We start from the raw sequence: 57,671 nt of genomic DNA, 5'->3' as shown, positions 1-57,671 counted from the left end.
AAGGAGGAATCGAAGCAATCACATATATCAATATCGGCTACATGATACGCGCCCCTACTTTCCGGCGCAGCACACAGCGGCAGGAGCCGCACCCCCCTACAACTGAATACCGCCGCGCCGCAGAACTTACGCAGCGCGGGGACAGCCGCCTTTACCAGAGGGCGGTTTTTTTATGCGGCGGCATACGCTGACCGCCTTTTGTCCGCTTGCCGGACAGCCGCAGACGCGGCAGAAAGGATTTATTTATGGCATTTTTCAATAGCGCAGTAGACGTTTTGCAGACCCTTGTTGTAGCACTTGGAGCCGGGCTTGGTATCTGGGGCGTTATCAATCTCATGGAGGGCTACGGCAACGACAATCCGGGCGCGAATGCTCATGTGCCATAAAGTAACACACCGATAAATGCAGACAGCCAACCTCTATTCCGTATAAAATGGCGTATGTGGCATTTCAAATATGTGGTTTAGAAGTAGAAGAAAACTGAAAACCGTATTCCACGATTTGAAAGGATAGAGGTAAATGAGCATGGAAAAAACAGTATATATCACAGAGAAAGAACGGGAAATGTGCTACAAAGTAATTGGTGCGTTTGCGGAACTGTACGAAATGGAAGATGAAGATATTTTAGTGGTTGATGTTGGTAGGTACGGTTTTGTTAAATTGCAGTGCTATACACCGTCATATGGCTTTGAAGAACTTGACACCTATACAGACAGCCATAGTTTATTTGAAGGGCTTTGGGAGGAATGGCTTAGTCTAAATGTGTTTTTACTTGCTAGGGAAATGCAGTTAGACGATATTCTTTATGAGGATTTATTCAATAATCTGCCAAAGGAAAAACAGTCGGAACTTACCGGGAGAAAAGGCTATTTTGCAAAAAAAGCGGGTATCATTCTGTAAAATGAATTTTGCAGAAAGAAAACGCTCTATGTAGAGGGTAAAAAGATTAGAATGGCTCTGTATATGATAATATGCAGGGCTTTTCTTAATAACCAATATGCTCATTTTGATAAAGACCAAAAGACAAGCATTATGGAAATGTGCATAACTGGCTATGGAATCATGGATAACTCTATTCACAGCACATGGAAAAGCTAAAGTGCAGCTTTCCCACGTCCTGCAAACAGAGTTACCCACAATTCCATGATACAGCCAGTTATACACATTACGCACAATGCCGACTACTACGGAATCCAAATCATTTTTTCACAGAACAAGATTTGCTTTTACAGAAAGAGATTATAGGTTGGAATGGAGATAAGGGAACCTGCATAGAGCACAGCGGAAAAGTTGAAGAAACTGATTGAGGAAGAATTTGCCGGGCTTGTGTTTCTGTCTGCTGAAGATATGGAGTAATAACAAATTGGGACATAATGGTATAACTCTTTGTCCCAATTTGTTTATTGTTTAAATTACCCGTATTAGAATTGATATGCTTGCAGAAATCAAATATCTAACATAATTCCTCCCACTGTAATAATACCATACAAATTTTATGAATACAAGACTGTTTATATAAGCTGACACATGCTAAACTAGCCTAGCAATGTTTCAGTAAAACTTTCTTTCATTTTTCAAGGAGGTCATAATCATTATGGGGAATAATCAGACAGAAAAAGCGTTTGAAGAAAAAAGATTAGCACAAACAATCTCTTTAGCCGAGGAACAATTAAAGCAGGCAAAAGAAGCGGCAGACAAAAAAAAATCAGAAATTATCGAAGCCAAAAAAGATGTGCGTGAAAATACAGAACACGGCATTACATCACTGTACACATCAGACGGTTTCGAGGCACTTGTTGAATTAAGCCAATATATCAATCCTGTTACAGACAAAATTATAGATTATGAAGAAGAAGAACATAAAATACTTCTGTTAGAAAAGATGATAAAATCGCCCTATTTTGCCCGAATTGATTTTAAATTTGATGATGAGGACGAATTTGAAAAAATATACATTGGACGTTCTTCTCTACGAAAAAACAGCTATCAAGAGATGTATGTTTATGATTGGAGATCGCCGATTGCCAGTGTTTTCTATCGTTTTATGACAGGCGAAGCGTTTTATGACGCTCCATGTGGACGAGTAACAGGCGAACTCAATTTGAAACGCCAATATGAAATAAAAAACGGAACACTGGAATATTTTTTTGATTCAGATGTTCAGATTGTTGATGAATTTTTAAGGCAATTACTGTCACAAAACACTACTGCTAAAATGAAAGCTATTGTTGAAACAATTCAGCATGAACAGGACGTGGTTATTAGAGATATGGAAAATGACCTGCTAATGGTACAGGGTGTAGCGGGAAGTGGAAAAACCTCTATTGCTCTCCACCGGGCTGCTTATCTTATGTATCAAGGTTTACAAACAAAGCTGTCCGCAAATAACATTATGATTATTTCCCCAAATTCTATATTTGAGCAATATATTTCAAATGTATTGCCCGAATTGGGAGAAGATAATGTTATTTCTTCCGTGTTTGAAGATATACTTAGTGAGTTATTAAATGGCAGGAAAATTCAGTCAAGAAATGATTTTTTAGAAAACTTGATTGTCAATTCAAAATACAAGGAAATTTCAAGAAATAGTATAGAATTTAAAACGTCAAGTTTTTTTAGGGAAATTTTAGACCAATTTCTCATTGATATACCCCGCCAGTGGATAGAATTTGAAGATGTTTATTATGAGGGAAAATGCGTTGTAAGCGGGCAAATTCTAAAAGACAAGATATTAGGAAGACCAGAAACACCATTAGGCATAAAATTAGAACAATTAGAAGATTATATTTTAGAACAAATATTTGGAACAGGAAAAGGGCGGGGGCATAAAGAAGAAAAAAATCTAATCAAGCAGGAAATACAGAAATTTATAAAAATTGACATTGTTGAATTATATAAAATATTATTTAGCAATGAAGCCTATTTTTATAGCCTGCTGCAAAATAGCAATCCGTCACAAAACATAAAAAATATTTGGAAATATACTAAGGAAAATTTGGAAGCAGACAGCTTGTATTATGATGACGCAATAGCAATCGCTTATTTGTATTTAAAAATATACGGAACAAATAAATATAAAAATATTAAGCAGGTAGTCATTGATGAAGCACAGGACTACTACCCTCTCCAATATGAAATATTTAATTTTCTTTTTTCTAATGCCAAATTTACTATTTTAGGAGATATGAAACAGACTCTTGCCAAAAAAGAAGATATTTCTTTCTACGAACAAATTCAAAAAATATTGAACAAGAAAAAATCTTCTCTTATTATGTTGGATAAAAGTTTCCGTTGTACGAATGAAATTTTAAATTTTAGTTTAAAGTTCATTGAACAAAGTTCACAGATAAAAAGTTTTAATCGGAATGGCGATAGCCCAAAAGTATATATTGCTGATAATTCCGAAATCTTCATTGATGAAATTGTTAAGGAAATAAAATTATGCCAAGAGAAAGGGTTTCAGTCGATATGCTTAATTTGTAAAACCGAAAAAAATTCAACCTATCTATTTAATAAAATTAAACACAAACTTGATATTCAATTAATTAAAAATGGGAGCGTATCAGATTTACAAGGCGTGTTTATCTTACCAGTATATATGTCAAAGGGATTAGAATTTGATACTGTCTTAATTTGTGATGCAGATAGCCAAAACTACCATGATGAAGATGATAAAAACCTCTTATATGTTGCCTGCACAAGAGCGCTTCACAAACTTAGCTTATTTTGTGAAAATGAGGTTAGCCCGCTGATATAGATAAATTTACAATATATTGAATTGCCTAAATGCCAAACGCAGCGTAAGTGCATATGAACAAAATGATAATAATTAGACAGACCATCTTTCTCTTTTAATGGCATTAAATTGACATTACGCTCTCTATCATATATATTTGTTGCTTACTGTCAAAAACACGACAGAAAAATATAGTTTAAATTCAACGGATAAAAGAGGTAATGAACATGGGGAAATTACTACTGCTGACACTTAACGAACAAGAGGAAACAGCGATTGACAAAATCATATCGGCAATATCTGATTATATACAGATTGAACCCATGCAGATCACAACCGCTTCCGTGTTATCTTTTCCGGGACTGGAAATAAAGCAGAACCAACGCCAGGTATTTCAAGACGGGGAGGAAGTAAGCCTTACCCGCCTTGAATACAGTACCCTTGTATATCTTGCTTCCAACCCCGGCATTGTCCTCACACGGACACAAATATTTGAAGCCGTTTGGAACATGGAAAGTGAAAGCTGCCAGTCAAGCGTTGCAAATGTGATTTACAACCTGCGGAAAAAAATAGAGTCGGACAGCCGCAAGCCCATTTACATAAAAACCGTTTTAGGTATGGGCTACAAGTTTGCTTCCGGGGAATGACAACAGAATAACCGCCGCCCGTTACAGCGGCATACCATGACAGGAAATCAGAAAAGGTTTCCTGTTTTTTTGCACCAAAAACCGCGCTGATTTTCCAGCTTTGTCGAAAAGTTTTATCAAAAAGTTTTTCAAAACTTTGCCATATTTGCATTTCTCTGCGTAGTAAGGAGTAAAGGGGGAGTTTCGCCGTTTTCTTAGAGCAAGATTCTACCGAGGTGCCAAAATTCGCTTTTCGCTCATTTTGCCCCTGCGGGAATCTTGTTGGGGAGTGCCTTCCCCAAACCCTGCTTATGCGGCTTGCGCCGCTTAAAAATCCCTCAAAATATTTTTTCGGATTTTTTCAAAAACAGTTCCGTTTTACCCCCTGTTTTTCTCCTATTAGTGAGAGAACACCACGCACAGAAAGGAGGTCTGCCGACCATGAAAAGATACAACACACCGCACCGCAGCCGGGTAGTCAAGACACGCATGACCGAGGAAGAATACGCCGAGTTTGCGGAAAGGCTTTCTGCTTACCACATGAGCCAAGCCGAGTTTATCCGGCAAGCCATAACCGGGGCAGCCATACGCCCCATCATAACCGTTTCCCCCGTCAATGACGAGCTGCTTGCCGCTGTCGGGAAGCTGACCGCCGAATACGGCAGGATCGGCGGCAACTTAAACCAGATAGCCCGGACGCTGAATGAGTGGCACAGCCCCTACCCGCAGCTTGCCGGGGAGGTACGGGCGGCGATTTCCGACCTTGCTGCCCTAAAGTTTGAAGTCTTGCAGAAAGTGGGTGACGCTGTTGGCAACATTCAAACATATCAGCTCTAAAAATGCCGACTATGGCGCAGCGGAAGCCTACCTCACATTTGAGCATGACGAGTTTACCATGAAGCCCACCCTTGATGAAAACGGGCGGCTGATACCGAGGGAGGATTACCGCATTTCTTCCCTCAACTGCGGGGGCGAGGATTTCGCCGTTGCCTGTATGCGAGCCAATCTCCGCTATGAGAAAAACCAAAAACGGGAAGATGTGAAAAGCCACCACTATATCATCAGTTTTGACCCACGGGACGGGACAGACAACGGCTTGACCGTAGACCGGGCGCAGGAGCTGGGCGAGCAGTTCTGCAAAGAGCATTTCCCCGGACACCAAGCCCTTGTATGCACCCACCCGGACGGGCATAACCACAGCGGCAATATCCATGTGCATATCGTCATCAACTCCCTGCGGATTTACGAAGTCCCGCTTCTGCCCTACATGGACAGACCAGCCGACACACGGGCGGGCTGCAAGCACCGCTGCACCAACGCCGCTATGGAATATTTCAAGAGTGAAGTCATGGAGATGTGCCACCGGGAGGGGCTTTACCAAATCGACCTCTTGAACGGCAGCAAGGAACGGATAACGGAACGGGAATACTGGGCGGCAAAGAAAGGGCAGCTTGCCCTTGATAAAGAGAACGCTGTCAGAGAAGCCGCAGGACAGCCGACCAAGCCCACCAAGTTTGAAACGGACAAGGCGAAGCTGCGCCGGACGATACGGCAGGCACTTTCCCAAGCTGGCAGCTTTGACGAGTTTTCTTCCCTTTTGCTGCGGGAGGGCGTAACTGTCAAGGAGAGCCGGGGGCGGCTTTCCTACCTCACGCCGGACAGGACAAAGCCTATCACAGCCCGGAAGCTGGGGGACGATTTTGACAAGGCTGCTGTCCTTGCCCTGCTCACGCAGAACGCCCACAGAGCCGCCGAACAGACCAAAGCCATACCCGAATACCCCCACACCCAAAAGGGACGCTTGCGGGAGGAAAAAGCCGCAAAAACCACCCCGGCAGACAACACCTTGCAGCGCATGGTTGACCGGGAAGCCAAGCGAGCCGAGGGCAAGGGCGTGGGCTATGACCGCTGGGCGGCAAAGCACAACCTAAAGCAAATGGCAGCTACTGTTACCGCCTATCAACAGTACGGCTTTTCTTCCCCGGAGGAACTGGACGAAGCCTGTTCTGCCGCTTATGCCGCCATGCAGGAAAGCCTTACAGAGCTGAAGCAGGTGGAAAAGACGCTGAACGGGAAAAAGGAGCTGCAACGGCAGGTGCTTGCCTATTCCAAGACCCGCCCTGTCCGGGACGGGCTGAAACAGCAGAAAAACGCCAAAGCAAAAGCAGCCTACCGACAGAAGCACGAAAGCGACTTTATCATAGCAGACGCAGCCGCCCGTTATTTCAAGGAGAACGGCATTTCCAAGCTGCCGAGCTATAAAGCCCTGCAAGCAGAGATTGAAGCCCTTATCAAAGAGAAAAACAGCGGCTACAACGATTACCGGGCAAAACGGGAGGAATACCGCCGCTTACAGACTGTCAAGGGCAATATCGACCAGATTTTACGCCGGGAGCGCAAGCCTGTGAAAAGGCAGGAACAGGAACGATAAAAACCACCCCAAAATGTACCCGAACCCATACAGAACAAGGGGGCTGCCCCGTACTCTACCCGCAATACCAAAGGATTTTTTAACGGGCTTACAGGGCAGAAAAACCCCGAAAATGATACCGAGATGATACAGAATTACCGTCGATACCGCCACACCAGCGGAAACGGCAGAAAGGAGCGCACCCATGCCAAGAATGAGCAAGAAACGGCGGCTGGAATGGTCTTTTTTCCTGCGGCAAGTAAAAGTCGGGAATACCACCTGCGACCGTATCACATACAACGACCTCTGCCGGGGCTGTACCCATAGCTGTAAGCAGAGCTTCCGGGCGGTTATCATACTTTGCCCCCGCTACTACTCCAAACGCCGGAAAAAGGAGGACAGGGACAATGGCAGATAACCGCAAGTATTACTACCTCAAGCTGAAAGAGAATTTTTTTGACAGCGACTCCATTGTGCTGCTGGAAGATATGAAAGACGGGATTTTATATTCCAATATCCTCTTGAAGCTGTACTTAAAATCTCTGAAAAACGGCGGGAAGTTGCAGCTTGACGAGCATATCCCCTACACAGCGCAGATGATAGCGACACTGACCCGCCACCAGATAGGGACGGTTGAAAGGGCTTTAGAGATTTTCCGGCAGTTGGGGCTTGTGGAGCAGCTTGACAGCGGGGCTTTTTATATGACCGATATTGAGCTGATGATAGGACAGTCCTCTACCGAAGCCGAGAGAAAACGGGCTGCAAGGCTGGAAAACAAGGCACTTTTACCGCCCCGGACAAAAGGCGGACATTTGTCCGACATTCGTCCACCAGAGATAGAGATAGAGTTAGAGAAAGAGATAGAAAAAGAGAGAGAGGGAGAAACGGGACACCCCGCCCCCGCCGCTTATGGCAGATACAACAATGTGATACTGACCGATACAGAGCTTTCCGGGCTGAAAACAGAGCTGCCCGACAAGTGGGAGTATTATATTGACCGGCTTTCCTGCCATATCGCTTCCACCGGGAAGCAGTACCAGAGCCATGCAGCCACCATTTACAAGTGGGCGCAGGAGGACGCTGCCAAAGGCAAGGCTGCCCCGAAACAGGGCATACCCGATTATTCATGTAAGGAGGGCGAGAGCTTATGAAAAACGAGATTGAAGCTATGATTACGGATATTACAACCACTACCGCCGAAGCGGAGGACTACACAGGCGAGGACGGGCTTTTATACTGCGGCAAGTGCCATACGCCCAAAGAAGCCTACTTTTCAAAAGAAACCGCCCAATGGTTAGGGCATGACCGACACCCAACAGACTGCGACTGCCAGCGGGCAGCCCGTGAAAAGCAGCAAGCCGCCGAAAGCCGACAGAAGCACCTTGAAACAGTGGAGGACTTGAAACGCCGGGGCTTTGCCGACCCCGCTATGCGGAACTGGACATTTGAGCATGACAACGGCAGAAACCCACAGACCGAAACCGCCCGCTTTTATGTGGAGAGCTGGGAAACCATGCAGGCTGAAAATATCGGCTACCTGTTTTGGGGAGGCGTGGGGACAGGAAAAAGCTACCTTGCCGCCTGTATCGCCAACGCCCTTATGGAAAAAGAGGTTGCCGTTCGCATGACAAACTTTGCAACGATACTCAATGACCTTGCTGCCAGCTTTGAGGGCAGGAACGAATATATTTCCCGCCTTTGCAGCTACCCCCTGCTGATACTTGATGATTTCGGTATGGAGCGAGGGACAGAATACGGGCTGGAACAGGTTTACAGCGTGATTGACAGCCGTTACCGAAGCGGCAAGCCGCTGATCGCCACGACCAACCTCACGCTGGAGGAATTGCAGCACCCGCAGGACACACCCCACGCCCGTATCTATGACAGGCTGACTTCCATGTGCGCCCCTGTCCGCTTCACGGGCAGCAACTTCCGAAAGGAAACCGCACAGGAAAAGCTGGAACGCTTAAAGCAGCTGATGAAGCAGCGAAAGGAGAGCCTATGACAGAAACGAAACAGACAAGCACCACCAAAACAGACCGCCGCCCGGACTGTGTAACGGAAATCCGCATGGGCAACTCCGTCCTTACCGTTTCCGGCTTCTTCAAGCAGGGCGCAACCGACACCGCAGCCGACAAGATGATGAAAGTGCTGGAAGCGGAAGCTGCTACACAAAAAACGGCGATTTGACCGACCATAAAGAAGCAGATTTGACGCTTTTGCCGCTATACAGACAGCCGCCCCATGTGGTACAATCAAGGTACGGAATAGTGGGGCTGGCTGTCGGAAACGGAGGATTTTATGTTAAGACAGACCAACCAACAACCAATTACCGCCCTTTACCCAAGACTTTCCCATGAGGACGAGCTGCAAGGCGAGAGCAATTCCATTTCCAATCAGAAGCGTATCCTTGAAACCTATGCAAAGCAGAACGGCTTTTCCAATCTGCGCTGGTACACGGACGACGGTTATTCTGGTGCGAACTTTCAAAGACCCGGTTTTCAAGCCATGCTTGCGGACATTGAAGCCGGAAAAGTCGGGACAGTTATCGTAAAGGATATGTCGAGGTTAGGGCGAAACTACCTGCAAGTGGGAATGTACACAGAAATGATTTTCCCACAGAAAGGTGTCCGCTTCATCGCTATCAATGACGGAGTGGACAGCGCACAGGGCGACAATGACTTTGCCCCGTTGCGGAATATATTTAACGAATGGCTGGTGAGAGATACGAGCAAGAAAATCAAAGCAGTAAAACGCTCAAAAGGTATGAGTGGCAAGCCCATCACAAGCAAGCCTGTGTATGGCTACCTCATGGACGAGGACGAAAATTTTATTATTGACGAGGAAGCTGCACCCGTAGTCAAGCAGATATACAACCTCTGCCTTGCTGGGAATGGTCCGACTAAGATAGCCCGTATGCTCACAGAGCAGCAAATCCCCACGCCGGGGACGCTGGAATACCGCAGGACGGGCAGCACCCGCCGCTACCACCCCGGCTATGAGTGCAAGTGGGCGACTAATACCGTAGTGCATATCCTTGAAAACCGGGAATACACAGGCTGTCTGGTAAATTTCAAGACAGAAAAACTTTCTTACAAAGTCAAGCACAGTGTAGAAAATCCCCTGGAAAAGCAAGTGATTTTCGAGAACCACCACGAGCCTATCATAGACACCCAAACATGGGAACGGGTGCAGGAGCTTCGCAAACAGCGCAAACGCCCCAACCGCTATGATGAAGTGGGTTTGTTCTCCGGCATACTGTTCTGTGCGGACTGCGGCAGCGTGATGTATCAGCAGCGATACCAGACGGACAAGCGCAAGCAGGACTGTTATATCTGCGGCAACTACAAGAAGCGCACCCATGACTGTACGGCGCACTTTATCCGCACCGACCTCTTGACCGCTGGTGTACTCTCCAATCTGCGGAAAGTGACAAGCTATGCGGCAAAGCATGAAGCCCGGTTTATGAAGCTCTTGATTGAGCAGAACGAGGACGGGGGCAAGCGCAGGAACGCCGCCAAGAAAAAGGAACTGGAAGCCGCCGAGAAACGCATAGCCGAGTTATCCGCTATCTTCAAGCGGCTGTATGAGGACAGCGTGACCGGGCGCATATCAGACGAGCGTTTCACAGAGCTGTCGGCAGACTATGAAGCAGAACAACGGGAGCTGAAAGAAAGAGCCGCCGCTATCCAAGCGGAGCTTTCCAAAGCACAGGAAGCCACCGTGAACGCAGAAAAGTTTATGAATGTTGTCCGGCGGCATACCAGCTTTGAAGAACTTACCCCTACTCTGCTGCGGGAGTTTGTAGAGAAAATCGTTGTGCATGAGTGCAGCTATGACGAGAACAAGACCCGCAGACAGGACATTGAGATTTATTATTCTTTTGTTGGCAAGGTGGACTTGCCCGAATAACCGCCCGACCTATCCGACACAATGCGCAAGTGCCGGATAGGAACGGCAAAATTTTTTACACTTCTTTTACTTCTTTATCTCACTTGAGCAAAGAGCCAGGGCATGAAGCAGCTTATGGCGGGCGGCGGCGTTGCCCTTATCGGCATGACCCTTGTACCGCTGCTTTCCGGCTTGTTCGGTTAAGAAGCGCGGGTAAAGGCTTATGCAGAGCATACTTGACGCGATTAACGAATGGATAAAGGAAATCCTCATAGGAGCCATAAACGGTAATCTGTCAACTATGTTCGGGGACGTAAACGAGAAAGTCGGCACTATCGCCGCAGAGGTAGGGCAGACCCCGCAAGGGTGGAACGCAAATATATTCTCCATGATACAGACCCTTAGTGAGAATGTAATCGTACCCATTGCGGGGCTTGTCATTACCTACGTCCTATGCTATGAGCTTATCAGCATGGTAACGGAAAAGAACAATATGCACGACGTTGACACTTCCATGTTCTTCAAGTGGGTGTTCAAGGCGTTTGTGGCAGTCTACCTTGTGACGCACACCTTTGACATCACTATGGCGGTGTTCGATATGGCGCAGCACGTTGTTTCCGGCGCGGCGGGGGTAATCGGCGGCAGCACAGAGATTGATGTTGCCGCCGCCCTTGCTTCCATGCAGGACGGGCTTGACGCTATGGAAATCCCCGAACTGCTCTTACTTGTCATGGAAACAAGCCTTGTGAGCTTGTGCATGAAAATCATGTCCGTACTGATAACCGTTATCCTCTACGGGCGCATGATAGAGATTTACCTTTACTGTTCGGTATCGCCTATCCCGTTTGCAACAATGACGAACCGGGAATGGGGGCAGATAGGAAACAACTACCTCAAATCCCTGTTCGCTATCGGTTTTCAAGGCTTCCTCATTATGATATGCGTCGGCATTTACGCGGTTCTGGTAAACAACATGATAATAGCGGACAATCTGCACAGCGCGATATTCTCCCTTGCAGCCTATACCGTTATCCTCTGTTTCTCCCTGTTCAAATCCGGCGCACTGGCGAAGTCGATATTCTCCGCGCATTAGCGGCGTGTCAAGGGCAGGGTGGAGATTTTCAGAGCGAAGCGGCGAAAATACGACCCGACCTTGACGCGGATAACCCCCATATAATACGGGCGGGCAAAGGGCATAGATTGACCTTTGCCTTGATTACCCTTATGGGAAGTTACAGCAACACCAAACCCAGAGAAAGGAGGTTTTCACTTGGCGTATGTACCCGTACCCAAAGACTTATCCAAAGTCAAGACAAAAGTAGCGTTCAACCTTACCAAACGGCAGATTGTATGTTTTGCGGCGGCTCTCCTGTTCGGCTTGCCGCTTTTCTTTCTGCTCAAAGACAGCACAGGCACAAGCCTTGCGTCTATGGCTATGATTGCCGTCATGCTGCCCTGTTTCCTCTTTGCCATGTATGAGAAGCATGGACAGCCCCTTGAAGTGGTGGTGAAGAACATCATTCAGACGAAATTCATAGCCCCCAAAGAACGACCATACAGGACAGACAACTTTTATTCCGTCTTAGAACGGCAGAGAAAACTTGAAAAGGAGGTATCAGCGATTGCAAAAGGAAACACGAAGAAACAGCGCGGCGGGAAGCGCAAAGCCTAACCCGCCCCGCAAGCTCACCCGCGCCGAGAAAAAGCAGATTGCGGAAATCATCAGACAGGCAAAGGGCGACGGGAAAGCGCACACCGCGCAGCAGACAATCCCTTATATCCAGATGTACCCGGACGGTATCTGCAAGGTTACGGGACGGAAATACTCAAAGACCGTCGCCTTTGAAGATATTAACTATCAGCTTGCACAGGCAGACGACAAGACCGCCATTTTTGAGAACTGGTGCGACTTCCTCAACTACTTTGACGCTTCCGTTTCGGTGCAGCTCTCTTTCATCAATCAGGGGACGCAGCGCGGCGAAGCGGAAAAGGCGGTCAATATCCCGGCACAGGAGGACGCTTTCAATTCTATCCGCACAGAATACCGGGATATGCTGAAAAACCAGCTTGCAAAGGGCAACAACGGGCTTGTCAAAGCAAAATATATCACCTTTGCCATTGAAGCCGACAGTCTGGGCGCGGCGAAATCCCGCCTTGCCCGTATCGAAACGGACGTACTCAACAACTTTAAGCTCTTGGGCGTGTCTGCCCGCCCCATGACAGGCTATGAACGCCTTAAAATGCTGCATGGCATTTTCCACCCGGAGGGCGGGCAGTTTGCCTTTGATTTTTCATGGCTTGCCCCGTCCGGGCTTTCCACAAAGGACTTTATCGCCCCGTCCTCTTTCCGTTTTGGCGAGGGGCGGTATTTCCGCATGGGGCGCAAAATCGGCGCGGTTTCATTCCTTGAAATCCTTGCGCCGGAATTAAACGACCGTATCTTATCTGACATTCTGGACTTGGAAACGGGCGTTATCGTCAATCTGCATATCCACAGTATCGACCAGACCGAAGCCATAAAGACAATCAAGCGGAAAATCACCGACCTTGACAAAATGAAAATCGAAGAACAGAAAAAAGCGGTACGCAGCGGCTACGACATGGATATAATCCCGTCCGACCTTGCCACTTTCGGCAGCGAAGCGAAGAACCTCTTACAGGACTTGCAGAGCCGGAATGAAAGAATGTTCCTCTTGACGTTCCTTGTGGTGAACATGGCAGACACAAAAAGGAAACTGGAAAATGACGTATTCGCGGCGGCGGGCATTGCACAGAAGAACAACTGCGCCTTAACCCGCCTTGACTACCAACAGGAAGCGGGGCTTATGTCCTCTGTACCGCTTGGGGAGAACCTTATCCCCATTCAAAGAGGGCTTACCACGTCAAGCACCGCTATCTTTATCCCCTTTATCACGCAGGAGCTTTTTCAGACGGGCGCGGCTTTGTACTATGGCTTAAACGCCCTTAGTAACAACATGATACTCTGCGACCGCAAGCAGCTAAAGAACCCCAACGGCTTAATCTTGGGTACGCCGGGAAGCGGGAAATCCTTTGCCGCCAAACGGGAAATGACAAACGCTTTCCTCATTACCGACGACGACATAATTATCTGCGACCCGGAAGCAGAGTATTTTTCCCTTGTGCAGCGGCTTGACGGGCAAGTGATACGGTTATCGCCTACGGGCAAGGGCATTGACGGGAAGCCCCAGTATGTGAACCCTATGGATATTAACCTCAATTACAGCGAGGACGACAGCCCCCTTGCGCTGAAATCCGACTTTATCCTCTCCCTCTGCGAGCTTGTCATAGGCGGCAAGGAGGGCTTGCAGCCCGTCGATAAGACCGTCATTGACCGCGCTGTTAGGAACGTGTACCGCCCTTTCCTTGCAGACCCCGACCCGGAGAAAATGCCTATCTTGGGCGACCTCTACAACGAGCTTTTGAAGCAGCCGGAGCCGGAAGCGGCGCGTATCGCGGCGGCGTTGGAGCTTTATGTTTCCGGGAGCCTTAACGTCTTTAACCACAGGACGAATGTAGAGCTTTCAAACCGCCTTGTCTGCTTTGACATCAAGCAGCTTGGGAAGCAGCTCAAAAAATTAGGTATGCTCATTGTGCAGGACCAGGTATGGAACCGCGTCACCGTCAACCGGGCAGAAAGGAAATCCACCCGGTATTTTATGGACGAATTTCATCTTCTCTTGAAAGAGGAACAGACCGCCGCCTATTCCGTTGAAATCTGGAAGCGTTTCAGAAAATGGGGCGGCATACCCACAGCAATCACGCAGAACGTCAAAGATTTGCTTGCTTCCCGCGAAGTGGAGAATATCTTTGAAAACTCTGATTTTGTCCTCATGCTCAATCAGGCGGCGGGCGACCGGGCTATCCTTGCAAAGCAGCTCAACATCTCCCCGCAGCAGATGAAGTATGTCACCCACACCGAAGCGGGCGAGGGGCTTATCTTCTACGGGAACGTGGTGCTGCCCTTTGTAGACCGCTTCCCGAAAGACACCGAGCTTTACCGGGTAATGACGACGAAGCCGGAGGAAGTGGGCGAAGCATGAACGGGCTGAAAACTGACACAATCATCAACCGGGACGCGCTCTATGCCTTGCGGGAGCTTCCAGAGGAAAGCGTACACTGTTGCGTCACAAGCCCGCCCTACTATGCGCTTAGGGATTACGGGCTTGATATGCAGATTGGGCGGGAGGACACGCCGGAGCAGTACATTGACAGGCTGACCGAGGTTTTCCGCGAGCTGCGCCGGGTACTGCGTTCTGACGGTACGCTCTGGCTGAATATCGCGGACACCTACTGCGGCACAGGAAATAAAGGCTACCATGCAGACCCGAAGAACCCGAAAGGCAGAAACGGACAGCAGATTGCAAGAAACAACCGCGTTTCCGGCTGCAAACAAAAGGACTTAATCGGTATCCCTTGGCTTTTAGCCTTTGCCCTACGCGCTGACGGGTGGTATTTACGGAGCGACATTATCTGGCAGAAAGAAAACCCCATGCCGGAGAGCGTGAAAGACCGCCCTACCCGCTGCTATGAACATATCTTTCTGCTTACGAAGTCAAAGAAGTATTTTTATGACGCAGCCGCCATAGCCGAGCCGTTAGCCCCCACAACGGCGGCGCGGTACCGCACCGGGCGCAGCGCGGGACAGAAATATGCGGACGAAGTACCCGGACAGGGGAACGTACAGGGGCTTAACCGGGCGCGAAGCGGCAGCTACTACGACGAAGCCCTCATGCCGACCATGCGGAACAGGCGGGACGTGTGGCTTATCAATACCGTTCCCTACAAGGGCGGGCATTTCGCCGCGTTCCCGCCAAAACTTGCCGAAACCTGTATCAAGGCGGGCTGTCCGAAAGGCGGCGTTGTGCTTGACCCCTTTTTCGGCAGCGGCACGACGGGGGCAGCCGCAAAGCAGCTTGACAGGCATTATATAGGCATTGAGATAAACGCCGAGTATTGCGCCCTTGCAAGGGCGCGGATTGGAGGGACAGACACATAAAACAATATAAGGCGCGTGAAAAAGTCACGCAGAAAATGACCCGCGAGGGGGCTGTCGAGGTAAACGCCGCTACCGGGAAAAAGAAACGTATCAGCAAGCGGATAAGGGACGCGGACTTTGCAAAGACCGAAGCCCCACCGCAGCCGGAACAGGCAGCGCAGCCCCTACCGGGCGGCGCAACTTCCCCGCCCTTAACCGACACGCCGCCGCTTCCCCATGCGCCGGGGGCAGAACGGGAACAGGACACCGCAGCAGCCGAGCGCGTCTTGGAACGTATCGACGGGGCGCGTACCAGAAAGGCGAGCAAAAAGGCGGCGAGGAAAGCACAGGCAGAAGCCACAGCAAAAGAAAAATCTTCCCGCTTGCAGTTTACCGACGAGGAACGGGCAACGCCGGAGCTTGAAAGGTATATCCGAAAATCGGACAAAGCAGCCGACCGTCTGGACGCGGCAAAGGCGGCTATCCCCAAAGAAAAGAAACTTGTACGGGAGCGCACCTTTGATGAAGCCACCGGGAAAGGCAAGACCCGCCTACATTTTGAGGAACAGGAAAAGCCCATAGGAAAGAATAAGCCCCACAATAACCCGCTATCCCGCCCCGCACAGGAAGCGGGTATTTTCGTCCACAACAAGATACATTCCGTTGAAAAGGACAATTCCGGCGTTGAGGGGGCGCACAAATCCGAAGAACTGGCAGAGCGCGGCGCAAAGTACGGGGCGCGGAAAGTCAAGGAGGGCTACCACAGCCACAAGCTCAAACCCTACCGGGCGGCGGCAAAGGCAGAGAAAGCGGCGTTCAAGGCGAATGTGGATTTCCAGTACCACAAAGCCCTACATGACAATCCGCAGATTGGGGGCAACCCCCTTTCCCGCTTCATGCAGAAGCAGCAAATCAAGCGGCAGTATGCAAAGGCGGCAAGGAAAAACGGCGCAAAAACGGCACAGAAAGCCGCAGAGAACACCCGCAAGGCAGCGAAGAAAACAGCCGAGGAAACAAAGAAAGCGGCGGCGTTTGTGGCAAGGCACCCGGCGGGCGTTTGTATCGCCGTTGCCGCGCTGCTCTTATTCATTATGATTTCGGCGGGGCTTTCCTCTTGCGGCTCTATGTTCTCCGGCTTGATGAACGGCATTGTCGGGACTTCCTACACGTCGGAGGACAGCGACCTTGTGGCGACGGAGAACAATTACGCCGCAAAGGAAAACGAGCTTCAGCAGCGGATTGACAATATCGAGCGCGACAATCCGGGCTATGACGAATACCGCTATGACCTTGACAGTATCGGGCATAACCCCCATGAATTAGCGTCCTACCTCACCGCGCTTTTCCAGACCTACACCCCGCAGAGCGCACAGGCAGAAATAAACCGCGTCTTTGATATGCAGTACACTTTGACGCTGACGGAAGAAATCGAAGTGCGCCACAGGACGGAAACCCGCACAGGCACACGCACCGTCACCGACCCGGAAACGGGAGAAACCTCTACGGAAACCTACGAATACGAGGTTGACGTTGCCTATAACTATTACATTCTCAACGTGAAGCTGACAAACAAGCCTGTTTCCGAGATTGCGGAGGAACTTCTTACGCCGGAGCAGCTTGAAATGTACCGCGTCTATCTGGAAACAAGCGGCAACAAGCCGCTGATTTTCGGCGGCGGTTCTCCCGATACGGGCGCGTCCGAGGATTTAAGCGGCGTACAGCTTGTGAACGGCACACGCCCCGGCAACACCGCCATTGTAGAGCTTGCGAAGCGGCAGGCCGGAAACGTGGGCGGGCGGCCTTATTGGAGCTGGTACGGCTTCAACAGCCGCGTGGAATGGTGCGCCTGTTTCGTTTCGTGGTGCTACGGACAGGCGGGGCTATCGGAGCCGCGCTTTGCCGGGTGCCAGTCACAGGGCGTACCGTGGTTCCAGTCACGCGGGCAATGGGGTGCGAGGGGCTATGCGAATATCGCCCCCGGCGACGCTATCTTTTTCGACTGGGACGGGGACGGGAGCGCAGACCATGTAGGGCTTGTTATCGGGACTGACGGGGAGCGCGTCTATACCGTCGAGGGCAATTCCGGCGACGCTTGCAAGATAAAGAGCTATCCCGTTGACTATGGCTGTATCAAGGGCTACGGCTTAATGAATTGGAACTAAAAACTGAAAATCTGAAAGGAGAAATTGATTTATGGCTATGAATAAGATTGAACGTATCGACAAGGAGATTGCAAAGACCCGCGAGAAAATCACCGAGTACCAGAATAAATTAAGGGGGCTTGAAGCGCAGAAAACCGAAGCGGAAAATCTGCAAATCGTACAGCTTGTGCGCTCCATGCGCCTTTCCCCGCATGAGCTTTCCGCTATGCTGAAAGACGGCGGTATTCCGGGCATGGAATCCGCGCCGGGCTACCCCGCAGAACCCGCAGACCACGACACCGAAGAAATGGAGGACACCGAGAATGAATAAGAAAATCCTTAGAACCTTGACCGCACTCTGCGCCGCCCTCATGCTGACGGGCGGCTTTTCCGTCACCGCCTTTGCACAGACCCCGGAGGGCGAGGACGCCACCGACGACAGCGGCGTTGTCTATGAGGAACCCCAAAAGGAAGAACCCCTTACCCCGGACGGGAACGCGACCCTTGTAGACGATTTCGGCGGCAACAAGCAGCTTATCACAGTGACGACCAAAAACGGCAATTACTTCTATATCCTCATTGACCGGGACGACGAGGGCGAGAACACCGTACATTTCCTTAATCAAGTGGACGAAGCCGACCTTATGGCACTCATGGAGGACGGAAGCACCGAAACAGCAGCCCCGCCCGCTGTTTGCAGTTGCACCGATAAATGCGAGGCCGGGAAAGTGAATGTGAGCTGCCCCGTCTGCAAGGACAACATGACCGCTTGCAGCGGCAAGGAAGCGGAGCCGGAAACCGAGGAACCGCCGGAGCAGCCCAAAGAGAAAAGCAATACGGGCGGGCTTGTGCTTTTCCTTGTCGTGGCACTTCTTGGCGGCGGGGGCGCACTCTACTATTTTAAGTTTATGAAGCCGAAGCAGAGCGTCAAGGGCGGCACCGACCTTGAAGATTTCAACTTTGACGACTACGACGAGGACGAGCCGGAGCCGGACGATGGGGAGGGCTTGGACGTTCCCGAAGATGAAGAAGCGGAGGACAGGGACGCATGACGCTTTTCACCGAGAACCCTTTAGAAAGAATGATGATACAAAGACCCACCGGGCGGCGTGACAATGCGCCGCCCGTTCCAAAATCCCCGGCGTGTATGCGCTGCCCTTATAAGGCGCAATCCCCCTGTATCGGCTATTGTCTGAAACAGGCACAGGAGAAGAAGCATACCGCGCCGGAACGCTGAAAGGAGGATTTTTTCATGGCACTTAGACTTGTGATTGCAGAAAAGCCGAGCGTGGCGCAGACTATCGCCGCCGCGCTTGGCGTTAAGGGAAAACAGGACGGATATATCGAGGGCGGCGGCTACCTCATTTCATGGTGCGTCGGGCATTTGGTACAGCTTGCGGAAGCCGCCGCCTACGGGGAGCAGTACAGGAAATGGCAGCTTGACAGCTTACCCATTCTGCCGGAGGAATGGCAGTACGCCGTTGACCCGGACAAGGGGAAGCAGTTTGCGACCTTAAAGGAGCTTATGCACCGCACCGACGTTTCGGAAGTGGTGAACGCTTGCGACGCGGGGCGCGAGGGAGAATTGATATTCCGCTTTGTCTACGAAGTGGCGGGCTGCAAGAAGCCCATGCGCCGCTTGTGGATTTCCTCAATGGAGGACGGGGCAATCAAGGCGGGCTTTGCTTCCCTCAAAGACGGGCGGGAATATGACGCGCTCTTTGCGTCTGCCCTCTGCCGCGCAAAGGCTGACTGGCTTATCGGCATTAACGCCACCCGGCTTTTCTCATGCCTGTATGGAAAGACCTTGAACGTGGGGCGCGTCCAGACCCCGACCTTGAAAATGCTCACCGACCGGGACGCGGCTATCTCCCATTTCCAGAAAGAGAAATATTACCATGTGCGTCTTGACTTATCCGGCGCGGAAGCGGCAAGCGAGAGGATTTCCGACAAGGCAGAAGCCGACGCGCTGAAAGGGGCTTGCGAAGCGGGAAAGGCGGTATGCGTTTCCCTCACCAGAGAGAAGAAAACCGCAGCCCCGCCAAAGCTCTTTGACCTTACCTCTTTGCAGCGGGAAGCGAACCGCATTTTCGGCTACACCGCGAAGCAGACCCTTGACCTTGCACAAGCCCTTTATGAAAAGCAGCTGTTGACTTATCCGAGGACGGACAGCAGCTTCCTCACCGACGACATGGGCGATACCGCAGCGGGCATTATCACGCTGCTTTGTGAAAAGCTCCCCTTTATGGCGGGCGTGGGCTTCACACCGGGGATTGCAAAGGTATTAGACAGCAAGAAAGTATCAGACCACCACGCAATCATTCCCACTATGGAGCTTGCAAAGACAGAACTTGCCGCGCTGCCGGAAAGCGAGAGGAATATCCTCACCCTTGCGGGGGCGCGTCTGCTCTCTGCTACCGCCGAGCCACATATCTTTGAAGCGGTTACGGCGGTTTTCTCATGCGCCGGGACAGACTTCACCGCAAGGGGAAAGACCGTACTTTCGGACGGTTGGAAAGAGATTGAACGCAGATACCGGGCGACGCTGAAAAGCAAACCCGACCCGGAGGACGGGGAAAATGAGGGTGTGACGCTGCCGGAGCTTTCCGAGGGACAGAGCTTTGAAAAACCCGCCGCAAAAGTAACGGAGCATACCACAACGCCGCCGAAGCCCCACAGCGAAGCGTCGCTTCTCTCTGCTATGGAACGCGCCGGGAACGGGGACACCGACCCGGACGCGGAACGCCGGGGGCTTGGCACTCCCGCCACCCGCGCCGCAGTCATTGAAAAACTGGTAAAGGGCGGCTTTGCGGAGCGTAAGGGCAAGCAGCTTATCCCCACACAGAACGGAGCCGCCCTTATATCAATCTTGCCGGATATGCTCACTTCCCCGCAGCTTACCGCAGAATGGGAAAGCAATCTGACGCAGATAGCAAAGGGAGCCGCAGACCCCGGAGAATTTCTGTCCGGCATTGAAGCTATGGCGCGGGAGCTTGTGCAGACACACGCCGCAGCACTGGACGGGAAAAAGGATTTATTCAGAGAGGAAAAGCCCTCTATCGGGAAATGCCCCCGTTGCGGTTCCCCCGTTCATGAGGGGAAGAAAAACTACTATTGCAGCAACAGGGAATGTGCCTTTGTCATGTGGAAGAACGACCGTTTCTTTGAGGAACGCAAGACCGCTTTTTCCGCGAAGATTGCCGCCGCGCTCCTTAAATCCGGCAAGGCGAATGTGAAGAAGCTCTATTCCCCGAAAACAGGCAAGACCTACGACGGGACTATCGTTTTAGCTGACACTGGCGGGAAATACGTCAACTACCGTATCGAAGTGCAGAAGAACTAAAAACTGGAATAGCAAGCATAGGAAGCGGGTACCCACTTCCGTAAATCCCCGTTACGACGCTGACGCGCCGGACGGGGATTTTGCTTGTTGGGAAGTTTCCCAAACCCTCTTTTGCGGAGGGCTTCACCCTCTGAAAATCTTCAAAAAACTTTGGCAGAAATGCGGGTGTGCCGTAGTAGGCTATGCAGCCAAAAAATGCAGCTTATGACGCTGCCCCAGAGAAAGGAGGTTTTTCAACTATGGCAAGTTTACGGGACACCGTAAAGGACTATCAGGACGAGCTTAGGGACGGTATCGCATGGGTGGCGTTCTGGAAACAGGGGCGTTCATGGAACGCGGAATATTTTCATCTTGATATGGACGATACGCTCTACCCGGAGGACAGGAGCCGGTTAGAGGAAATCAAAAGCACCGACCCCGCCGCCGTTATCCTTAACGGCTACTATTGCGGGCATTTAGGCGAGGATATGAGCCTTGACGAGCTGACCGCCGGAGTGCGCTACCACTACGAAAACAGCATGAACGATATTGACGGTTTTATCGGGGCGCATGACGACAGGCTTCCCCCGGAGGTTATCGAGGAAGCAAGAGCCACCGCCCATGAAGCGGGGCTTCCCTTTTCCGAAAACCCCTACCGGGACGGGGAGGATTTTAACCCCTATGTATTTGACGGGAGCATGAGCATTGAAGATTTTGAGCTTATGCACCGCATGATGGAACAGGAAAGGAGAGAAAAAATGAGCGAGCAGTTTTCGATTTTGATTGACAGCCGCACCCGCTTTGAAACAGGCGAACCGGGCGGCGTGTGGCTTCCCATGCCGACTACAACGCAGCAGCTTCACGCGGCTATGGAAAGCGTCGGCATTACCGCAGACAACCCACAGGATTTTTTCATCAATGGATTTGCCAACACCGAGCAGCAGCCCTTTGACGTGCCGCTTGCCGTTATCCAGAGCGCGGGGATTGACGAGCTGAACTATCTGGGGAAGCTCTTGGAAATGCAGAGCGACGAGGACAGGGACAAGTTTACGGCGGCGGTGACGCTTGGGGAACGCGCCGGGAACATCAAAGACCTTATCAACCTTGCACAGAACCTTGATTGTTACTGGCTCTATCCTACCGTACAGAGCGAGGAAGATTACGGCTATTACCTTATCGACGAGCTGGACGAATTGGAGCTTCCCGAAGAAGCGAAAAAGTATTTCATGTATGAGGAATACGGGCGGGACGCAGCTATCAATGACGGGGGACGCTTTACCGACCAGGGCTATATCTACAACAACAAGAACACCTTTACGGAGTGGTACAACGGGCGCGAAAGCGATATTCCCAAAGAGTATAAAGTAATGAGCTTCCCACAGGCAGAACGCCCCGACCCGTCAAAGGTAGAAATGGACGCAGCCGCGCCGGGGCAGAGAACGGCACAGTCCGCAGAGCAGCCACAGGAGCCGCGCCCGGTTATCCCTATCGTGCTGACGAGCGAGAAGCCCGCCGAAAAGCTCAAAGAGATTACCGACCGTCTGGAACAGGGCATTACGGAACTCTTTGACAGCGAGCGTTACAAGGAATATCTGCGCGTCATGTCAAAATTCCATAATTACAGCTTCAACAATACGCTGCTTATCGCCATGCAGAAGCCGGACGCTTCCCTTGTGGCGGGCTTTTCCGCTTGGAAGAATAATTTCGGGCGCAACGTGATGAAAGGGCAAAAGGGGATTAAAATCATTGCCCCGTCGCCGTTCAAAATCAGACAGGAAGTGGAGAAGATAGACCCGCACACACAAAAGCCCATTATCGGCAAGGACGGAAAGCCCGTCACCGAGGAAAAGGAAATCAAGATACCCGCCTACAAGGTAGTGTCTGTTTTCGACGTTTCCCAGACCGAGGGAAAGGAGCTGCCGGACATTGCGGTGGACGAGCTGACGGGCGACGTTGACCGCTACAAGGATTTTTTCGCAGCCCTTGAAAAGACTTCCCCCGTCCCTATCGCCTTTGAGAATATCGAGGGCGGCTCTCATGGCTACTACCACTTGGAGGACAAGCGCATTGCTATCAACGAGGGCATGAGCGAATTGCAGACCTTAAAGACCACCATTCACGAAATCGCCCATGCGAAGCTGCACGACATTGACCTCAACGCGCCCAAAGATGAACAGCAGCCCCGCGTTGACCGCCGCACCCGCGAAGTCGAAGCGGAAAGCGTCGCCTATACCGTCTGCCAACATTACGGGCTTGACACGTCGGACTACTCTTTCGGCTACGTCGCCGGGTGGAGCAGCGGGCGGGAGCTGTCCGAACTGAAAAGCTCCCTTGAAACGATACGCAGCGCAGCCGCCGAGATTATCAATTCCATAGACGAAAATCTTGCGGAACTGCAAAAGGCACAGGACAAGGAGCAAACCGCCGGACAGGAGCAGCCCACCAGAGAGGAACAGGCAGCCGCGCCGGAGCAGCCGCAGCCGGAAGCCCCGGAAAAGGCAGATACAGCCGGGAAAGAGAAGCCGGAGCCGGAAGCAGACGCACCGGGGAAATCCGGCGCACAGGAAAAAGCGGACGCAGCCCCGAAAGAAGCCTTTACCCCGGAAACGATTTACAGAGTGCGCCGGAACCCTTACGGCGACAGCCGGGAAAACAGCTACCTCTTGCAAGCCTATGTGACACAGGAGAACGGGCGGGCGAAAATGGGCGACGTTCTTTTCGCCGGAACGCCGGAGAAATGCCGCGAGCTTATGGGGCAGCTCAAAAGCGGGGAGCTGACCGAGGGCGACGTAAAGCAGCTCTACGCAAAGGCACAGGAAACGGCAAAGACCGCCGAGCCGGACAAGGACACCTTTTCCATTTACCAGATAAAAGGCGGGGACGAAACAAGGGACTTGCGCTTTGAGCCTTACGACCGCCTGCAGGCGGCGGGGAATGTGGTTGACAGGGCGAACTATGAGCTTGTCTATTCCGCGCCCCTTGCGCCGGGGACTTCCCTTGAAGATATTTATACCCGTTTCAATATCGACCACCCCAAAGACTTTAAGGGACACAGCCTTTCCGTTTCCGACGTGGTAGTGCTTCATCAGGACGGACAGGACGCGGCGCACTATGTTGACAGCGCGGGTTTCCGGCAAGTGCCGGAGTTTTTACAGGAGCAGAAACAGCTTACCCCGGACGACTTGGAAACGGGCGAAACTGTCAAAACATCGAGAGGGACTTTCCATGTAACCGCCATGAGCCGGGAGCAGATAGAAGCCGCCGGATATGGCTTTCATCATCAATCCGACGACGGAAAGTATCTGATTATGGGGAACGGGACGCGGGCGTTTGCCGTTGCCGCAGAGCAGCCGGAAAAGGCAAACCCTTTGAAGCACGTCGAGGACACCGTAGAGCAGAACGACAACAACTTTGACGGTATCATCAACAACACCCCTACCGTTGACGAACTGGAAGCAAAGGTCAAGGCGGGAGAAACGATTTCCCTTGTTGACCTGGCTAATGCGGTCAAAGCCGACAAGGAGCGCGTCAAGGGAGCGAAGCCGGAAAAGAAGCCCTCTATCCGGGCGCAGCTTAGAGCCGACAAGGAAAAGGCGCAGAAGAAAAACGCAAAGCAGAAGTCACAGGACTTGGAAAGGAGCTGACCCATGCCGGAACAGAGCAGATTTGAAAACGTGGATTTGTTCGCTTCCCTTGAAGCGATTATGAAGCAGAATACAGGCTTTTACCAGAGCGACTTGGAGATTGACAAGGAGATTATCGCAAAGGCGGCGGCAAGCCCCCACAGGGAGGACAAGACCCTTTTGTGGTTCTGCCGCCCGTCCGGGACGCATTGCTTTAGGGAGCGCGACGTTTTCCTAAAGGACACCGCGCCCCACAATGCATGGCGTTTCTACATGGAGCAGACAAGCGACCGCGTACTTGCCTATGCAATCGAGCTGACGGGAAAGGAGCGCGGGAAAATCAAGGGCAATCTGTATGAGCTTGACTATTCCCGCCATTATGAGCGCGTCAAGGAAAAGGAGCTGCCCGCCGATACGGTGAAGCTGTTTTATGAGCGTGGGGAAAGGGTACAGAAAGCCGGGAGATATTTTGACGGAACCCCAGACCCGCAGCTTGGGAAGTTTGAACGCTTTGAAGCCGTACCCAACGACCCGGACGCGCTGCAATCGCTCTTACAGGAAGAACGGCGCAGCCGGGAGCAGCTTCCGCCGGGAGATTTCAAGGCGCATATCGCCGCATTGCGGGACGGGCTGATTGAAACGGAAGCGCGGCGCATTGTGTGGGAAATGAAGCGGCACGACACGCCGAACAGCCCAAACAAGACCCATTTCATGGTAGAGCTTTCCCCGGCGTTCATGCAGCTTGCGGCTACAAAGGACACTGACCGTCTTTTCTCCATGCTGCCCTACAAGACCCTTTCCTTTTCCAAAATCGAGGGCAGACATGGGACGTATGCGCTGATTGACAAGAGGGAGAACCGGGACAGGGAGATACGGAAGCCCCGCCCCTCTATCCGGGCGCAGCTTAAAACAGACAAGGCAAAGACCGCCCCGAAAAAGGCGGCGGCAAAGAATAAAAATCACGATTTGGAGGTGTGAACATGACAAAACTGACCGTAGAAGAAACAAACCTTTTGAGCATTTACAAGACCGGGAGCCGACAGGGGCTTATCGTCGCCATGAACGCCGCGCTGCCCTTTATGGACGGGGAAATGCGGGGCTTTGCTGCCCGTACCCTCTCCAAAGTGGAAGCCATGACCGAAGCGGAGTTTGCGGGGCTTCCCATTTACGCCGCTGATGAAGTATGAGCGAGGTCAAGCGGCTGACGCCGCCCCAGAGCCGGAAAGTCAACGCCCTTGTGCGCCGGACGTGCTGCAACTGCGATAATGGAAACTGTATCTTACTGGACGACGGGGACGAGTGCGTATGTCCGCAGCTCATTTCCTATTCGCTTCTCTGCAAGTGGTTTAAGGTTGCGGTGCTTCCCGCTGATAAGCTGCTCTATGCGGAGCTTTACCAAACCGGGGACAGGAAGAAATGTACCGAGTGCGGCACGTCCTTTGCGTCAAGCTCTAACAGCGTCAAATACTGCCCCGACTGCCGGAAGCGTATCACCCGCAGACAGGCCGCCGAGCGCATGAGGAAAAGACGCGCCCCTGTTACGCAGTAGGCGCGGAAAATCCCTTGATTTGCAAGGCTTTCCGGGCGGGAAAATCGGATAGGCGATACTTTATACCTTTTCCCCCGAAAATGGCGTTCTATTGCGTAACATTTACCACAACAGCACCCACAAAAAGACAGGGCGCGGAAGTCATATACTGACTTTCCGCGCCCTGTTCTTTTTATTTCTTTGGCAAACATTTGTATGTATTTGTAATCCAATCATCAAATTTTTGACCCTTTTCAAATTCCATTACATCATACATTTCTGCCGCGATTGTTTTGAACGCTTCCTTGAATAATTGTAAATCTAATTCTTCCATTGATTTTTCACGTTTGATACGTAGAAAAACTTTAGTAAAGTCTTTTGTCTTAAAACCAATATCTTTACGTCCTAAGCGAATAGGATTTCCGCGGTAAGTAATCCCCATAGCTTGTGCTGCTCTAAATGCTTCCTCTTTAACTTTATAAACTTTGTCATGGAGAGCAAGACGAGTAATAACATCTCTTGATTGTTGACAATCATATTGTTTTAGTTCATTCAACGCAGCAAGCCTAATTTTCCATGATGATTTATTGTTTGCGTCTTTGACAAGCTGACTAATATTAGCTGGTGTTCCTTTTGTCATGTACTATCAAATCCTTTCAAAAGTTGTAGATAATTTTATTATACCACATACCGCTTTCTGTTTCTATACGAAAATCATTTTTTGCTTAATCAGTGTTCCATTCCCTTTTCCCGTTCCGGCTGTCTGTCTGCCTGTAAAATGTTGTCAATGTTCTGCTTGATAATGTCATATTCCCGGACTTTCTTTTTCAGCTTCCCATAGTCGGCGTAAAGGGCTTCTTTCTGCGCTTGAAGGGCTTCATACTCCGATTGCAGCGCGGCGAGGTTCGGGAGCTTTGCAATGCCCGTTGCTTTCAATGACCTTGCAGCGGCTTCATGTAAGATAATCGCCTGTTCCTGTCCGGCGCGGTATTTCTCCCTGTTCCTTGCCTTGCGGTATGCGTCATAGACGGGCTTTGTCTTTTGGTAGGTGGAAACATTCTTGATAAGCACCGCCATGTCCGCAAGCCGCTTTTCGGCGTTCTTCAATGCGTCTGCCGCCTGTCCGCTTTCCGCTGCCATTTCCTCAATCCGGCTAACTAAATCCGCGTACTGTTCAATCTTGTTTTCGGTGAGAAAGTTCATAGTCTTTGCCGCCTGTTTCAGATTGTGGATTTTCGCCCACTGTTCATAGCCCTTACTCTGCGCCGCCTTGATACTGTTCTCAATGTCGATAAGCAGCGAAACGCCGCGCTGCTCTCTGGGGGCTTTCGCCGCCTTTGTCCGTCTGCCCGCTATCCGTTCCCTTATGGCTTCCTCTGTATAGTCTGCGCCGAGGGTTTTTAGGCGGGTGAAGCGTTCCTGTCCGGGGGCGCGGCATGATACATATTTCCCCGGCTTTATCTCATAGCCCGCCGCCTGTAACCGCGTTAGCAATTCCTCAAAACTGGAAACTTGGGGGATAAGTGCGTCAACGGCGGTTTTCAGTTTGCCTTTCCAACTTGTACCCGTCTTTTCTGCCTGGTACTCTGCATAGCTCTTTCCCTTGCTGCCCTTGCCGGGGACGACGACGGACAAGCCATTTTCCCGGCACAGCTTGTCGCTCATGTTCCGTATACCGTAATAGCTCCTTTTGTTGGAATTGTATTTGTGGTGGTCTACGAAGTTCACCGCGCAGAAAATAATGTGGTTATGGATATGCCCCTTGTCAATGTGCGTCGTCACAACATACTCATGTTGCCCCTTTGTTACCGCGTCGGCAAGCTGCTTTCCGATTTCATGGGCTTTCTGATAATCCACTTCCCCCGGCTCAAAGGACTGTATCAGATGAAAGGCTAAATTGTTCCCCTTTTGGAGTGCTTGGGACAATGTATATTCAAACTCAATATCTGCCGTTTCATAGGAGCAGCCGAAAGAGGACACAAGCATTTTTCCGTCCGTCTTGTCCGGGTTTTCGATATAGTCAAGGGCTTTGCTTAGAGTGCTTTTAATAGGCTTAATCTTTGTAACCGCCATATCTCCGCAAGCACCCCCTTTATTTCCTCTATGTCCTCTTGGTATGCGTTCCCCGTCGCGTTTACGCGGCGTGCTATCTGGTTGACGTTGACACCGATTTTTTGTATCTCTGCGGTCATAGCCTTTATGTCGGCGTGGTCTATCTGAATGATATATCCGTCAATGGCAATCTTCCGCAGATACGCCGCCATGTTCCGGGTGGGTACGAGCTTCATTTTTTCCAGTATTAAATCCCGTTCCGCTTCCGTCACTCTGAATTTGATTTGTACCGTCCTTTTGCGTCCGTCCATGTATTCGCTCCTTTCCTTTCCGTTCCGAGGGTTTGGGACACTTCCCAACAAGCAATTTTCAACCGACGCGCCGCAGCGCGGGAGGGGGAAAATACGGAAGTGGGTACCCGCTTCCTATGCTTGCTACGAATGTTTTTATCCTTTAGGCTCTTATCCCCTACTACGGAGAAAAAGCGATTTTGCCAAACTTCCGCAAAAGAAAAACGCTGCAATCTCAAAAAAGATTACAACGCTCTCTAAATCCTGTTCAGTTTTAAGCCGGACATTCCTATTCGCCCTCTTTTTCGACTTCGGAAATCTCTTTTGCCGTTGCGGTCACAATCCGTATGCCTGTATCGCTCATACCGTCAAGGAGCGCGTCAAGCTGCCGCCGCTTTGTGTCCTTTGCAGCGGGCGTGTCTAACAGGAATTGGTCTACGGATATATGGTAACGCTGTATCAGCTCAAAGAATATCTGTAAACTTGGGTGCTGCCCCTTGTTCTCAATGTTCGCAAGGTAGCGCGGCGAGATAAACATTTCGTCGCCTACTTTCTTGCGGCTTTCCTTGCGTCCTTCACGCGCTGCCTTTATCGCTGCCTTTATCGCTGCCCCAAAAGCCTTGAAGTCGTATTTTGGTACTGGTCTTTTTGCCATAGTTATTCACCCTCTTACATTTTACTGTTCCCCTTTCTTCTTGGATATGTCTACATAGTTCTATCAGTTAGCCAAAATAATTCATATATATATATGTTGACAACAAGCTGCTTTTGTATATAATATTATATAAAAGGGGGGGAATGTTTATGTTACATAGCATGCGTATTCGATAAGCATTGAAATCAAAAAAGATTTTTCCCATTTTCAATATGGGCTTTTTTGTCATGCTTATTTTGCGTATGCTATACAACAAAACTAACGACGTATAGACATAGTATAAAAACTATGCCTTAATTTTGTTGTAGTATTATATGTATAAATGCAGGTCAATGCTCATGTTGAGAATTGACCTGCATTTTTTTGCGCAAAAGGAGAAATATTATGCTTGAAAAATATTGGATAAAATGTCCAATTTGTAACGGAAAGACGAGGGTTCAAGTATTTTATAATACGGTATTAAGAAATTTTCCTCTTTTCTGCCCTAAATGTAAATTAACGCATATCGTTGATGTTGAAAAACTAGAAATCATAATCAAAAACTCTGAAAAACAAACTTTTTAATTTTGAAAAGGAAGGATATTTAAATGAAACACTTACCTAAAAGTACACCTACGGAAATATTGAATGACCCATACGGATTTACTTACAAAGAAATGTCGGAAGTAATTGGAGAGGATAAAGCAAGAGCCTTATATACGGAATTGTATAAACAGCCATTTCACAAAGAAAATCTATCAATATCAACAAAAAAAGTCTATAAAAGTAGCGATACTGAAAAGTATGTTTATGAATTGAAAGATAACAGGTATATTGAAACGGTTTTTATTAAACGGCGAGATGGTGGGACTGTTTGCGTAAGTACGCAAGTTGGTTGTTCTGTTGGCTGTATTTTTTGTGAGTCCGGACGCAATGGTTTTGTTCGTAATCTAACACCGTCTGAAATTGTGCAGCAGGTTGTATTGATACGTCAAAAAGTAAATCGTATCGTTTTTATGGGAATGGGAGAACCTTTATTCAATTACGACAACTTGATTGCAGCAATCCATATTCTTCGAGATAGAAATGGACTTAACTTTCCAACCGACGGCATTACCGTATCAACAGTTGGTCCAGTTAATCAATTAAAAAAATTGCGCGAAGAACATCTAAAAATTCAGTTGACAATATCTTTACATGCAGCAACACAGGCTGCGAGAAACTGTATCATTCCTCATATGCACATGTACGCTATTGAAGATGTTGTTAAGCAAGCATTGTCCTATTCTCAAAGGCATAATCGAAAAGTGGTATTTGCGTATTTGCTTTTACCAGGTATAAATGACCGTTCCTCAGATATAAGGCAACTTGCAAAATGGTTTAAGGGCAAAAATGTTATGATTAACGTGCTGCAATACAACCCGACGAGTAATTCAAAAATTAGAGCACCACAAAAACAAGAAATGGTTGCGTTCAAACATCAATTAGAGCAAACAGGACTTGAAGTTACCATGAGAGTTTCTCATGGTAGAGAGATTAAAGCAGCTTGTGGACAGTTAGCTAATACATATAATAAAGCCAAAAAACAACAGAAATAATTTAATTAAAAGAGCCAGACGCACAGACGCAGAGCCGATAATATGCAGTTTGAAATACTGCTGTTATCGGCTCTTTTTTGATTTTAATTTGTGCCCCTAATAACCATATTGGAGCAAAATCAGAACTGTTGCTTGTCGTTCTTTGATTTCCGCAGCAGCTTTGAAAAATCAAAGCCGCCGTTTCTTTTTATCTTCTAATGAAATGACGCGGTATCACTGTTAAAAGCGGCGGCTAAAGGAGGTAGCCGCCATGAAGCACATACCCTATCGACAAAATCCGACGGTCATTGACATATCAAAAAAAGCCCGACCACCGCCGGGAACCTCTCTACCCTTGACTATGAACTGTCTAATCATCTAAATACTGCTTACAATACCTATACGCCTGTCCGGGCTTTTCGGACAGGCGTATTTTGCTGCTCAAAAAATTTTTTGAAAAAATTTCAAAAAATCTTCGGCGTTTTTCAAAAACGCCGTATTGCCCCGCGAAAAGGGGGAAGCACCACCAACTTTCCAACGAGAAAGGAGGTGAGAATGTGGAACCTAATAGCAGGGAGTTTTACAAACAATGTGCTTTTCAGAAGTTTTGTAATACGGTGCTGCACAATGAAGCGTGTGACGCTCACAGGGAGCTGCACAGGCATAAGGCAAGGGAAGTCACCTTTTCCGATTTGCCCTTAGACGAAGCGCGGCAGCTTCATACCTTTGATGAATATTTCAAACGGGAAACCGCCGAAACCGTCTTTGAGAAAGCCGGGAAGAAAATCACGCCGAAGCTGCTTCTTGAAGCAATCCGTACTTTGCCGGAAGAAAAGCGCAAAGCCGTACTCCTGTACTATTTCGAGGGAATGAACGACACCGAGATTGCGAAGTTGTTCAATACATCGAGAAGCACGATACAGTACAGGCGGACAAGCTCTTTTGAGAAATTAAGAAAATATCTGGAGGAAAATGCTGATGAATGGGACGAATGGTAACGAACCCGGCTACCCGGAAAATGCCCTTGTTCCCTATCCTGTCATTGTGGCAGCGACAAAGGGTGACCCGGACGCCATGAAGATTGTCTTGCAGCATTTTAGCGGCTACATAGCCCGCCTCTCCATGCGGAAGCTGTACGACGAGCGCGGGAACGTCTATTTCGGCGTAGACCACGACATTCGGGAACGGCTGCAAGCAAAACTGATGATGGCTGTCCTCACCTTTAGGACAGAGGAATAACCGCAACGGCGGCGGGACGCTTTCTCTCACCCCCTTTTCCGTTCCGCTGTTGACGCGGGTAGCACAGCCATTTTGAACCTTGAAAAAGAAAGCGGCGCAAGATAACGGCGGCGCAGCATAGGGCAAATCGGATACGTTCCTTTTGCGTCGAGCCATACGGCGGGTGCGCCATGACGCTATCCGGGCGAGGTTATCACCGCCCGGACAGCCGAGCGACCAACACCGCGCCGGAAAGCAAGTGTAGCGGTTTGCGGGCAACGACACGCAGAATATACAATGATACTTCCTTACAGCCACAGTCCGAGCGTTAAGAGCGTCGCAGGCAATGGGTAGGGCTGCATGAGAACCATGCCGGGGTGAAATTCCCATGAGGTTATGCTAATAACCGTCCGATTAAAGCCTTTGTTTTATTGAATAGTGGACTTGCTGCTATTCATAGACTGTATTATATGTTTGCGAAAGAAAGGGGGATTTTCTTTGACGCAAAACCAAACGCCCGTTACCACAACGGAGCATAAAATCGGAAAAGTTACTTACCTTGTATGTTCGTCTGCAAGTGAACGCGCAACGGACACACTGGATAAAAAGATAAAAAAGCTCATTCGCAAAGACATGGAGCTGAACCCCGCAAACGCCCGAAAATAGGGCGTTTCTTCACATTTTATACATGACACAGGCAGCGGTATGTGGTATAATATAGACAGTACAAATACCATGCTTGTCTGTCGTCGGAAAGGAGGACAAAATGTTACAGACAGACAAGATTACCGCTTTATATTGCAGATTGAGCCAGGAAGATATGCAGGCCGGGGAAAGCGAGAGCATACAGAACCAAAAGCTGATTTTACAAAAGTACGCTGACGAACACCACTTTTTCAATACGCGCTTTTTTGTAGACGACGGATTTTCCGGCGTGAGTTTCGAGCGTGAGGGGCTTCAAGCCATGCTGCATGAGGTTGAAGCCGGGAACGTGGCGACCGTCATAACAAAAGACCTTTCCCGTCTGGGACGCAATTATCTGAAAACCGGCGAACTGATAGAGATTGTTTTCCCCGAATATGAAGTGCGCTACATTGCCATTAACGACGGTGTAGACACAGCGAGGGAAGATAACGAGTTTACCCCTCTGCGGAACTGGTTCAACGAGTTTTACGCCCGCGACACCTCAAAGAAAATCCGGGCTGTTAAACAGGCAAAGGCACAGAAAGGCGAGCGTGTCAACGGCGAAGTGCCGTATGGTTACATAGCCGACCCAAACGACCGCAATCATCTATTGCCCGACCCGGAAACGGCGCACATTGTAAAACAGATTTTCGCTATGTATGTGCGCGGCGACCGTATCTGCGAAATCCAGAACTGGCTACGGGAACATGAGGTACTTACTGTTTCAGAACTGCGCTACCGTCGTTCCGGCAGTTGCCGCCACCCGCGCCCGCACCCGACCTGTATTTATAACTGGCCGGATAAGACACTGTATGATATTCTTGGACGCAAAGAATATTTGGGGCATACCATTACGGGCAAGAGCTATAAGGTATCTTACAAATCGAAAAAGACGAAAAAGAACCCGGAGGAAAAGCAATACTTTTTCCCCAACACGCACGAACCTTTGATTGACGAAGAAACCTTTGACCTTGCACAGAAACGGATTGCTACCAAACACCGCCCTACAAAGGTTGATGAAATTGACATTTTTTCGGGACTTCTCTTTTGTGGGGATTGCGGCTATAAAATGTATCTGCAACAGGGAGCCGGGACACTGGAACGCAAACACGCCTACACTTGCGGAAAGTACCGAAACAGGATAAGGACTGGCGAGCTTTGCACTACCCATTATATCCGAAAGAGCGTCCTTAAAGAACTTGTCCTTGCTGATTTACAGAGGGTGCTGTCCTATGTGAAAGAGCATGAACAGGAGTTTATCGAAACCGCCAACGAGTGCAGCGCAAAGGCAGTACAAAAGACGCTGACACAGCAGCGGAAAGAGCTTGACAAGGCGCAGAGCCGCATTAGCGAGCTGAACATCTTATTCCGCAAGCTCTACGAGGACAACGCTTTAGGGAAACTTTCTGATGAACAGTTTGCTTTTCTGACTTCCGGCTATGATGAAGAAAAAAAGACGCTGACCCGGAGGATTGCGGAGCTGTCACAGGAAATCGACAACGCCACCGAGCGCAGCGCGGACGTGAAAAGGTTTGTCGCACTGGTACGCAGATACACCGCCATTACCGAACTGACCTACGAAAACGTCCATGAATTTATTGACCGTATTCTTATTCACGAACTGGATAAGGAAACGAACACCCGCAAAATCGAAATCTTTTATAGCTTTGTCGGCAGAGTTGATACGGGCGACAAGCCTACCGAAAGTATCTCCTATTTCAGACAGATAGGAGCCGACGTAAAGAGTTATGCTATCTAACATACATCAAAAAGAGGTAAGATAACGCCCTCTGCAAAAAAGGTTACGTTATCTTACCTCAACAAATATAAAGTAAGAATTTATTGAATTAGTGGAAAAATACTGTATGGAACAATTTGAATAAAAAATTACACGGAGATCAGTGTGAAAAATAACATTTTTCACTCGCAAGATTTGTGCTTACGCACAAACTTGATATGCAAATAAAAACGTTGTTTTTATTAAAAAGACAGCGCAAGAATGGAGATTTTTATGGACAACAATAAAATTGATGAAGGATTACAGGGAAACGAAAAAATAGAGACTGCGATTGCGGCATTACAGCAGGAACCAAGCGAGGAGATGTTAGCACATACCCTGACTGTAATACGCAGGCGCATGAAAGAAGGCGGTCAGTTTATCATAGCGGTAGAACCGCCAAAGGGCGATGATCAGATGCAGGTGCAGGCAATACAGACACCAGACGGCAATCGCTGGTGGGCGGCATTTACCAGTTTCGAGGAAGAATTAAAGGGCAGCGGCAGTGTGATGTCCACATTTTTGACGGGGATGGAGCAGGCATTTCGCACCGTTCTCATGGCAGAAGAGGTTAATGGGATCATTGTAAATCCGTGGAATCGGACGATTATGTTAGATAAGAATCTGATACGGATCATACTTGGGGAACAGGAATAGTTTTATTATTTAATTGCAACAGCATTTATGCAGAAAATTTTGAATGATAGTTAATGGCTTACGAAAAAAGAGGAACAGGTGTTTTGTACCTGTTCCTCTTAAAATGCTTATTTTTGCGTTCGCCAATTAGCCAAAGTATCTATTTAATAATCCTTCGAACGCTTTACCATGACGAGCCTCGTCACGAGCCATCTCATGAACGGTATCATGGATTGCATCAAGGTTTGCAGCTTTTGCACGTTTTGCAAGATCAGTTTTTCCTGCTGTTGCGCCGTTCTCAGCGTCAACTCTCATCTGAAGGTTCTTCTTGGTGCTGTCTGTTACAACTTCACCGAGCAGCTCTGCAAACTTAGCAGCATGTTCTGCTTCTTCCCATGCAGCTTTTTCATAGTAGGAACCAACTTCCGGATAACCTTCACGGTAAGCAACACGAGCCATTGCAAGATACATACCAACTTCAGAGCACTCGCCCTCGAAGTTTGCTCTTAAATCAGATACGATATCTTCGCTTACGCCTTTTGCAACGCCTACAACGTGCTCAGCAGCCCATACTTTTTCACCTTCCTGTAATTTGAACTTCTCAGCTGGAGCTTTACATACCGGGCAGATCTCCGGAGCTGCATCGCCTTCATAAACATAACCACATACTGTACATACATACTTTGCCATAATCTTAATCTCCTTTTTGAAAAATATTATTTGTTTACTGTAATAGATTTCCCCGCTTATTTGAAATCTATTATTGTGTGCTTAAATTAATATCAGTAACTATTACTGATTTTAAATGAAAAACTTCTTTTTGTCAAGACTATTTTTACGTCATTTTTGAAGTTTTTGAGGGAAAACAATCAGGAAGTCTGTATTTTGCCTTTGCAGGAAGGGCATTTTCCATAAAAATATGTTACATGTCCTTCAATCTCGCCGTTAAAGTCCTGTGCGGCAAGAACATTGATATGATCCAGTCCTGTTACATTAAGATCCAGAACGCTTCCACATTCTTTACAGATAAAATGGTAATGTGGTTTTGGATTACCGTCAAAACGATCAGGTCCGATTCCTGTAGACAGCTTCTGGATCTCACCGATATCTGCAAGCAATGAGAGATTGCGGTATACCGTGCCAAGGCTGATATTCGGAAATTCTTCCTTGATATTCATATAGACGGTCTCTGCGGTAGGGTGGTCATAACGCGAGATTAAAAACTTCTTGATGGATTCCCGCTGCTTACTTCGTTTCAGCATTTTACCATCCTTTCTTAATAATAGTAATTGTTACTAAAATTATCATATGATAATTAATAAAAAAAGTCAACAGTATAATTTGACATAGAACAGAAAAATCAGCATATAAATAGAAAAAAAGTAACAGAGAGTGCCTATGGCGGGAATGAAACGGTTTATTACATATATATATGCCTATGAAAATACAAAAAAAGCAGGAAATACAGGATTTGCCCGAATCGAACTGCGTGGAGAAGAATGCAGATTAGAAATCCATCTGCGGGGTGTCTATGCGGCACAGACTCATTGTAAGATTTATCTGTTCCGTAAACAGGGCAGTGGGATAGAAGGAAGCCTGATTGGAGAAATGGATGTCCGTAATGGTGCAGGGGATTTTAGCGTAATTATGAAAACAGCACATATATCGACATCATTGCTTAGCTTTTTTGAGATGGAAGGAATTTTTTTGTGCAGTGAAGATGGACGTATTTTTATGAGCCGATGGACAGAGGGAGAGCCACTTACTGTGGATATGGAACACTTCATAGAGTGGAAGGCAGAGCAGACGGAAGAAAATATATATGCAGAAGAAAAACAACAGGAAAATAAAATCCAGACCGCCCAATTTGACCGGGAATCTGACAATGAACTCAGAGCAACCGAACTTCCAGCCCGTAATTTCTTCCCACAGTACCAGTGGAAGGATATCTGGGAACAGTTTTTAAAAAGTCATCCGGCAAGCATGCCTTTTTCAGAAAAGAATATTACCTGCATTAAAATTGAATTAAAGGATATCAGAGAGCTTCCGAGGAAATACTGGTATCTTGGAAATAATAGTTTTTTGCTGCATGGATTTTTTAATTACAGATATCTTGTGCTTGGAAAAATAGAAGAAGATAACGAAGATAAATGGTTTCTCGGAGTGCCTGGAATTTATCAGAATCAGGAGCGTGTTATGGCGATCATCTTTGGGTTTCCGGAATTTATGCCGGAGCAGGTGGAAAACCGGTTTGGCTGCTGGTATCGTTTTATAGAGGAATAATTATAAGTAAATAATCCTTAGCTTTCATCAGATGGGTTGAGGTATGCGTAGCGCAGATGGTCTTCCCAGCGGTTCTGAATGAGAAAGCAGCCGCGTTCTACACCTTCGTATTGGAAACCAATTGATTCTAAAAGATATATGGATGCTTTATTTTCCGGCATAACGCGAGCAAACACGCGGTGAAGATGGAGATCATAAAAGGCAAGACGCATAGCACCTTTGACAGCTTCTGTGGCATACCCCATGTGACGAAATGCTGCGTCAAATTTATAGCCAATTTCTGTACAGGAATATGCGGCAAAGCGGATGTCATGAAGGCATACGGTTCCGATGATCGTCAGGGGATCTTCTTTCCGGAAAACATAGAAACGGATGCACTGCTGTTTCAGGGCGAGATCCCATTCACATTTCAAAACAGTCTGCTGGTAGGATGCAGTATAAAAATTATCCGGTCTAGCCGGTTCATAGGCTTCAAAACTTTCGCGGTTGCGGTTCTGGAAATTTAAGACTGCATTGGCGTAGTTTGGAGTCAGGACTTTTAGGAACAGGCGCTCTGTCTCAAATTCATATTTTAAAGAAGCGTTTTTTCGCTGCATGCAAGGTGCTCCCTTCTCGACAAAAATGAAAAAGTGCGGTAAAATACTGCATATTATATAGTATAACATTTTGGGGAAACTGTCCATGAATCAGGATGAAAAATACATGAAAGCAGCGATCCGGCAGGCAAGGAAAGCATACGCCTTAGATGAAGTACCGATCGGCTGCGTGATCGTGCAGGATGATAAGATCATTGCACGCGGGTATAACAGAAGAAATACAGAAGGCAATACGTTAGCACATGCGGAACTGACTGCCATACGTAAGGCAAGCAGGAAAACGGGAGACTGGCGGTTAGAGGACTGTACGATGTATGTGACGTTAGAGCCGTGCCAGATGTGTGCAGGGGCGATCGTTCAGAGCCGGATGAAAAAAGTGGTGATCGGAAGCATGAATCCGAAGGCGGGATGTGCCGGTTCGGTGCTAAATCTGCTTCAGATGCAGCAGTTCAACCATCAGGTCGAGATTGAAAAAGGAGTGTTAGGAGAAGAGTGTTCGGAAATGCTTTCCACATTTTTCAAGGAACTTCGCCAGAAAAAGAAGTCCAAAGAGCTGTATCTGTCTTGACAATACAGGGCAAAATAGGCTATACTTAAATCTCCGAGCAGCCGGGGTGGTAGCGGTACCCTGAACCAGCAATCCGCTATAGCTGGGGTGATGCCGAACGGAGGGTTGTCAGATTGTGGAGCTGCCCTTCATAAGTGGCGTTGAAGTTTGGGTCTTACGCAACAGGAATCTGTGAACCGGGTCAGGTCAGGAATGGAGCAGCCCTAAGCAGAAGCTCTTGTGTGCCGTAAGGGTGCCTGGGCCGAGTTAACTGTGGAGGTAACGTCTGTGGTCTGGATTCGATGGGAGGCGCTCGGTTTTAATTTATGACAATCGGAATGTTCGCAGAGCGTGCATTGGATTGATTTTGATAGTTGAAAGGAATAACAGTGGATAAACTCAGAAAAGGACTGTATCAGGTAAGTGAAGGTTTAGAACTCATCATTGCATTAGTTGCCGTGATCGGTGTGGTCATTGCAACACTTAATCTTTTTCCGGAACTCTTATTATACTGGCAGAACCGGACGGACGCGGAAGCGTTTCTTATCTTTCTTGATGCCGTTTTTGATGTGGTGATCGGGTTGGAGTTTATCAAGATGCTCTGCAAACCGAGTTCCCAGAATATCATGGAAGTGTTGATCTTTTTGATCGCGCGCCATATGATCGTGCAGAAAACATCAGCACTGGAAGATCTGCTTTCGGTTGTCAGCATTGGAATATTATTTTTCTTCCGCAGATTCATGCTTGCAACAAAACCGGATAAAGAGCAGCATGTGCCGGAACTTTTTGGGGCAATCCGAAATGCAGGAAATAAAAAGGAGAGAGAATCCGCAGACAGTGAAGAGTAAACGGGTTTTCATGTGATAAATAAAATGTACCGCAGGTCATAATCTGATCTGCGGTACATTTTTGTATGAAGAAAAATACAATTTACGTTAATTTTTTCACAAAGATACTGACAGTATATCAAAATTGAGAGAATATGTCAAATAAAACTGCATTTATTTGAATACAAATATTGAATTTCAAAAAAACTGCTATATAATGAAAACATGACACGCGCTGGTAGAGAGCGCCAATTACATTATATAAAAAGTGAGGAAATAATCATGTTTGGATTTGGACAACTGATCGACATCTTAAAAAAAGATCCTAAGAAAATCGTATTTACAGAAGGCGATGATCCTCGTATTTTAGAAGCTGCTTCCCGTCTGTTAGCAGGAACATTCCTTCATCCGATCTTAATCGGTAGCCCGGAGAAAATCGCTGTAGAGGCTGAGGAGAGCGGTTTTAATATACGTGGAGCAGAGATCATTGATCCGGCTAACTACGACAGAATGGATGAGATGATTTCTTTATTCTGCGAACTTCGTAAGAGTAAAGGTGTGACACCGGAGCAGGCAAAAGGTATCCTTTCCCAGGCAAACTACTTCGGAACAATGCTTGTAAAAATGGGCGTTGCTGATGCACTTCTTGGTGGAGCTACTTATTCAACAGCAGATACTGTACGTCCGGCATTACAGCTGATCAAAACAAAACCGGGCAATACAATCGTATCTTCCTGCTTTATCATGGTTCGTCCTGCAGCTACCGGTGAGAACGAAGTTCTTGCAATGGGTGACTGTGCGATCAATATTCATCCGACAGAGGATGAGTTAGTTGAGATCGCAGGTGAGACAGCACAGTGTGCGAAGATTTTCGGTGTTGATCCTAAGGTTGCATTCTTAAGCTACTCTACACTCGGTTCCGGTAAAGGTGAGGATGTAGACAAAATGCGCAACGCAGCAAGCAAAGCAAAAGCAAAATACCCGGATCTTCCAATTGAAGGAGAACTTCAGTTCGACGCAGCAGTTTCTCCGCGTGTAGCACGTACCAAATGCCCGGGTAATACGGTTGCAGGTCATGCAAACACATTTATCTTCCCGGATATCAATGCAGGAAATATCGGATACAAGATTGCACAGCGTCTTGGTAACTTCGAGGCTTATGGACCGATCTTACTTGGATTAAATGCTCCGATCAACGATTTGTCCCGTGGATGTAATGCAGCAGAAGTTTATTCTATGGCTATCATTACAGCAGCACTTGCATAAGATAATGTGTAAGAAACTGTTGGCATGAATCAATCCAGTGCATAACAGTATATTTTAAATAAAATGTCAGTATGACGAGAGAGTAACGTGGCATGGCGTAAGCTGTGCCACGTTTTGCATGGGGATAAATTTTAAAATAAGATTTTTATATGCAGGAAATGAGGAGAAATATGGAGCAGCCGCTTTTTACAAGAGAAGATTTAAAAAAATTGATCATACCACTGATCATTGAACAGATGCTGGCACTCAGCATTGGTCTGTTTGATACTTTAATGGTGTCATCCTGCGGGGAAGCTGCGGTTTCGGGCGTATCGCTTGTAGACAGTATCAGTGTGCTGTTGATCCAGATATTGTCGGCGCTTGCGACTGGTGGAGCTGTTGTGTGCAGCCAGTATCTCGGTAAAAAAATGCCGGAGAAAGCAAAACTTTCGGCGGGTCAGTTGATGTTTATCATGCTCACATCATCTGGTACTGTGATGATACTGGTACTGTTTCTGCACCGTTTTTTATTGCGTGCAATTTTCGGACAGATCGAAGCAGATGTTATGGACGCAGCTCAGATTTATTTTCTGATCTCTGCGATATCTTATCCGTTCCTCGGCGTGTATAATGCAGGAGCAGCACTGTTTCGAAGCATAGGGAATAGTAAGATCAGTATGTATACAAGCCTTGTTATGAACGTGATCAATATCGGAGGCAATGCGATTTTGATTTATGGGTTTGGAATCGGTGTGACAGGTGCGGCGCTTGCGACACTGATCGCACGAATGGTATCTGCACTTGTTATGGTAGTGTTGTTGTCGAAAAAAGATAATCCGCTCTGCATCACGACACCGGGATGTATGCGTCCAAAGAAAGACGTGATCGGGAAAATTCTTAAGATCGGTATTCCAAGTGGTATTGAAAATGGAATGTTTCAGATCGGCAAACTTTTAGTATCAAGCCTGACTGCAACATTTGGAACGGCTGCGATCGCAGCAAATGCCGTAGCAAACAGCATCGCAGGCTTTGCAAATATTCCGGGAATTGCCATCGGGCTTGCAATGGTCACAGTAATCGGACGATGTATCGGTGCAGGGGAAAAAGAACAGGCAAAACGGTACAGTAAAAAACTGCTGGGACTTGCATATGGCGGCATGTGTCTGACGGACATTACGTTATTGATCCTGGTTCGGCCATTGGTTGGCTGTTTTTCTCTTTCCGGGGAGGCATTTACGATTACAGTGCAGCTTCTGCGGACATTTTCCATTTGTGCCATGCTGATCTGGCCATTAAGCTTTGCATTGCCGAATGTCCTGCGTGCTGCGGGAGATGCAAAATATACCATGGAGGTCAGCGTATTTTCCATGTGGGTATTCCGAGTTGCAAGCAGTTATTTCTTTGCGGGTACGTTAAAAATGGGAGTTCTTGGTGTATGGATCGGAATGTATGTGGACTGGGTGTTCCGTTCACTCCTGTTTGTAATACGGTATAAGAGGGGAAAATGGCTCAATAAACGTGTTGTATGAGAAGTTATAGATTGAAAAACCTAGATATACAGGCAAATAAAAATTGTGCGACAATATATAAAATAAAAATGAAAATTTAGATAATAAGTGGATAACTCTGTGGATAATGTGGATAAGAGTGTATAATAGTGGAAAACAGTAAATTTGTTGCACAATTATAAATTATATGTAAAATAAAAGGAAAATATACATAAAATATAAAAAAGAGACATATCGCAGTCACCTTAATTGGTTTTTGCAATATGTCTCTTGTTTTTAGGTATTATTTTTCAGGATGTCTGTCGATCATACGCTCAATCAGTTCTACGGATTCTTCGATACCGTAGCATGCACTGTTGATACAAAGATCATAGTTTACGGCATCGCCCCATTTACGTCCGGTATAAAAATGATAGTACTGCTCATGTCCTTTATCAATCTTTTTCAAACGGCGAACGGCTTCCCTGAGTGGAAGATTGTTTACCTCCATCATACGGTGCACACGCTGTTCAAACGGAGCGGTGATGAAGATACTGATGTGTGGGATGCGGTTGTTTGTCAGAATCACATCTGCACAGCGTCCCATTACGATAAAGTCTTCTTTTTTTGCCATTTCCACGATCAGATCACTCTGATTGAAAAATACTGCATCTTTTTTTGGCAGACCGTGATAACGGCTGAAATCTTTTAAGAAACGCTTGGCGTTGGTATCGTGTTTAGCTACTTTATCAAGTTTGGCTGTAAAACTGTCGCGGTCTGTAACGGAATCTTTTTCTGCCTCTAAACGCTCTAATACGCGGTTGAAAATCTCAACATCATAGTAGTTGATCTTTAATGCATCTGCAAGTGCAAAACCGATATCAGTACCGGCACTTCCGTGTGTTCTTCCGATACAGATGATCAGATGATCGTCTTTGGAAAATTTCTGGTGCAGGTTGGATGTATTTAAGGAAGCAAGATTCTGGTCAAGGATATCGACCGAACCAAAACTTGCAGGCAGTTCTGCAATCTGGTGTAAGATTTCATTGTATTCATGCATCATACGGCTGCGGTCTTCTTTATTGCGGATCGTACGTGCCATATTACCGATTAAAGCAATCTCACTGCGGAGCAGGTGTCCCTGCGGGTGTGTGGAGATCAGGGTTGTCAGGTTACGAATGCTTGTTTCTTTGTCGCCGGTAAAAGTGCGTCCAAGGGAAGAACCTATCAGACGGTAAACTTCACTGTCGAGATCATAAATGCGGGTAGCAAGTGCCCGTGATGTTTCGATATTATTTTCCATTGTGAAATCCCCCCTTTATAAAAAGAATACCAGAGTGTCAATGATAAACACCGGAACTAAAAATACGATTGACCATAATAAGTATCCGAAGAACGATGGCATGCGCACACCGTTCTCGTCAGAGATGGATTTTACCATAAAGTTTGGTGCATTTCCGATATAAGTGTTTGCACCCATAAATACGGCACCACAGGAGATCGCAGTGAGCATCTTGACCGGAATTGTTCCGACTGTAGTTGCAATACCCTGCGAAAAACCAAGTGTACCTGCGGTTGTCAGGAATACCAGATAGGTCGGTGTGTTATCAAGGAAACTGGAAAGTGCACCGGTTGCCCAGAACATTTCAAATGGTTTGGAAAGACCAAGCTCCGGTCCCATGGATTTAAGAAGCATCAGCGCCGGCTGCATGGTAATAAAAATACCGATGAAGAGAACGGCAACTTCTTTGATCGCACCCCAGGTAAAGTGGTTGCTGGTACGGATCTGCGGGTCTGTTGTTTTAAAGGAAAGTAAAGCGGCAAGCAGGATGATGGCAACCTCAATAATAGAAGGAAAACCAAGAGTTACTTCACGGAATATACGGATACCACGTACATTTCCGGCTGCATCCTGAAATGCGGCAAGGTTTGGAAGTGTTCCGCTTAAAATAACGGCAGCAACGATCATAACCAGGAAGATGATGTTGTGCAGACCATCGATTTTTAAAGTAGTACCGGCTTTGCTGATATCCGGTTTTCTGCCGTTTGCGATATCTTTGCGGTAATTGTGACGGTCTAAGAGATAAAATACAGTCAGTAAAATTACCATATTAAAGATTAAAATCGGGAACAGATGCATGCTCCAGAAGAACGGAACACCACGCATAAATCCCATTAAAAGTGGCGGATCACCGATTGGGGTTAAGCATCCTCCCATATTCGAGATCAGGAAAATGAAGAATACCATAATGTGACTCTTGTGCTGACGCCAGGAGTTCATCTTGATCATCGGACGTACCATTAACATACTGGCACCCGTTGTTCCGATACAGCTGGAAAGTAAGGTACCGATTGCAAGGAAGATTACGTTGACACGCGGGGAACCTGCGAGATCGCCTTCTAAAGTGATGTTACCGGCAACACAGAACAGACCAAATAACAGGACGATAAAAGTCAGGTAATCGTTTAAAATACACTCAAGTACTGTTTCGACCGCATCGCCGGCACTATAGGTCACTGCAAATGGAATAATAAATAACAGGGACCAAGCAGCTACGGCAAGCGGCTGGTTTTTCTCCCACCATTCCGGTTTTACAAGCGGAAGTACTGCGATACAGAGTAACAGACCGGCAAATGGGATACAAAGCCATACCGGAACGGTTGCAGTACTGCTTTCGCCGGATTCTGCTGCGAGAATCGTTAGCGGTGTGAAAAGCAGCATAGTTGCGATGCTTCCACAAAGAGCAAGTAACTTTTTCATAAAATCAGCCTCCAAATTCTATGATATATAAATTCATATCATTATTTGTTGATTGCAAAAAAATGTCAATAGATAGTCTTTTTGCAAGGTTAAATCTTAACACAATCTGAATTTTTTTTCTACCAGAAAATAAAAAAAGCGTAAAAACAATAAAAAAAATACAAAATTCATTTCAAACTTTAAAAAAACATGTAAATATGGTATACTGAATCCCTGACAGCTTCATATATTAATATAGGATCGTTATTTGCGGGGTATGGCGTAGTTTGGTAGCGCGCACGGCTGGGGGCCGTGAGGTCGCAGGTTCAAATCCTGTTACCCCGATGAAATAAAACAGCCGGAAAGTCGAGATTTTGCAGTAAAATCAAGGCTTTCCGGCTATTTTGCTTTAAGCAGAATGCTTTCTTATTTCAGCAATTCTGTAATATTAATTGTCAGATCATCATAAATACATACCTGTATATCATCGTCAAAATTGTACTGGTCACTTAATTCCTGTTTTTCCAAATCAAACACGTTTACTGTTTTGGTGAGCGGATTTACAATCCAGTATTCACGGACTCCGGCAGAACGGTATTTGAATAATTTTATTCCAAAATCGAGGCGCTTCGTGCTGGGAGATGCAATCTCAATGATCCAGTCCGGTGCACCGTTACACCCACGGTCGTCAAGTTTTGATTTGTCACAAATAACGCTGATATCCGGTTCAACGTAAGTTTTATCGTCCTGATTCAGAAAAACGGCAAATGGTGCCGGATAGACTTTGCAGGAACCATTATTTTTTTTGATATAATCACGAATTTCTGCTGATAAATTCATCACAAGTTCCTGATGCAGTCTGTTTGGAGGTGCCATATCATAAATAACACCATCGATCAGCTCTGCGCGTTTCCCTTCTGGAAGGGAATAGATATATTTGGTTGTAAAAGTGTTTTCTTTTGATAATGGCATGGCGTGTACCTCCTTTTCGGCAGATTCTTATACATCCATAATACAATTTAATTTTAGTATAGTCAAAAAATATATTTTTAGATATTTGATTTTGCCAGAAATATTGCAAAATATCTGTGAAAAGGGTAATATTTTAAATAGAGCGAAAGACACAGAGTCTGCACGTGTAAAAATTGTGCAATGCAAATATGGGTATACAGGAGGAAACGCAGATGAAGAGAATCGGTATGTTGACAAGCGGTGGGGATTGCCAGGCATTAAATGCAGCAATGCGTGGTGTGGTAAAAGGATTGAGTGAAAACGTAGATGAGCTGGAGATTTACGGTTTCTTAAATGGTTATAAAGGATTGATCTACGGAGATTACAGATTACTGACATCAGCGGATTTCTCAGGAATCCTTACCAAAGGAGGAACGATCCTCGGATCTTCGAGACAGCCGTTTAAACAGATGCGCGTTCCGGATGCAAATGGATTAGATAAAGTAGAAGCTATGAAATCTACCTATTATAAATTAAGACTTGACTGTTTGGTTATCTTAGGCGGTAATGGGACAGAGAAAACAGCGAATCTGCTCCGCGAGGAAGGTTTAAACGTGATTCATCTTCCGAAGACTATTGATAACGATATTTATGGAACAGATGTTACATTCGGATTTCAGAGTGCGATCAATATTGCAACAGATGCGATCGACTGTATCCACACAACAGCAGCTTCACATAACCGTGTATTTATCGTGGAAGTTATGGGACATAAAGTTGGCTGGCTGACTCTCTATGCAGGGGTTGCCGGTGGTGCAGATATCATTTTGCTGCCGGAGATCCCATATGATATTGAAAAAGTGATTGCAGCGATCAATAAGCGTACCAAGGCAGGAAAAGGATTTACTATCCTTGCAGTTGCAGAGGGAGCAATTTCCAAGGAGGACGCGGCATTATCCAAGAAAGAATACAAAGAGAAAGTGGCAAAACGCAAATATCCGTCCGTTTCCTATGAGATTGCAGACCAGATTTTTAAGGAAACAGGAGTGGAAGTACGTGTGACTGTTCCGGGACATACACAAAGGGGTGGAAGTCCATGCCCTTATGACCGTGTACTCTGCACCAGACTTGGTTCCGCAGCAGCACAGGCTATTATGGATGAGGATTACGGCAATATGATCGCCATGATCAATGGAAAGACAAAGCGCGTGCCATTAGGTGAAGTGGCAGGCAAATTAAAAACAGTAGATCCGGATTGCCAGATGATCAAAGAGGCAAAACGGATCGGAATCAGTTTCGGGGATTAAGATGTCATATACAGCATTATATCGAAAGTTCCGTCCGCAGGAGTTTGAGGACGTCAAAGGACAGGAACATATTGTTACAACATTAAAAAATCAGATCAAAGCAGACAGAATCGGGCATGCATATCTGTTTTGTGGAACGAGGGGAACCGGTAAGACCACCATTGCAAAGATATTTGCAAAAGCGGTTAACTGTGAGCATCCCGTAGACGGCAGCCCATGTGGAGAGTGTCCGACCTGTAAGGCGATTGCAGCGGGCAATTCCATGAATATGATAGAGATCGATGCGGCGTCGAATAACGGTGTGGATAATATCCGCCAGATCCGTGAGGAGGTGGAATACCGCCCGACGGAAGGAAAGTATAAAGTATATATTATCGATGAGGTTCATATGCTTTCCATAGGTGCGTTTAATGCACTGTTAAAGACACTCGAAGAACCGCCGTCATATGTGATCTTTATTCTTGCAACGACGGAGGCTCATAAGATTCCGATCACGATCTTATCACGTTGCCAGAGATACGATTTCAGACGTATTTCTATTGAAACGATCTCAGCGAGACTGATGGAGCTGATGGAGAAAGAACATGTCACAGTGGAGGAGCGCGCGATCCGCTATATCGCAAAAGCAGCGGACGGCTCCATGCGCGATGCGCTTAGTCTGTTAGATCAGTGTATTGCTTTTTATCTTGGTCAGGATCTTACTTACGACAAGGTGCTTGAGACACTTGGTGCGGTTGATACCGAGATTTTCAGCAGACTGCTCCGCCAGATTTTAGAGAAAAATGTGACCGGTGCGATCGGTGTGATCGATGAGATGGTCATTGAGGGCAGGGAATTAGGACAGTTTGTCAATGATTTTACATGGTATCTGAGGAATCTCATGCTTGTGCAGAGCTCGGATGATATGGAGGATGTGCTCGATATTTCAACGGAGAATCTTGCTCTGTTAAAAGAAGAGGCGCAGATGGTAGATACAGACATTCTTATGCGCTATATCCGGATTTTTTCAGAACTGAGTAATCAGATCCGTTATGCCGTACAGAAGCGTATACTGATCGAGATTGCGGTGATCAAATTATGTAAACCAGAGATGGAAAAAGATTATGGTTCACTGGTCGACCGCGTGGACAGTCTTGAAAAAAAGCTGGAGAAGGGTGTCGTAGTAACGCAGGCATCCGGTGAGATGGCTGCGGGGACAACAGGTTCTTCTGCCGCATCGGAAGTGTTAAAAAAAAAGGAACTTCCCAAGGCAATCCCTGAAGATATTAAGCAGGTCATGAGCAGCTGGAGCGGCATTTTATCACAGCTGACAGGAATTACAAGAACCTATCTCAAAAAAGCAGTTCCGACATTAGGAGAGGGCAGTACGCTGATACTGGCATTTGAGGATGCCAACGCGTATACTTATATAGAAGAGAACCGTTCCAACTGTCAGGATGAATTTCGGGCAGCAGTTGCAGAAAGACTTGGCAAAGAGGTAGAGATTCTGGTAAAATTAAATGACACTGGCACGCCAAGCGGGGAGATATACCCTGATTTGCGCCAGTTGATTAATTTTGAAATAGAAGAAGACGATTTTTAGGAGTAAAATCCTCTGCTCCTGCATAGGCAGTCGCATTTTGCTCCGCAAAACAAGGAGGATTCACATGGCAAAAAGAGGCGGTTTCCCGGGCGGTATGCCGGGCAACATGAACAACCTTATGAAACAGGCGCAGAAAATGCAGCGTCAGATGGAAGAGGCACAGAAAGAATTAGAAGAAAAAGAGATTACAGCAGCAGCAGGTGGTGGAGCTGTTGAAGTTACTGTTTCCGGTAAGAGAGAGATTACAAAAGTAAAATTATCCGAGGAAGTAGTTGATCCGGATGACATCGAGATGTTAGAGGATCTGATCATGGCGGCAACCAATGAGGCACTTCGTCAGTTAGAAGAGTTCTCTTCCGATTCCATGTCAAAAATCACCGGCGGCATGGGTGGTCTTGGAGGACTTCCGTTCTAGGGAAAAAGGCATAATGATTCAGGGAAGACGAGGAATGTTTTTCACCTGAACCATTATGCTTTGTTTGATTTATTGGAAATTATGTTCCATGAATCAAAAAGACCTCATTTTACAACTTTGCCCGGAACACTTCATCTGCCGGATAGCCGCCGGCACATTTCTGCATGCCTCGCTGAATGCTGTCAGCGGAATTTCCCCAGTCTTTATCTTTGTTCCGGTAGTCATTTTTTTCTACAAACCATGCAACTTCTTTTTGCAGGCGTTCCATATTTTCCTGCATCAGTGCAAATGCCTTCGGGTAAAATTCCCTTTTCTGCGCATCGTTCAATTTGTTTTCCGCAGTCTCAATCAGATCCCCGAAATGAGGCAGGCAAAATCCTTTGCTCTCTTCAAAAAGCTGGCGGAATTCTTCATTTTTCAGATACAGGTCGAAAAAGGTATCCAGATATCTGCCATAGATTTTGCGGAAATGATCGCAGACATAGCAGTCCGTCGTCTTTTTGGAGATCCATGCGCCAAGCGCGGTCTGCGGTTCATGCTCTGCGGTTGCGTCTGTGCGTTTCATGCGTTTTAACAGACTTGATTTGCCTGGGGCAAAATCGGACATTTCTTTTGCGAGTTCCTGATTCAGTTTCTTCAAATGCGTGCTTAAGATCAATGCATTTCCAAGTCGATTGCCGTAATCGTACATCATTTTAAAGTGATGGCGGCAGAATCCGGTTGCATCTGTTTTTTCACGGATATCATCCTCCATATAGGCGGAACCTAAAATAAATGAGACCGCATGCTGCTCGGCTTCGCGCTCTAAATTGCAGAAAGGGCATTCGTCTTTGGCGTTGAATGCTTTGATTAAAGGGATGGTTGCAATATTTTCTTTCATAAGATCTATGACTCCTTTGACCAGTTGATCCACTTTTTTATTTATAAAAATTATAACAAAGTCTGATAATTCAAACAATAACACATAATAAATTTAAAGTTATGCCATAATAAATAAAAAACGCAACATTTCATATAAAATGTTGCGTTTTTACTTACAACTATTATTTCGGCATAACAAAAAGAAACTTAACCCCAAAATCTAAATTTTTTTAAATCTGTTCAGAAATTAATGGTATGAAAAATACTGTCCCGCTCGTCCTGAGAAATTCCCAGATAACGCTTCGTGATATAAAACGAAGAATGATTATACAGATCCATCAGAAGAACCGGCGAAATTCCCTGTTTCCATGCATGATAACCGAACGTCTTGCGGAGCGAATGACAGCTGATATGCGTTTCGCATAAGGTTTCGTCCGCTGCTCTGCGTACAATACGATATGCCTGGGAGCGGCAGAGTGGCTGCGTGGGATTAGTCTGTTTTGAAAAAATATAATCCTCTGCGTCAGGTTTTCTTGTTTTCCGGTAACAGTCCAGTGCCTTGATAACATGTGAATTTAAGGCAATCTCATTGACCTTTCCTGTTTTCTGTTCATGGATCAGAAGATGATCTAAGAAACAGTCTTTCTCAAAATAATACACATCTTTCCATCTTAAATTCAATACATCACTGATGCGCAATGCGGTGTAGAGACCAAGAATGATCATCGTATAGTTGCGGATATTCGGATGTGCAGCCTCGTAATATGCAATGAAATTTTTTAGTTCGTCCTTATCACGGATCGGTTGTGTTGTACCCATAATGACTCCTTTCTGCGGAAAATACCGCAAGCCTGTAAACGCAACATTTTATATGGAATGTTGCATTCAGGGAGAAACAGATAATCAGGGAGGAAAACAGATTTTATGCTCAAGTTAACGTTAAAGCCCGGTGACTATATTGACATCGGTGAAAACATCAGGGTCGTTTTTTCCGGCGGTTCTGCAAATAACATTCATCTTCTGGTGGATGCACCGAGAGAGATGAATATTGCGCGTAGTTCTGCAGAAAGAAAAAGCAACCGCACTCACTACTATAAGGAACAGGGCATTTCGGAACAGGCACAGAAAGAGATTGCTGCAATTCTGATGAGAGAGCGCCGCAGCAGATCAGAAGAAGCAAGGTAATAAGGTCAGGCTAACCTAGGGGTCGGGCTTATTATAAATCTTTTTAAGACGTATGTCTTAAAAATTAAGAAAAATTTCCGCATATCACGGAAAAAAAGGGAAAGGATTCCCGGATGCCGGGCAACGGCAGAACACATTTTTATCACACGGAGGTAAATATTATGGCAATGGTAGTACAGCACAACATGTCCGCAATGAATGCGAACAGAAATTTAGGCGTTACAACAGGAATGCAGGCAAAATCATCTGAGAAGTTATCTTCCGGTTACAAGATCAACCGTGCAGCAGATGACGCGGCAGGACTTTCTATTTCTGAGAAAATGAGAAGCCAGATCCGCGGCTTAAACAAAGCATCTGACAATGCACAGGATGGTATCTCTTTAATCCAGACCGCTGAGGGCGCATTAAACGAATCACACTCCATCTTACAGAGAATGAGAGAGTTATCCGTACAGGCTTCCAACGGTACAGAGACAGATGACGACCGCGAGGCAGTACAGAACGAGATTTCCCAGTTACAGGAAGAACTGACAAGAATTTCTGAGACAACAGAGTTCAATACGATGAAGCTGTTGGATGGTTCCCAGAGTGGAAGTACATCTTCAACCGGGTCAGGTCCGAAGTTTGGTGTTGTAGATGCAACATTAGACGGTGCACTTGTAACATCTAACGTGAAAGGTATTAAAGTAGCAACAGCAGCTTCCACAACAACAAAGGCAGGTCAGGAGACTGCTATCTGGGCTGCTGATGGAAAGACATTAACTTTAAATCTTTCGAAAAATAAGGTATATACACAGGACGAAATTGATGACTTGATCGCAAATGCAAAACAGGAAGACAGTACCGCAACTGGCGCACCGGCTGAAGTGAAAGTATCTTTAAAGAATGGTATTTTTAATGCAGATGCAGACACAACTGCCGGAACTGCAACAGTCGGTGGTGTGAAGGCAGTATCTGATGATGGAACTGTAACGGGATTTGTTGGAGCAGATACAATTTCATTTACGGCAAATAAGTATGGAACAGAGTTCAATAATACTGTGTTTAAATTCGCATTCGATAAGGCGGCAGGCAAAGAAGAAGTAGAGACAAATACAGCAATTGAAATCAGTGGAACCAATACGGTAACAGAAGGTCAGTATACAATTCATCTTGCAGCAGGCAAAGAATATACGGCAGAAGATTTAGAGGATATTCTTAAAACGGCAGGATTCGACTTTGATGTTAAATTAAGTGGAAATACACCAGATGAGCCAAATACTTTATTTGCAACCAGTGGCGCATCATCGGTGAGCGATATTACAATGGGTGATACCGCCGGAGCTGGTCTTGGAAGTACAGATGCTATGTGGGGGCAGGCTGGTTATGACAGTGTATCTTCTGGTGCTGGCATTACCTTGCAGATTGGTGCAAATGAAGGTCAGACCATGAGTTTCTCTATCGATGACATGAGTGCAAGAGCACTTGGCGTAGATGGCAACAAAGTAGACTTAAGCACACAGTCCGGTGCCCAGAAAGCTACTACCACGATTGATGCAGCAATCAAGAAAGTTTCTGCACAGCGTGGTAAAATGGGTGCGATCCAGAACCGTCTGGAGCACACCATCAGCAACCTGGATACAGCAGCAGAGAATACCCAGACTGCAGAGTCCCGTATCCGCGATACAGATATGGCAGAAGAGATGGTTGAGTACTCCAAGAACAACATTCTTGCACAGGCAGGTCAGTCTATGCTCGCACAGGCGAACCAGTCTACACAGGGTGTACTCTCCTTATTACAGTAATCTCTGGAAAAACGGTAATTATTATATGCAATGTAAAGATGTCCTGGGGCGTTACGCTCCGGGGCATTTTTCGTAGAAAAGGAGTTAAAAATGAACCTGTTAAAGGCAACGTTTTACGATGAGTTTTCCTGTATGGGAGCAGAGTGTCCACTGACCTGCTGTGGGGGATGGTCAATCGTAATAGATGAGAAAACATTAAAAGATTACAGGATGATGGGCGGCGAGATTGGGAGATTTGCAAAAAAATGTGTAAAATATGATCAAAATCTGCAAGGCAGTGTAGTAAATTTGCGGGAGACGGATGGTATGTGCCCGATGCTGGATGAAGACCAGTTGTGCAAAATTGTATTGGATAAAGGAGCAGAAAAATTATGTCGTACCTGTGTGGTATTTCCAAGAGAAACAGTCCGTTCATATGATACGGATGAAAAATATATATTTCTCGGCTGCCCGAAAGCAGTGCAGTTATTGTTTGAAGTAAAGGACAAATTAACTTTTATATCAGAGCGTGATCCTGATCTTAATATGGAAAATATTCCATTATATAATGATGTAATGAAAATCAATCTTGCAGTAAGGGAAGCAGTTACAGATTTTATACAGAATACAGAGCTGCCATTATGGTTCCGTGAATTTTATGGGGCTTATACGATAGAAAAAATGAGTTCACAGATAGGACAGCAGGATTTTAAAGCGGTAGAAGCGCAGATAACGCACTTTTTTAATCCGTCATTTTATCAGGCAATGTATGAGGGAATAAAGGATATGGAGGTCAACCGCGAGCAGCAGTTTCAGTCATTGTGTGGAACAGTGAATGCCTATGAAAAAATTATCCTTGGAACAATGTTTGCAGATAAATTTGGCACTTGTGATAAGATATGGCAGTTATTGCATTTGAACCGGGAATGTACGTTTGAGGAATGGAACCGTGCCAGAGAAAAATGGACGGCACAGGAAGATGAACAGCAGTGGGAAAACATGCTTGTCTATAATTGGATGCGGACTGCTTTTGCACCGCAGAAGGAAAGAAAATTACTGAAAAATTATCTTGCATGCGTATTGTGCAATCTGGTATCATCCCACTTGCTGATTTTATATTCTATAAAGTATGATGTGGATTTGGAAACAAGAAATGCGATGATAGCATTTGTGGTTCGGAGGTTTTTACATGGAAATGAGGAAATTATGAAGATTATGCAGCTTGGAATGGACGAGGGGGTTTTGTCTCCGACATTTCTGATTTACCTGTGTAATTTATGGGGATAAACGGAAGAAGGAGTGTAACGGGCGAAATACACAGAACGGTGTGTGTTATCGCCCATTTTTGTATACTGTATAGTTTGAATGACACATTTTTGTGCACACTGTATACTTTAACTTCAAAATTTTTGTACAAAATGACGTTTTTGTTTGCCAAATGTAAAATATGATGTTAAACTGCACTTACATTTTTCGGTAGGTGTATGTTGAATCATGATTTTAAATTTGTAAATGGGGTTATTTTAGCGTACAATTAGGAGAAGAACATATGAGTGAAAATATGAATGGGGTGTCTGTAGGTAACGCTGCAGACAAAACGTATGCCAATACAAAGTATAAGGATACTTTTTTCCGGTATCTGTTTAAAGAAAAAGCGGGTATGCTGGAGTTGTATAATGCATTATTTGATGATTGTGTGACAGATGAAAGCGAGATAGAAGACTGTACCATTGAAGATGTATTTACAAGACAGATGAAAAATGATCTGGCATTTCGCGTCAGAAAAAAACGTGTGATTGTTTTGACGGAACATCAGTCTACATTGAATGAAAATATGCCGCTGCGTTTTCTGATGTATCTGGGTAGGACATACAATCAGATGATGACAACAAATGCCGTATACAAAGAACGCCGGATAGAACTGGATGCACCGGAGTTTGTGGTATTTTACAATGGAGACCGTAATCAGAAAGAATACTGGGAAATGCACTTGTCAGATGCGCTCCCGGAAGGCGTGGAAGTTAATATTGATCTGAAAGTAAAAGTCTATAATATTAACTACGGAAAGAACTCTAAATTATTGCAGCAGACAAAATTATTAAGTGGATACAGTTATTTTGTTGATAAAATCAAGTACTTATGTAAAAATGGAAGTGAATTAAAAGAAGCGATAGATATCGCGGTGCGCGAATGCATCAAAGAAGGAGTTCTTACAGATCAGTTAACTTATTTGGGATCGGAGGTAGTGGGTATGTTTGCAACAGAATTTAATATGGATGAAGCTGTAAAGGTCTGGAAGGAAGAAGCAAGGGAAGAAGGATTGGAAGAAGGCATCAAAGAGGGTAGAAAAGAAGGACAGTCGGAGGGGCGTCTTGGAATTATTAAAGACTATCTTAAAAACGGAGGAACCGTTGAACAGGCAAGAAAACTTTTGAAAGCTACAGAGGAAGAAATACAAAAAGCCACGAAAGAGATGTAGGCAGATATGGAGGATCAGACAATGTATTATGTACCGGATGGCACGCAGATGTGCGGATATTATGAATGTAAAGAATGCGGAAACCGGTTTTTGTCATTACAGATAGGACCACAGCTTGTATGTCCTTATTGCGGGGAGGAACCGGATATGGAGGTCGGACCGGATGAGGAAATGCCGGTGGCAGCAGAAAGTGCGAAATTGATCCAGGTTGTAAAAGGAGCCGAAGAGGTTGAACGGATGGATACACTTCTTTCACTTGCTGTGACAGGCGGCGACTATGCATGGATATAATGTGAAAAATACATTTTCATACACAAGATTTGTGCTTACGCACAAACGTAAGATGCGCTGGAGGACAGCGCAGGAATGGAGATAAAAATGGGACAGGTTTATTTTGTCCGCCATGGACAGACAATATGGAATGTGGAAAATAAGATCTGTGGAGCAACGGATATTGCACTCACGGATCTTGGACATAAACAGGCGATCGAGACAGGAAAAAAGATTTTAGAACAGGGGATCATGGCAGACGAAATCCTGTATTCCCCGCTTATCAGGGCGAAAGATACAGCACGTCACATTTCGGAAATTACCGGGATTCCTGCAAGAGAGGAAGCGCGGCTGAAAGAGCAGAATTTTGGCAGATATGAATCTACACCGAGAGATGGAAAAGAATTTAAAGAGGCTAAAAAACAGTTTATAAACCGTTACGCGGGTGGTGAGTCGATGCTTCATCTGGCACAGCGCATCTATAATCTGTTAGATGAGGTGACTGCTTCCAACAAGACTTATATCCTCGTGGCACATAATGGAATTGCGCGGGTGGTGCAGTCCTATTTTTATGAAATGACAAATGAAGAGTATGCTGCATTTGGTGTGGAAAACTGTGCAGTGGTCAGATATGCTTTTTAAAGGATGGGAGAAATAAGAATGAACAGCATATTTCACAGAATCAGTGTGAGAAAATATCAGGCAAAGGATGTAGAGCAGGAAAAGATCGAAAAACTATTAAGGGCAGCGATGGCAGCACCGTCCGCATGCAATCAGCAGCCGTGGGAGTTTTATGTGGTAACGAATCAGGATGTCATAAAAGCACTTTCAGAGGCATCACCATATGCAAACTGTGCAGCGGAGGCACCGGTTATCTTTGTTCCATGCTTCCGGTCGGAGGGAATCGCACCAGAATATTTTAACATTGACTTAAGCGCAGCAGTTGAAAATCTGTTGTTAGAGGCAGATGCACAGGGACTTGGCGCTGTATGGATGGGAATTTCACCGGATGCAGGACGTATGGAGGCGGTCAGGAAAGTGCTTGATATACCTTCCGGATTAAATCCGTTTGCGCTGGTTCCGTGTGGCTATCCGGCGGAGGAGCGACCGCAGGAAGACCGCTATGAGGAAAACAGAGTACATTATGTACGCTAATTTGGATATCTACATACTATGAATAGATCGGCAAATGCTGGTTTGTTGGGCTATGAGTTCCCCGGCTAAGGGTGATATCGCAGTTTTGTGATTGGCAAATTGCATCAAGCCGGGACTGTTTTGTTCCGTTGTACGAAAATAAGGCAAGTCTAAGTCAGCCTGATTTAATGTTTCTCGGAGTGACGTGTGCGTCTTAAACGCCCCGTCCGGGGGCATTAAGACTTGTGCTGCCGTCCGTGGCAGCACAACACTGTGTTACGAACAGGCAGACTAAGATTGCCTAATTTTCTCCCAAAGTCACAAAACAAATCTCGGCTTGATGCGATTTGCCAGCCACTAAGTTGTGAACCACCCTTAGCCGGGAAACTCATTTTACAACCTTGGGGGTGCGTAAATTTTTAGTGTTTTGTGTCTGAATCTGATTAAAAAAAGATTTCCAAATAACTATATTTAATAGATTATTATTGGTTTGATAATACTGGAAAACCTCAATATATCCCATTATGCCTATGTTTATTGCCATACACATTTGAAAAAATATTCTGTGTTATTTGGTCTGACAATTTACGAAATAATTCATGTAATACAATGTAGTAGATGGAAATTCTGGGAAGTCATTAGGCTGAATATCAGTGATACAGCACATTAGGATTTTAAGCATATTTTCAGTTGTGCGAATATCAAAAATTCACACCCATGCCCCCAGATTTTGAGATGAACCGCCCACACAAATGGTGTTCATAACCTGGAGGCTGGCATCTTGCGCAAAGCGAAGCTAATTTTGTGACTTTGGGAGAAAATTAGAAAATCTTAGTGTGTCTGTAGATACACAGTGAT

58 protein-coding genes, 1 tRNA gene, 1 other RNA gene and 1 pseudogene are annotated in these 57,671 nt (G+C 46.6%); 49 read left to right on the top strand and 12 right to left on the bottom strand.

Translation table 11 applies throughout. The annotated features are described in order from the left end of the window. Window positions 1-245 precede the first annotated feature (245 nt). From DW650_RS05200 to DW650_RS05075, 25 genes and pseudogenes are all read left to right on the top strand, one after another. Complete coding sequence (locus DW650_RS05200; RefSeq protein WP_117534909.1) at window positions 246-386, top strand: Maff2 family mobile element protein; 141 nt, start codon at window positions 246-248, stop codon at window positions 384-386. Window positions 387-525: 139 nt separating this feature from the next. Then, entirely contained in the window at window positions 526-900 is a 375-nt protein-coding gene (locus DW650_RS05195; protein WP_071144610.1) for a hypothetical protein, read from the top strand. A 694-nt stretch (window positions 901-1,594) separates the two neighbouring features. Then, window positions 1,595-3,757 carry a HelD family protein gene (locus DW650_RS05190; RefSeq protein WP_109215850.1) on the top strand — a complete coding sequence of 721 codons (2,163 nt, stop codon included), beginning with the start codon at window positions 1,595-1,597 and terminating at the stop codon, window positions 3,755-3,757. A 206-nt stretch (window positions 3,758-3,963) separates the two neighbouring features. Beyond that, window positions 3,964-4,383 (top strand): winged helix-turn-helix domain-containing protein, encoded by a 420-nt coding sequence (locus DW650_RS05185; RefSeq protein WP_173900609.1) that lies wholly within the window; start codon window positions 3,964-3,966, stop codon window positions 4,381-4,383. A gap of 420 nt (window positions 4,384-4,803) precedes the next feature. Beyond that, window positions 4,804-5,199, top strand: a complete 396-nt coding sequence (locus DW650_RS05180; RefSeq protein ID WP_109215851.1) for a plasmid mobilization protein — start codon at window positions 4,804-4,806, stop codon at window positions 5,197-5,199. After that, window positions 5,171-6,793: a relaxase/mobilization nuclease domain-containing protein gene (locus DW650_RS05175; protein WP_109215852.1), complete on the top strand. Its 1,623-nt coding sequence runs from the start codon at window positions 5,171-5,173 to the stop codon at window positions 6,791-6,793. Before DW650_RS05180 ends, DW650_RS05175 begins: the two co-directional genes overlap by 29 nt. Before the next feature lie 184 nt (window positions 6,794-6,977). Beyond that, the gene (locus DW650_RS05165; RefSeq protein WP_005927784.1) at window positions 6,978-7,190 is read left to right on the top strand and encodes a hypothetical protein; all 213 of its coding nucleotides are present in this window, start codon (window positions 6,978-6,980) and stop codon (window positions 7,188-7,190) included. Beyond that, window positions 7,180-7,923 carry a phage replisome organizer N-terminal domain-containing protein gene (locus DW650_RS05160; protein ID WP_109215853.1) on the top strand — a complete coding sequence of 248 codons (744 nt, stop codon included), beginning with the start codon at window positions 7,180-7,182 and terminating at the stop codon, window positions 7,921-7,923. The genes DW650_RS05165 and DW650_RS05160 overlap by 11 nt, the downstream gene beginning before the upstream one ends. Beyond that, window positions 7,920-8,777 (top strand): ATP-binding protein, encoded by an 858-nt coding sequence (locus DW650_RS05155; protein WP_098924872.1) that lies wholly within the window; start codon window positions 7,920-7,922, stop codon window positions 8,775-8,777. Before DW650_RS05160 ends, DW650_RS05155 begins: the two co-directional genes overlap by 4 nt. Further along, window positions 8,774-8,962 (top strand): transposon-encoded TnpW family protein, encoded by a 189-nt coding sequence (locus DW650_RS05150; protein ID WP_002569233.1) that lies wholly within the window; start codon window positions 8,774-8,776, stop codon window positions 8,960-8,962. Before DW650_RS05155 ends, DW650_RS05150 begins: the two co-directional genes overlap by 4 nt. Before the next feature lie 111 nt (window positions 8,963-9,073). Beyond that, entirely contained in the window at window positions 9,074-10,684 is a 1,611-nt protein-coding gene (locus DW650_RS05145) for a recombinase family protein (protein ID WP_098924870.1), read from the top strand. Window positions 10,685-10,771: 87 nt separating this feature from the next. Further along, window positions 10,772-10,867 (top strand): annotated as a pseudogene (locus tag DW650_RS20440) (Maff2 family mobile element protein); the annotation flags it as partial. 19 nt (window positions 10,868-10,886) lie between these two features. After that, window positions 10,887-11,756, top strand: a complete 870-nt coding sequence (locus tag DW650_RS05135; RefSeq protein WP_002595174.1) for a VirB6/TrbL-like conjugal transfer protein, CD1112 family — start codon at window positions 10,887-10,889, stop codon at window positions 11,754-11,756. Window positions 11,757-11,933: 177 nt separating this feature from the next. After that, on the top strand, window positions 11,934-12,335 hold the full coding sequence (locus DW650_RS05130) for a PrgI family protein (protein ID WP_002569171.1): 402 nt from the start codon (window positions 11,934-11,936) through the stop codon (window positions 12,333-12,335). Next, on the top strand, window positions 12,286-14,724 hold the full coding sequence (locus DW650_RS05125) for a VirB4-like conjugal transfer ATPase, CD1110 family (RefSeq protein WP_002569172.1): 2,439 nt from the start codon (window positions 12,286-12,288) through the stop codon (window positions 14,722-14,724). Before DW650_RS05130 ends, DW650_RS05125 begins: the two co-directional genes overlap by 50 nt. Further along, entirely contained in the window at window positions 14,721-15,680 is a 960-nt protein-coding gene (locus DW650_RS05120) for a DNA-methyltransferase (protein ID WP_002569173.1), read from the top strand. The genes DW650_RS05125 and DW650_RS05120 overlap by 4 nt, the downstream gene beginning before the upstream one ends. Window positions 15,681-15,715: 35 nt before the next feature. Then, the gene (locus tag DW650_RS05115; protein WP_118209247.1) at window positions 15,716-17,821 is read left to right on the top strand and encodes a C40 family peptidase; all 2,106 of its coding nucleotides are present in this window, start codon (window positions 15,716-15,718) and stop codon (window positions 17,819-17,821) included. Between the two features lie 31 nt (window positions 17,822-17,852). Next, window positions 17,853-18,131: a DUF4315 family protein gene (locus DW650_RS05110; protein ID WP_076776103.1), complete on the top strand. Its 279-nt coding sequence runs from the start codon at window positions 17,853-17,855 to the stop codon at window positions 18,129-18,131. After that, complete coding sequence (locus DW650_RS05105) at window positions 18,124-18,852, top strand: DUF4366 domain-containing protein (protein ID WP_076776106.1); 729 nt, start codon at window positions 18,124-18,126, stop codon at window positions 18,850-18,852. Before DW650_RS05110 ends, DW650_RS05105 begins: the two co-directional genes overlap by 8 nt. Then, on the top strand, window positions 18,849-19,037 hold the full coding sequence (locus DW650_RS05100; RefSeq protein WP_076776107.1) for a hypothetical protein: 189 nt from the start codon (window positions 18,849-18,851) through the stop codon (window positions 19,035-19,037). Before DW650_RS05105 ends, DW650_RS05100 begins: the two co-directional genes overlap by 4 nt. A gap of 15 nt (window positions 19,038-19,052) precedes the next feature. Next, window positions 19,053-21,143, top strand: a complete 2,091-nt coding sequence (locus DW650_RS05095; RefSeq protein WP_118209246.1) for a DNA topoisomerase 3 — start codon at window positions 19,053-19,055, stop codon at window positions 21,141-21,143. A 239-nt stretch (window positions 21,144-21,382) separates the two neighbouring features. Continuing rightward, window positions 21,383-24,766, top strand: coding sequence for a YodL domain-containing protein (locus tag DW650_RS05090; protein WP_118209245.1), 3,384 nt, complete (start codon window positions 21,383-21,385; stop codon window positions 24,764-24,766). Between the two features lie 3 nt (window positions 24,767-24,769). Then, entirely contained in the window at window positions 24,770-25,723 is a 954-nt protein-coding gene (locus DW650_RS05085) for a hypothetical protein (RefSeq protein WP_118209244.1), read from the top strand. Window positions 25,724-25,725: 2 nt separating this feature from the next. Then, window positions 25,726-25,932 carry a transposon-transfer assisting family protein gene (locus tag DW650_RS05080; protein ID WP_009447124.1) on the top strand — a complete coding sequence of 69 codons (207 nt, stop codon included), beginning with the start codon at window positions 25,726-25,728 and terminating at the stop codon, window positions 25,930-25,932. Next, a complete protein-coding gene (locus tag DW650_RS05075; protein WP_009447123.1) occupies window positions 25,929-26,294 on the top strand; it encodes a cysteine-rich VLP domain-containing protein in 366 nt (121 codons plus the stop codon). The genes DW650_RS05080 and DW650_RS05075 overlap by 4 nt, the downstream gene beginning before the upstream one ends. A gap of 172 nt (window positions 26,295-26,466) precedes the next feature. On the opposite strand, the gene DW650_RS05070 is transcribed toward DW650_RS05075, so the two are convergent. The 4 genes from DW650_RS05070 to DW650_RS05055 form a co-directional block, all read right to left on the bottom strand. Then, entirely contained in the window at window positions 26,467-26,913 is a 447-nt protein-coding gene (locus DW650_RS05070) for a HEAT repeat domain-containing protein (RefSeq protein ID WP_009447122.1), read from the bottom strand. An 89-nt stretch (window positions 26,914-27,002) separates the two neighbouring features. Continuing rightward, window positions 27,003-28,346 carry a relaxase/mobilization nuclease domain-containing protein gene (locus DW650_RS05065; protein ID WP_118209243.1) on the bottom strand — a complete coding sequence of 448 codons (1,344 nt, stop codon included), beginning with the start codon at window positions 28,344-28,346 and terminating at the stop codon, window positions 27,003-27,005. Next, window positions 28,307-28,636, bottom strand: coding sequence for a plasmid mobilization protein (locus DW650_RS05060; RefSeq protein WP_002569185.1), 330 nt, complete (start codon window positions 28,634-28,636; stop codon window positions 28,307-28,309). The genes DW650_RS05065 and DW650_RS05060 overlap by 40 nt, the downstream gene beginning before the upstream one ends. Before the next feature lie 268 nt (window positions 28,637-28,904). Then, window positions 28,905-29,270, bottom strand: a complete 366-nt coding sequence (locus tag DW650_RS05055) for a helix-turn-helix transcriptional regulator (RefSeq protein WP_118209242.1) — start codon at window positions 29,268-29,270, stop codon at window positions 28,905-28,907. A gap of 384 nt (window positions 29,271-29,654) precedes the next feature. Between DW650_RS05055 and DW650_RS05050 the strand changes: the two genes are divergently transcribed. The 7 genes from DW650_RS05050 (at window position 29,655) to DW650_RS05010 (ending at window position 35,162) form a co-directional block, all read left to right on the top strand. Next, window positions 29,655-29,834, top strand: coding sequence for a cysteine-rich KTR domain-containing protein (locus tag DW650_RS05050; protein WP_002588768.1), 180 nt, complete (start codon window positions 29,655-29,657; stop codon window positions 29,832-29,834). Between the two features lie 23 nt (window positions 29,835-29,857). After that, entirely contained in the window at window positions 29,858-30,847 is a 990-nt protein-coding gene (gene rlmN / locus DW650_RS05045; protein ID WP_002569187.1) for a 23S rRNA (adenine(2503)-C(2))-methyltransferase RlmN, read from the top strand. 536 nt (window positions 30,848-31,383) lie between these two features. Continuing rightward, complete coding sequence (locus DW650_RS05035) at window positions 31,384-31,824, top strand: sigma-70 family RNA polymerase sigma factor (protein ID WP_050636981.1); 441 nt, start codon at window positions 31,384-31,386, stop codon at window positions 31,822-31,824. Next, window positions 31,805-32,065 (top strand): helix-turn-helix domain-containing protein, encoded by a 261-nt coding sequence (locus tag DW650_RS05030; RefSeq protein ID WP_016289899.1) that lies wholly within the window; start codon window positions 31,805-31,807, stop codon window positions 32,063-32,065. The genes DW650_RS05035 and DW650_RS05030 overlap by 20 nt, the downstream gene beginning before the upstream one ends. A gap of 417 nt (window positions 32,066-32,482) precedes the next feature. Next, window positions 32,483-32,710, top strand: coding sequence for a transposon-encoded TnpW family protein (locus DW650_RS20300; protein WP_004607973.1), 228 nt, complete (start codon window positions 32,483-32,485; stop codon window positions 32,708-32,710). A 100-nt stretch (window positions 32,711-32,810) separates the two neighbouring features. Next, a complete protein-coding gene (locus DW650_RS05015; protein WP_009447114.1) occupies window positions 32,811-34,487 on the top strand; it encodes a recombinase family protein in 1,677 nt (558 codons plus the stop codon). Window positions 34,488-34,739: 252 nt separating this feature from the next. Next, complete coding sequence (locus DW650_RS05010; protein ID WP_118209241.1) at window positions 34,740-35,162, top strand: SseB family protein; 423 nt, start codon at window positions 34,740-34,742, stop codon at window positions 35,160-35,162. Window positions 35,163-35,288: 126 nt separating this feature from the next. Here DW650_RS05010 and DW650_RS05005 read toward each other — a convergent pair whose 3' ends face one another. Both DW650_RS05005 and DW650_RS05000 read right to left on the bottom strand, forming a co-directional pair. Further along, a complete protein-coding gene (locus DW650_RS05005) occupies window positions 35,289-35,831 on the bottom strand; it encodes an NADH peroxidase (protein ID WP_006857073.1) in 543 nt (180 codons plus the stop codon). Window positions 35,832-36,010: 179 nt separating this feature from the next. Next, window positions 36,011-36,403 carry a Fur family transcriptional regulator gene (locus DW650_RS05000; protein ID WP_118209240.1) on the bottom strand — a complete coding sequence of 131 codons (393 nt, stop codon included), beginning with the start codon at window positions 36,401-36,403 and terminating at the stop codon, window positions 36,011-36,013. 136 nt (window positions 36,404-36,539) lie between these two features. Here DW650_RS05000 and DW650_RS04995 point away from each other — a divergent pair, with 136 nt between their 5' ends. Continuing rightward, a complete protein-coding gene (locus tag DW650_RS04995) occupies window positions 36,540-37,424 on the top strand; it encodes a DUF6128 domain-containing protein (RefSeq protein ID WP_118209239.1) in 885 nt (294 codons plus the stop codon). A 17-nt stretch (window positions 37,425-37,441) separates the two neighbouring features. Here DW650_RS04995 and DW650_RS04990 read toward each other — a convergent pair whose 3' ends face one another. Continuing rightward, window positions 37,442-38,020, bottom strand: coding sequence for a GNAT family N-acetyltransferase (locus tag DW650_RS04990; RefSeq protein WP_243102858.1), 579 nt, complete (start codon window positions 38,018-38,020; stop codon window positions 37,442-37,444). Window positions 38,021-38,105: 85 nt separating this feature from the next. On the opposite strand from DW650_RS04990, the gene tadA reads away from it, so the two are divergent. From tadA to DW650_RS04965, 5 genes are all read left to right on the top strand, one after another. Continuing rightward, entirely contained in the window at window positions 38,106-38,588 is a 483-nt protein-coding gene (gene tadA / locus DW650_RS04985; protein ID WP_117920806.1) for a tRNA adenosine(34) deaminase TadA, read from the top strand. A gap of 33 nt (window positions 38,589-38,621) precedes the next feature. Next, window positions 38,622-38,884: signal recognition particle sRNA large type (ffs, locus tag DW650_RS04980), an RNA gene on the top strand. Between the two features lie 72 nt (window positions 38,885-38,956). Continuing rightward, window positions 38,957-39,415, top strand: a complete 459-nt coding sequence (locus DW650_RS04975) for a hypothetical protein (RefSeq protein WP_241070811.1) — start codon at window positions 38,957-38,959, stop codon at window positions 39,413-39,415. Between the two features lie 261 nt (window positions 39,416-39,676). Beyond that, complete coding sequence (gene pta, locus DW650_RS04970; protein WP_118209237.1) at window positions 39,677-40,660, top strand: phosphate acetyltransferase; 984 nt, start codon at window positions 39,677-39,679, stop codon at window positions 40,658-40,660. 170 nt (window positions 40,661-40,830) lie between these two features. Continuing rightward, window positions 40,831-42,168, top strand: coding sequence for an MATE family efflux transporter (locus tag DW650_RS04965; RefSeq protein WP_186899824.1), 1,338 nt, complete (start codon window positions 40,831-40,833; stop codon window positions 42,166-42,168). Window positions 42,169-42,430: 262 nt separating this feature from the next. On the opposite strand, the gene DW650_RS04960 is transcribed toward DW650_RS04965, so the two are convergent. Both DW650_RS04960 and DW650_RS04955 read right to left on the bottom strand, forming a co-directional pair. Further along, window positions 42,431-43,429: a cytidylate kinase-like family protein gene (locus DW650_RS04960; RefSeq protein ID WP_118209236.1), complete on the bottom strand. Its 999-nt coding sequence runs from the start codon at window positions 43,427-43,429 to the stop codon at window positions 42,431-42,433. 15 nt (window positions 43,430-43,444) lie between these two features. After that, on the bottom strand, window positions 43,445-44,887 hold the full coding sequence (locus DW650_RS04955; protein WP_118209235.1) for a sodium:proton antiporter: 1,443 nt from the start codon (window positions 44,885-44,887) through the stop codon (window positions 43,445-43,447). Between the two features lie 250 nt (window positions 44,888-45,137). Here DW650_RS04955 and DW650_RS04950 point away from each other — a divergent pair. Further along, window positions 45,138-45,211, top strand: a tRNA-Pro gene (locus DW650_RS04950). A gap of 81 nt (window positions 45,212-45,292) precedes the next feature. On the opposite strand, the gene DW650_RS04945 is transcribed toward DW650_RS04950, so the two are convergent. Next, entirely contained in the window at window positions 45,293-45,838 is a 546-nt protein-coding gene (locus DW650_RS04945) for a Uma2 family endonuclease (RefSeq protein WP_118209234.1), read from the bottom strand. Window positions 45,839-46,050: 212 nt separating this feature from the next. On the opposite strand from DW650_RS04945, the gene DW650_RS04940 reads away from it, so the two are divergent. The 3 genes from DW650_RS04940 to DW650_RS04930 all read left to right on the top strand — a co-directional run bounded on the left by DW650_RS04940 (window position 46,051) and on the right by DW650_RS04930 (window position 49,121). Next, on the top strand, window positions 46,051-47,124 hold the full coding sequence (locus DW650_RS04940) for a 6-phosphofructokinase (RefSeq protein ID WP_117920799.1): 1,074 nt from the start codon (window positions 46,051-46,053) through the stop codon (window positions 47,122-47,124). 1 nt (window position 47,125) lies between these two features. Next, on the top strand, window positions 47,126-48,706 hold the full coding sequence (dnaX, locus tag DW650_RS04935; protein ID WP_118209233.1) for a DNA polymerase III subunit gamma/tau: 1,581 nt from the start codon (window positions 47,126-47,128) through the stop codon (window positions 48,704-48,706). 64 nt (window positions 48,707-48,770) lie between these two features. After that, window positions 48,771-49,121 (top strand): YbaB/EbfC family nucleoid-associated protein, encoded by a 351-nt coding sequence (locus DW650_RS04930; protein ID WP_006858706.1) that lies wholly within the window; start codon window positions 48,771-48,773, stop codon window positions 49,119-49,121. A gap of 109 nt (window positions 49,122-49,230) precedes the next feature. On the opposite strand, the gene DW650_RS04925 is transcribed toward DW650_RS04930, so the two are convergent. Both DW650_RS04925 and DW650_RS04920 read right to left on the bottom strand, forming a co-directional pair. Beyond that, window positions 49,231-50,001 (bottom strand): DUF6062 family protein, encoded by a 771-nt coding sequence (locus DW650_RS04925; protein WP_118209232.1) that lies wholly within the window; start codon window positions 49,999-50,001, stop codon window positions 49,231-49,233. A gap of 221 nt (window positions 50,002-50,222) precedes the next feature. After that, window positions 50,223-50,801: a tyrosine-type recombinase/integrase gene (locus DW650_RS04920; protein ID WP_118209231.1), complete on the bottom strand. Its 579-nt coding sequence runs from the start codon at window positions 50,799-50,801 to the stop codon at window positions 50,223-50,225. Between the two features lie 105 nt (window positions 50,802-50,906). On the opposite strand from DW650_RS04920, the gene DW650_RS04915 reads away from it, so the two are divergent. The 7 genes from DW650_RS04915 to DW650_RS04885 all read left to right on the top strand — a co-directional run bounded on the left by DW650_RS04915 (window position 50,907) and on the right by DW650_RS04885 (window position 56,834). Then, window positions 50,907-51,167: a carbon storage regulator gene (locus DW650_RS04915; protein WP_015519939.1), complete on the top strand. Its 261-nt coding sequence runs from the start codon at window positions 50,907-50,909 to the stop codon at window positions 51,165-51,167. A gap of 161 nt (window positions 51,168-51,328) precedes the next feature. After that, window positions 51,329-52,951 carry a flagellin N-terminal helical domain-containing protein gene (locus tag DW650_RS20295; RefSeq protein ID WP_118209300.1) on the top strand — a complete coding sequence of 541 codons (1,623 nt, stop codon included), beginning with the start codon at window positions 51,329-51,331 and terminating at the stop codon, window positions 52,949-52,951. Window positions 52,952-53,041: 90 nt separating this feature from the next. Further along, a complete protein-coding gene (gene fliB, locus DW650_RS04905) occupies window positions 53,042-54,217 on the top strand; it encodes a flagellin lysine-N-methylase (RefSeq protein ID WP_118209230.1) in 1,176 nt (391 codons plus the stop codon). A gap of 262 nt (window positions 54,218-54,479) precedes the next feature. Continuing rightward, complete coding sequence (locus DW650_RS04900; protein WP_118209229.1) at window positions 54,480-55,409, top strand: Rpn family recombination-promoting nuclease/putative transposase; 930 nt, start codon at window positions 54,480-54,482, stop codon at window positions 55,407-55,409. Window positions 55,410-55,430: 21 nt separating this feature from the next. Then, window positions 55,431-55,700, top strand: coding sequence for a hypothetical protein (locus DW650_RS04895; RefSeq protein WP_117920791.1), 270 nt, complete (start codon window positions 55,431-55,433; stop codon window positions 55,698-55,700). 87 nt (window positions 55,701-55,787) lie between these two features. Next, a complete protein-coding gene (locus DW650_RS04890; RefSeq protein WP_199654206.1) occupies window positions 55,788-56,321 on the top strand; it encodes a histidine phosphatase family protein in 534 nt (177 codons plus the stop codon). A gap of 18 nt (window positions 56,322-56,339) precedes the next feature. Then, window positions 56,340-56,834 carry a nitroreductase family protein gene (locus DW650_RS04885; protein ID WP_118209227.1) on the top strand — a complete coding sequence of 165 codons (495 nt, stop codon included), beginning with the start codon at window positions 56,340-56,342 and terminating at the stop codon, window positions 56,832-56,834. The last annotated feature ends 837 nt before the right edge of the window (window positions 56,835-57,671 follow it).

Origin of the sequence: Roseburia sp. AM23-20, from assembly GCF_003470905.1 — a bacterium.
GTDB lineage: Bacteria > Bacillota > Clostridia > Lachnospirales > Lachnospiraceae > Roseburia > Roseburia rectibacter.
This window is presented reverse-complemented; position numbering and strand designations above follow the sequence as displayed.

What these genes read in the sequence shown, in the direction of transcription:
- DW650_RS05200 (WP_117534909.1), top strand. Translation starts at nt 246, where the DNA reads ATGGCATTTTTCAATAGCGCAGTAGACGTTTTGCAGACCCTTGTTGTA.
- DW650_RS05195 (WP_071144610.1), top strand. Translation starts at nt 526, where the DNA reads ATGGAAAAAACAGTATATATCACAGAGAAAGAACGGGAAATGTGCTAC.
- DW650_RS05190 (WP_109215850.1), top strand. Translation starts at nt 1,595, where the DNA reads ATGGGGAATAATCAGACAGAAAAAGCGTTTGAAGAAAAAAGATTAGCA.
- DW650_RS05185 (WP_173900609.1), top strand. Translation starts at nt 3,964, where the DNA reads ATGGGGAAATTACTACTGCTGACACTTAACGAACAAGAGGAAACAGCG.
- DW650_RS05180 (WP_109215851.1), top strand. Translation starts at nt 4,804, where the DNA reads ATGAAAAGATACAACACACCGCACCGCAGCCGGGTAGTCAAGACACGC.
- DW650_RS05165 (WP_005927784.1), top strand. Translation starts at nt 6,978, where the DNA reads ATGCCAAGAATGAGCAAGAAACGGCGGCTGGAATGGTCTTTTTTCCTG.
- DW650_RS05160 (WP_109215853.1), top strand. Translation starts at nt 7,180, where the DNA reads ATGGCAGATAACCGCAAGTATTACTACCTCAAGCTGAAAGAGAATTTT.
- DW650_RS05155 (WP_098924872.1), top strand. Translation starts at nt 7,920, where the DNA reads ATGAAAAACGAGATTGAAGCTATGATTACGGATATTACAACCACTACC.
- DW650_RS05150 (WP_002569233.1), top strand. Translation starts at nt 8,774, where the DNA reads ATGACAGAAACGAAACAGACAAGCACCACCAAAACAGACCGCCGCCCG.
- DW650_RS05145 (WP_098924870.1), top strand. Translation starts at nt 9,074, where the DNA reads ATGTTAAGACAGACCAACCAACAACCAATTACCGCCCTTTACCCAAGA.
- DW650_RS05135 (WP_002595174.1), top strand. Translation starts at nt 10,887, where the DNA reads ATGCAGAGCATACTTGACGCGATTAACGAATGGATAAAGGAAATCCTC.
- DW650_RS05120 (WP_002569173.1), top strand. Translation starts at nt 14,721, where the DNA reads ATGAACGGGCTGAAAACTGACACAATCATCAACCGGGACGCGCTCTAT.
- DW650_RS05115 (WP_118209247.1), top strand. Translation starts at nt 15,716, where the DNA reads ATGACCCGCGAGGGGGCTGTCGAGGTAAACGCCGCTACCGGGAAAAAG.
- DW650_RS05110 (WP_076776103.1), top strand. Translation starts at nt 17,853, where the DNA reads ATGGCTATGAATAAGATTGAACGTATCGACAAGGAGATTGCAAAGACC.
- DW650_RS05105 (WP_076776106.1), top strand. Translation starts at nt 18,124, where the DNA reads ATGAATAAGAAAATCCTTAGAACCTTGACCGCACTCTGCGCCGCCCTC.
- DW650_RS05100 (WP_076776107.1), top strand. Translation starts at nt 18,849, where the DNA reads ATGACGCTTTTCACCGAGAACCCTTTAGAAAGAATGATGATACAAAGA.
- DW650_RS05095 (WP_118209246.1), top strand. Translation starts at nt 19,053, where the DNA reads ATGGCACTTAGACTTGTGATTGCAGAAAAGCCGAGCGTGGCGCAGACT.
- DW650_RS05090 (WP_118209245.1), top strand. Translation starts at nt 21,383, where the DNA reads ATGGCAAGTTTACGGGACACCGTAAAGGACTATCAGGACGAGCTTAGG.
- DW650_RS05085 (WP_118209244.1), top strand. Translation starts at nt 24,770, where the DNA reads ATGCCGGAACAGAGCAGATTTGAAAACGTGGATTTGTTCGCTTCCCTT.
- DW650_RS05080 (WP_009447124.1), top strand. Translation starts at nt 25,726, where the DNA reads ATGACAAAACTGACCGTAGAAGAAACAAACCTTTTGAGCATTTACAAG.
- DW650_RS05075 (WP_009447123.1), top strand. Translation starts at nt 25,929, where the DNA reads ATGAGCGAGGTCAAGCGGCTGACGCCGCCCCAGAGCCGGAAAGTCAAC.
- DW650_RS05070 (WP_009447122.1), bottom strand. Translation starts at nt 26,913, where the DNA reads ATGACAAAAGGAACACCAGCTAATATTAGTCAGCTTGTCAAAGACGCA.
- DW650_RS05065 (WP_118209243.1), bottom strand. Translation starts at nt 28,346, where the DNA reads ATGGCGGTTACAAAGATTAAGCCTATTAAAAGCACTCTAAGCAAAGCC.
- DW650_RS05060 (WP_002569185.1), bottom strand. Translation starts at nt 28,636, where the DNA reads ATGGACGGACGCAAAAGGACGGTACAAATCAAATTCAGAGTGACGGAA.
- DW650_RS05055 (WP_118209242.1), bottom strand. Translation starts at nt 29,270, where the DNA reads ATGGCAAAAAGACCAGTACCAAAATACGACTTCAAGGCTTTTGGGGCA.
- DW650_RS05050 (WP_002588768.1), top strand. Translation starts at nt 29,655, where the DNA reads ATGCTTGAAAAATATTGGATAAAATGTCCAATTTGTAACGGAAAGACG.
- rlmN (WP_002569187.1), top strand. Translation starts at nt 29,858, where the DNA reads ATGAAACACTTACCTAAAAGTACACCTACGGAAATATTGAATGACCCA.
- DW650_RS05030 (WP_016289899.1), top strand. Translation starts at nt 31,805, where the DNA reads ATGAATGGGACGAATGGTAACGAACCCGGCTACCCGGAAAATGCCCTT.
- DW650_RS05015 (WP_009447114.1), top strand. Translation starts at nt 32,811, where the DNA reads ATGTTACAGACAGACAAGATTACCGCTTTATATTGCAGATTGAGCCAG.
- DW650_RS05010 (WP_118209241.1), top strand. Translation starts at nt 34,740, where the DNA reads ATGGACAACAATAAAATTGATGAAGGATTACAGGGAAACGAAAAAATA.
- DW650_RS05005 (WP_006857073.1), bottom strand. Translation starts at nt 35,831, where the DNA reads ATGGCAAAGTATGTATGTACAGTATGTGGTTATGTTTATGAAGGCGAT.
- DW650_RS05000 (WP_118209240.1), bottom strand. Translation starts at nt 36,403, where the DNA reads ATGCTGAAACGAAGTAAGCAGCGGGAATCCATCAAGAAGTTTTTAATC.
- DW650_RS04995 (WP_118209239.1), top strand. Translation starts at nt 36,540, where the DNA reads ATGGCGGGAATGAAACGGTTTATTACATATATATATGCCTATGAAAAT.
- DW650_RS04990 (WP_243102858.1), bottom strand. Translation starts at nt 38,020, where the DNA reads ATGCAGCGAAAAAACGCTTCTTTAAAATATGAATTTGAGACAGAGCGC.
- tadA (WP_117920806.1), top strand. Translation starts at nt 38,106, where the DNA reads ATGAATCAGGATGAAAAATACATGAAAGCAGCGATCCGGCAGGCAAGG.
- pta (WP_118209237.1), top strand. Translation starts at nt 39,677, where the DNA reads ATGTTTGGATTTGGACAACTGATCGACATCTTAAAAAAAGATCCTAAG.
- DW650_RS04965 (WP_186899824.1), top strand. Translation starts at nt 40,831, where the DNA reads ATGGAGCAGCCGCTTTTTACAAGAGAAGATTTAAAAAAATTGATCATA.
- DW650_RS04960 (WP_118209236.1), bottom strand. Translation starts at nt 43,429, where the DNA reads ATGGAAAATAATATCGAAACATCACGGGCACTTGCTACCCGCATTTAT.
- DW650_RS04955 (WP_118209235.1), bottom strand. Translation starts at nt 44,887, where the DNA reads ATGAAAAAGTTACTTGCTCTTTGTGGAAGCATCGCAACTATGCTGCTT.
- DW650_RS04945 (WP_118209234.1), bottom strand. Translation starts at nt 45,838, where the DNA reads ATGCCATTATCAAAAGAAAACACTTTTACAACCAAATATATCTATTCC.
- DW650_RS04940 (WP_117920799.1), top strand. Translation starts at nt 46,051, where the DNA reads ATGAAGAGAATCGGTATGTTGACAAGCGGTGGGGATTGCCAGGCATTA.
- dnaX (WP_118209233.1), top strand. Translation starts at nt 47,126, where the DNA reads ATGTCATATACAGCATTATATCGAAAGTTCCGTCCGCAGGAGTTTGAG.
- DW650_RS04930 (WP_006858706.1), top strand. Translation starts at nt 48,771, where the DNA reads ATGGCAAAAAGAGGCGGTTTCCCGGGCGGTATGCCGGGCAACATGAAC.
- DW650_RS04925 (WP_118209232.1), bottom strand. Translation starts at nt 50,001, where the DNA reads ATGAAAGAAAATATTGCAACCATCCCTTTAATCAAAGCATTCAACGCC.
- DW650_RS04920 (WP_118209231.1), bottom strand. Translation starts at nt 50,801, where the DNA reads ATGGGTACAACACAACCGATCCGTGATAAGGACGAACTAAAAAATTTC.
- DW650_RS04915 (WP_015519939.1), top strand. Translation starts at nt 50,907, where the DNA reads ATGCTCAAGTTAACGTTAAAGCCCGGTGACTATATTGACATCGGTGAA.
- DW650_RS20295 (WP_118209300.1), top strand. Translation starts at nt 51,329, where the DNA reads ATGGCAATGGTAGTACAGCACAACATGTCCGCAATGAATGCGAACAGA.
- fliB (WP_118209230.1), top strand. Translation starts at nt 53,042, where the DNA reads ATGAACCTGTTAAAGGCAACGTTTTACGATGAGTTTTCCTGTATGGGA.
- DW650_RS04900 (WP_118209229.1), top strand. Translation starts at nt 54,480, where the DNA reads ATGAGTGAAAATATGAATGGGGTGTCTGTAGGTAACGCTGCAGACAAA.
- DW650_RS04895 (WP_117920791.1), top strand. Translation starts at nt 55,431, where the DNA reads ATGTATTATGTACCGGATGGCACGCAGATGTGCGGATATTATGAATGT.
- DW650_RS04890 (WP_199654206.1), top strand. Translation starts at nt 55,788, where the DNA reads ATGGGACAGGTTTATTTTGTCCGCCATGGACAGACAATATGGAATGTG.
- DW650_RS04885 (WP_118209227.1), top strand. Translation starts at nt 56,340, where the DNA reads ATGAACAGCATATTTCACAGAATCAGTGTGAGAAAATATCAGGCAAAG.